Genomic DNA, 55,989 nt, shown 5'->3' with positions numbered 1-55,989 from the left:
CCGAGAAAAAAAGATCTTTTATTATAGCTGCATGGCCGTAAAAAACGGCAGTTAGTGGGTCGATGAGTGGTTGCAAGCCTATAGGTGGCTCAAGCGGCACTATGCTGATGGAAATGAAGCGAAGCAGGGTTATGGGGATAAGTGCCCAGCAGTAAGTTATGTAGATAGACGGTTTGTAGGCGGCCCTGATTGCGCAAAGCAGGATCATGCCCCAGATAACCGCAAAAATTAATACCGATACGTCATGCGGAGGGATAGCTGCTAAAACCGGATCTTTTATCAACGTGCCCTGCCGTTTTTCAATATGGCCAAAAAATAAGGGCATTGTAAAAACCACCGACATCATGACGATAGTGCCAATAACAATTTGCTGACGCCTGTAAGTTAATCTCCAGGTTTCTCTCCAAATATTTTTAACGGACTTTAGTGACACGTAGGAACATTTAACTTTTAGCGACCGCAAAAGTAATAATTGATAAACGATTAGGAAACTCTAAAATAATATTAAATTAACATGACTAAAAAAGTAATTTTTAAATGCAATATGGTTGCATTTGTTATTATATTTGCAGCATGAAACATTCAAAGCACTCGTCGAAGCTGGATAGTGTGGGGATGACAGCCTCCATATTATGTGCTATACATTGTGCCCTGGTACCCTTATTAATTACCAGTTTGCCCTTACTTGGATTAGGCTTTTTAGCCAATCCGTGGTTTGAATGGGGGATGATCACTTTGGCAGTATTTATAGGATTTTACGCCATCGGTCTATCTTATTTTCGCTCCCATCATCGCGTTTTACCTTTAATACTGCTGTTTGGCGGCTTTGCAGTGATCATCATCGGCCACCTTTACGTTACCAGTTGGCGCGAGGCAATCATTGTGCCTTTTGGGGGGCTGCTGATTGCTACGGCGCACTTCTTTAATTATAAATACACCACCATTTGCAGTTCAGATAATACCTTCTTCCATTTAAGCCACAGCCATCCGCATAAGTAAAGTCGATAGTCTTGAGTCTTTTATTTACTTAGGACTTAAGACTACTGACTTAGGACTTAAATATGTTTTATTCTTTTTAACTTTGCTGTCGTAAATTATTAATATTAAAAATGACTCACACTCATAATAATAATTTTGAGGACCTGCTTGAAAAGCATCATTTAAAGAAAACCGGACCGCGCCTTAAGGTACTGTCTATGTTATCAGCAAAGGATGTTGCAACCTCTCAGCCCGATTTGGAGGGTGTTATGAACGACATCGACCGGGTTACCTTATACCGCATATTGAACGCCTTTGAAGAAAAAGGCATAATCCATAAAGTATTTGATTTAAACGGTACGGCAAATTATGCCATGTGCTCGTCGGCCTGTGGTGAAGATCATCACCATGATGAGCACCTGCACTTTAATTGTACCTTGTGTAAAAACGTATACTGTTTGGATGAGCTTAATTTACCCGAAATAAAGCTCCCTAAAGGCTTTAAACCCGAGGGGTTCACCCTATACGCAACCGGGCTGTGTCCAAAGTGCAGCAAACCTGCGCAAAATTGAAACAATTTGTCAGTTAAGCGCTTATCTATTTTAATGACCACGCCAGCCAAAAGCTCAAAGATATTTGCCCCGCTAACACTGCTCCTGTTTTTTATATTAACATCCTTTGCCGGTGGTGATGATGGCGCTAAGTCGTTCTTTAAGTTCAGGACAGTTGTGATTGACGCCGGGCATGGCGGTAAGGACCCGGGTGCACATGGCTCATATTCTTTTGAAAAAAATGTAACGCTGGCAATAGCAAAAAAGGTGGAGCGACTGCTTAAAAAGGATATGCCGGAAATAAACGTAATTATGACCCGCAGCACCGACAGGTTTGTTCAGCTAAACAAACGTGCCGATATTGCCAACCAGAACAACGCTAATCTATTTGTATCCATCCATTGTAATTCATCGCCCGAAGGAACAGCTAAGATTGCACACAAAGAAAAGGGCGTAATGCTGTTGGTATACGGCTATCACCGCAAGGAAGAACAGATGGAAGCACTAAGGGAGAACGCGTCGATCTACATTGAAAAGGATTACAAGAAAAATTATGACGGGTATAATGAAAAAGACCCGACATCCATGATCGTGCTCAATACTTTTATGCAGAAGTACCGCAAGCAAAGTATCCTTTTCGGCGATATTTTGGAAAAACAGTTCAGGGATAATGATGGCCGAAGAAGCCGCGGAGTTAAGGAGCAGGGAGTTTTGGTTTTGGCTCATAGTGCCATGCCGGCCGTATTGGTAGAGACCGGCTACATCAATAATAACAGTGAGGAAAAATACCTGAATTCGGAAGATGGGCAAAATGCAATAGCCGCTTCCATTGTAAGGTCGATAAAAATATACCGTAGAGAAACAAGTACACCAGAATAAATCAAACCCCTATGAAAAAGTTAATACTTTCAGCTTTTGCAGTGCTAATATTTGCTGGATCGGCGTTAGCACAAAACCGTTTTTCTTCAGATGATTTCGCCAAAAACCTGGGTAAAACCGGAACCCTCTGCGATACCGTTTATTCGCTGCGGATAGTGAGCGATACACTCACTTTATTAAACATGGGGGCCGCTTACCCTAATCAGAAATACACAGTTGCGGTAAAAGGCAATAAAATAACCCTTGATTATACCAATCTGAAAGGTAAGCCACTTTGCGTAACCGGTGTTTTTTTAATGTATAAAAATCGCCCCGAAATTCAGATCTCTGAGCCTGCACAGGTTAACGCGAAGTAATCTATTAGAGTCAAGAAATCAAGAGCCAGGAATCAAGAAAGAAGAAAATAAAAATTGCGTTTATCTTGACTCTTGATTCTTGTCCTCTTGTCTCTATTCTCCCTAACTCCAATCAAAATCAACTTCCCTGTTGTTTAGTTTCCATTTTGCGGGAAACTGATTGGTCATCCAATCTAAAGGTTCGCCAAGGGGTTGTACTGTGGCGGCTTTGGCAAAGCATTCCTTAACCAGTTGTTTTTGTTCGGCACCCAGTGCTTCAGGTTGTGCAGATATAAATAGCGGCGCGCTGCTTTCAGCCAGCAACTGCATCCATTGTTTGCTTTTATTCCACGGGACATCTTTGGTTATTCCTACGCAATCACCGTCGGCGGCATAAAAAGCGTTATGCTGCGGGAGACGGAAGCCTAAGGTGTTCACCCCCATTTTACGGGTACGGGCCCATTCTTTACCGCTGGTGTCATCGCCAATTCGGCAAAGTTCAAATACACCTGCAGACAAATGGCTCATAGTATTACAGCCTATCACATAAATATGTTCACCTGCCGCCTCGCGGATTGATCTGTATAAATGGTTGATGATCTCGGCTGTGGTTTTGCTTTTATCATTAAAACCCCATCCCGGCGAGGTAATACTGTCCTTCATGTCAAAGCCCCAGCGGCCGGTGATATCGTATGTGGTAAAATCGTGCTTTACCATATCATACCCCCATTGTTTGTATACGTCGAAGTTGCGTTTAATACGCTCAATGTTTTCAGGGATGGTTGGATCGAGCACCGGATTTTTTGGGTCGTCCCTGCCGGGGATCTTTGGCGCCAGCAAATTTGGGTTCTCATCGTGACGTGCACAAAGTGGTCGCATCCACAAACCTGGTCGCATGCCGAGTTTCTTGATCTCGTCCCCTAAGGTGTGCATGTCCTTGAATTTATCATTGGGTTTTGAAAAATCCTCGTTCCAGCCGCCATCACCGGGCAGTAGCGGCGAGTATTGTGCCCAGCCAGCGTCAATTACAGAAAATGGCTTGTTGTTGGTATCGGTAACCAGTTCAGCCATTAACGCAGTGGTTTCCCTGATCAGTTTATCCGAGTTATTCCCGTAAGCAAAATACCAATCGTTAATGCCGTATATAGGTTGTTTGGGTAAACGCGGCTTATCGCACATCATTTTGCAAAACCTGTGGTCGGTTGCAAATGCATTTTCACCTATGCCGCTTTGCGTTGTGATGATATCTGCAGCATGCAGCTTTCGTGTGCCTAACTGAACGCCTGCCCCGCCTGAATGCGTATCAAGTGTTAGTTCCAGGCTATTTTGAGTAACCGCCCACCAGCAAATAGCATCCGCGCCGGTTTTAACGCCGAAACAGGCCGTGTGGCCGCTATCGTTGAATAAAACATACCATGGATTTTTTGTACTGCCGCCTAGTGTTTTCCAGGCAAGGTCGCCATAGGACCGTTCCCAATGGTCACCCAATATTTGTACTGCAGATTGTGTTTGGTGCTTCCACTTAAGGCGAATGCCGGTTAGGTGACTTGTAGGCGACTGGATATAAACCCCGGTTGAATGACCATTTACTTTCAGGCTCACCTCAATATCGCGATATACAAAATTATTGCCCGATGATTTAAACTGAAACCAATCAGCGCCCGCCTGTCCCCACACCTCATCAGGGGTATTCATTAATGCAGTGCTTCCATTTGCGTAGGTAATCCTGCTGAATAATAATGCAGCCATGGTTGTAGCCGAAAGCTTTACAAAATTGCGTCTGTGCATAAAACTATATTAATTGGAGCCCGGCCTCGAACCGGAACAAGGTTATAAAACGATTTGTTGGCGTAAAAATAGATTTTTTATCGTTTTATATTCAATTAAATACAGGGATAGCAGCAGAAGGGGAAATTAGAAGGCAAGCGCCTGTCTATTATCTTAGCAGCAGCCTGTTACGCTTGCACCTATAGCACCTGTACCGTTTAAGAGGGAGCCAGAAAAGAAACGTTTTTACAAAAAAGCCCCTGGGTATACGATCCAACTCCGACCGGCTAGCTCTTCCACAAGGGCATAGGTTTTCAGTACCAGAAACATTTGTTGACATATCACTACCGATTAAAGTAAAACTTATGCTTACTTCTCACGCATATGATCTATAATTGGGTTTGATCAAATATACGACTTATATGAATAAATTTAACTAGAATTCAATAATTTGGGGCATTTAATTTCGTTTAATGCAACCTTAAAGCTGAAATTTTGAGAGTTTTATAATTAAGGCCACGCCTTTTTTAAAAAAGATTATATAAGGCGATTTAAAAACGGCTTTTTTTATGATTTTGGCAAATCGGCAAATTAAAATTATGGGTAACTATAGAATAAATCTATATCACATAGATACTTTATATAAAATAACTATTTAAAAGTTGGTATATTTGCAATAGAAATTAAAAAACATTAAAAATATGCTAACTATCGGTCAAAAATTCCCACAATTTTCTAAAACAGCTGTTGTGAGTATCGAAAAAGGAAAAGAATTCGAAACTATCACTTCTGATTTCCTTGTTAACGAAGATAACGTTTGGACTGTAATGTTCTGGTGGCCAAAAGATTTCACTTTCGTTTGCCCTACCGAAATTGCTGAGTTCAACAAAAGCTACGGCGAGTTCCGTGATCGTGACACCCGTTTGATCGGCGCCTCAACCGATACTGAATTTGTACACGCAGCATGGAGAAGAGATCATGCAGACCTGCGCGACCTTAAGTTTCCAATGCTTGCAGATACTTCAAAATCTTTAGCTGAAGAACTGGGAATATTAGAACCAAACGAAAAAATTGCTTACCGCGCAACTTTCATTATCGATCCAACCGGCATTATCCGTTGGGTGTCTGTTAATGATTTAAGTGTTGGCCGTAACGTTAAGGAAGTTTTACGCGTACTTGATGGTTTGCAAACCGACGAGCTTTGCCCTTGCAACTGGGTTAAAGGCGAAGAAACTATTACCGTTTAATTAATAAACATATTTGGTCCCCGCATTTAACGGATGCGGGGATTTTTTATACCATTACATTTAGAAATAATGAACGAATCTACCGAAATAATAAACGAATTATTGACGAGTCTTGGCGTTGACACAGCTTATCGCACCAGCAGCCTTACCCTGCTTGAAGCAGGCGAATCACGCTACCTGCGCGATTTGAAGCTGAACTTTACCAGCACCCTTACATCTGAACACATAAGTGCAAAAGAATGCGCTTTGCTTGGCCTTTCTACCGCAGTAAATAATATCAATGCGCCGCTGACAACCTTCTTCACAAAATACGCTGAAGAACAAGGAGCAACAGCTGCTGAAATTGGGGAAGCTGTAGGTTGTGCATCATTACTGGCATCAAACAATGTGTTTTATCGTTTTCGCCATTTTACGCAAAAGGAAAAATACACCCAGATCCCTGCACGGATCCGGATGCAACTGATGATGAAGCCTGTAACAGGCAAGGAATTTTTTGAACTGATGAGCCTGGCTATTTCTGCCGTTAACGGCTGCGAAATGTGTGTTAACGCTCATGAAGATTCCCTGATAAAATTAGGTACTACCGAAGAACGTGTTTTTGATGCGGTAAGAATTGCATCATTGGTAACCGCTACCGGAAAAGTTGTATTTTAAAATGTCTTCCGCAAAAAAATAGCGATGGGTTTTAAACCCATCGCTATTTTTTATGCTATTCTATCTACATAAACGACAAAGAATTTCCCGGCTTAACACGCGCTGCTTTGACAGACGGCACGTTCTTCCTTACCCAATTTAACATAAATTCTGAACCGGCATCCTCGCTGGCAATGTGACCGAGAACTACCAGCGCAGTTTTATCGCCCTTGGCTCTTGCATCGCGCACATATTCGGCAGTTTCCCATTCGGAAATCTCGCCGCAGATCATAACGTCGGGTTTTATTTTTGCTATCGACTGGATCTGGCGTTGCCCGCCTGCTGCACCAGGCATAAACAGCACATGTGAGCACGGCTGTGACGGGTCACCGATATAACGCACCATTTCGATCCCCAATTTTCCTTTTACGTAGCCCACCATTTCCCGAAGCGAAGTTTGCGGAATGGAAAGGATATTTGGAATTGTTTTATCGGCATATTTTTTCCACTCCAATTGATCAAGCACGCCGTCTGTAACGCCGTCGGGAACTATGGTATGGATATAATCGTGGTTACGCCAAATAGCTATGTTATGCTTTTTTAAGAGATCAGCTTTATACCTGTAAATATCGTCGTTTTGCAGCCAGCTGGTGTCGTCCAGGTGGTTGTAAAAAGTAGGCTCGTGGACGATGATAAAATTTGCACCCAGTTCGATCGCCTTCCTGATCACGTCAATTGTAGCGAACATCGCCGTAACTATCCCGGTAACTACAAGATCCCTGCTGCCCGACTTTAAAGTATCAACGGTGGTGGCTTTAACGCCGCCCGGTACCTGTTTTATAAACAGATCCATGATTTGGCCGACGGTATAAGTTTCATCGGCCTTAATAAAACCCGATGCCCTGTTTACAAGTGGTGCAAGCATTAAAAGGCCGGTTGCCTTTGCGGTATTGGCTACAAATGTCCGCCTGTTTACAGCCGGATGGTTTATCGGAGTAGGTTTATCGCTCATAGGATGTTTTTTAGTTTAAAAGTAAAACATAATTCAATAATTTTTTAGGGCGATGGTTATTTTGATGTATAAATGCGATGATTTTACATTGGTAGTAGTAAAGTAGTGGGCGGCAAATGAGTTGGCGTGTGGTTAGGGGCTAGATTTGTGAATGGAAAGCCTATTTCAGCACTTTGTAACAATTACCTGATATAAACAACGGTATAAAATACAGGCTGTACATTTAACAAGTAAACCAGGCGGGTAAACCAAACAACCTGTACCACACCATGAAGAAGATTATTTTAGCAGCGGTAGCTATTTTATTAATGCATTTTATTTGCTTCGAGAAATTAATAGCTCAAGGCAAAGATGGCGGTGGTAAATCCATCTACCAATCCCGTTTGCAGGATTCGGATGCTGTTTACTTTACGCCGGAGAATTTCAGGATCAAGGCTGATGGTAAGACTGATGTATCCGATGAATTACAAAAGGCAATTACAGATATCAAAACCAAATACAATTTCGGAATCCTTTTTATCCCCGAAGGGGAATACCTTATCTCAAAAACTATATTCATTCCTACTGCTGTACGACTGATCGGCTATGGTAAAAACCGCCCGCAGATCATCCTCGCAAAAAATTCACCGGGCTTTCAAACCGCTGATTCTACTGATAAAGGGAAGGCGAAATACATGTTCTGGTTTGTAAGCAATCTTTCAAAACCTGGTGATGGTGTTCATGATGCCGGGGCGTCTACCTTTTATAGTGCGATAAATAATATCAACCTAAAAATAGAAGATGGCAACCCGGTGGCGGTAGCTATGCGTGCACACTTTGCGCAACACAGCTTTGTAGGCAATGTTGATGTGAATATCGGTAATGGCAAGGCGGGGACTTTTGACGTAGGCAATGCGATGAACAATGTTCGCTTCTTTGGCGGACAGTATGGTATTTATACCACTAAGCCTTCGCCCGGCTGGCAGTTTATGATGGTAGATACTTATTTCGAGGGTCAGCGTGAGGCTGCGATTAAAACACAGGAAGCCGGATTGACCATCGTGCGTATGAACGTTAAAAATGTGCCGACGGTTATCAGCATCAACCCCAATTACCACGAAAAGTTGTTTATGGAAAATTGCAGGTTTGATAAGGTAAGCGGCCCGGCGATTATCATCAGCAACGAGGAAAACGCGTTCAACCAGATCAGCCTAAAAAATATTGATTGCCGGAATGTGCCGGTTTTTGCCAGCTATCGCCGCAGCGGGAAGCAAACGCCTGGTAGCGGTACCATATACAGAGTGAAGCGTTTTATCGACGGTTTGCAGATGGATAGCCTTACTGCCGACCCGGTTTATAAAACCATTAATGACGTTGAAACTTTAACCGTTTTTCCGAAACCGGTAAAAAGTGACATCCCCGAATTGCCTGCAATAAATACGTGGGTAAATTTGAAAACACTGGGTGCAAAAGGTGATGGAACAACAGATGATACAAAGGTCATCCTGGAAGCAATAGATAAGTATGCAACCATCTACGTGCCGCAGGGCTGGTATCGGGTGAGCGAAACCATTAAATTAAAGCCCAATACGGCATTGATTGGATTAAACCCGATTGCCACGCAATTTATTATTGCGGATAATACGCAGGCGTTCGGAGGCTTTGGCGGACCTAAGGCACTGTTGGAAAGTGCAAAAGGCGGCCAAAATATTTTAACCGGAATTGGGCTCTCAACCAGTGGCGATAACCCACGGGCGGTGGCGTGCAAATGGATGTCGGGTGAGCATTCCTATCTGAATGATGTAAAATTTATCGGCGGGCATGGCGGTTTGGAAAAGCCCGCAAAACCAACGGAACCTAAAAAGGAACGAACCGGAATTTATAACAGGGGGTATAATGGCGTAGATCCGGCCTGGGATACGCAATATTGGAGCCTTTGGGTAACTGATGGCGGCGGCGGTACGTTTATGAATATCTGGTCGGCAAATACGTATGCTACTGATGGCGCCTATTTTTCAAATACCACAACCCCAAGCCATGTTTACGCCTTGTCGGTAGAACACCATGTGCGCAACGAGGTAAGGTTTAATAACGTATCCAACTTTAACGTGTACGCCTTGCAACTGGAAGAGGAAAGCCGCGAAAGTACGGAATGCCAGCCGCTGGAGGTGGAGAATTGCAGCAATATGGTTTTTGCAAATTTGTACACCTTCCGGGTTATCCGGGTGAACAAGCCTGCACCGTACTCGGTAAGGGAGTGGGGCGGTAAGAACGTCGAGTTTTTGAACGTACATAATTACAGCCAGATAAAATATACAACTACCAATCCACTATATGATATTAACAGCGACACCGAAGTAAGGCCATGGGAGTTTGCAAGGTTGCTGATTGATGATAAAGCCCCAAAGCCATCTACAGATAAAGTTACGCGACTGGCGACAGGATTTGAGTTTGCAATCAGTGCCTGCACCGACAGCAAGGGCAATATTTATTTCAGCGAACAGCGGATGAAGCGCATTTATAAGTGGTCGGCAGAGAGGAGAACGATCAGTCTTTTGGCTGATTATCCATGGGAGCCGCTATCGTTAGCCTGCGATAAGAATGATAACTTGCTGGTTGTTTTTAAATATGTGCCGAAGCCGGGGTACCTGGTAAACGGCAAACCGGAGGAATTTAAAAATCCACCGGATGCGGCTGGTACTTCATTCAGTGGCTGGGGCAATTCCGGTTTTGGAACGCTGGTTTATTCCATCGACCCAAACAATCCTGATGAAACAATTCAAATGCTGAAAAAGGCGCCGATAGGCAGCATTAACCCGGTTTACAAGGCCCTTTACCCAGCGCACCGCTGGCGCGACTACCACGATTTTAACACCATAACGGTAGCCAAAGCAACAGAATGCTTTGTCGCGCCGGATGGCGTTACTATTGTGCCGATTGTTTATGACCTTGCCCGTTCTACGGCGCTGACAACTGCTTACCCAGGCGAGATATTTTACGCCACTGATGAGTATGATAAGCGTACGGTTAGCATGAGTGTAAGCCCGGAAGGGTACCCATCTGACCTTAAATATTTTGCAGAACGCGGCGAGTTTGATTCAGCTACGGATGCGCAGGGGAATGTTTATATTGCCGACGGACAGATCTATGTTTACAACAGCGCTGGAAAGCAAATAAATGTAATTAAAGTACCGGAAAGGCCAACAGCATTAACGTTTGGTAAGGATGGTAAAACGCTTTATGTAACGAGCCATAATTCGGTATTTGAGGTGAAAACTAACTAAAAACTTGTCATTGCGAGGTACGAAGCAATCGCGAACTTTGCAAGACCATCGTTCAGGTTCTAAACCATTCTATTTGCTCTGTAAAGTTCGCGGTTGCCACGCTATCACTCGCAATGACAATGTGTTTATTTACCACTGTAAGACTAAATCGGCATAACTATATTTAAAATTGAAGATTAGATAAACATCATATGAAACCATTAAAATCAATAGCCATCCTCCTGCTATGCTTCTCAACCCTAAGCACCATTGCCCAGCCAAAAAAACACGTTGTCATCGGCTACGTGGGTGGTTACCGTGGATTAATTGATACCAGCCTGGTGAACGCCAAAAAGCTTACACACATTAACTATGCTTTTGTAAATGTAAAGGACAACCGGGCCTGGCTAACCAATATCCGCACCGATACCACTAATTTTAAAAACCTGCTGAAACTAAAAAAGGTTAATCCCGATCTGAAGATCCTGATCTCCATTGGCGGCTGGGCATGGAGCAAGAATTTTTCGGATGCCGTAGTTTCCGATACTTCACGGAACGCCTTTGCCGCCAGTGCGGTCGAGATCATCAGGAAATATAATTTAGACGGTGTGGATATCGATTGGGAATACCCTGATAATATCGGCGATGGCAATGTTTATCGTCCCGAAGACAAGCAGAATTATACGCTGATGTTTAAGGCGATAAGGAAGGAATTGGATAAGCTTGAGGATGAAACCGGCAAAAAGCTGTTCCTAACCGCTGCAGTTGGTGGGTTTAAAAGGTTTACCCAAACCACCGAAATGGATAAGGTGGCAAAATACCTAAACTATATTAACCTGATGACCTATGATTATTTCCAGGATAGCCTGGGTATAGCCGTACATCATACCAACCTGTACGCATCAAAAAAATACAATACGCTGGATTATGCCGCCAAGGCGGTAGCCGATTTCGAAGCTGCAGGTGTACCTGCCAAAAAGTTGGTAATGGGAATGGCTTTTTATGGCCGCTCCTCGCGGGTGATAGATACTGCTGCAAATGGCCTTGGAATCAAAACGGATGGCAAGATGCGGGCCGGTGGGTTTACGTTTATAAAAGATAGCCTGGTGAGCAATAAAAGCTTTAAATATTACCGCGACAATGACGCGGCTGCACCCTATTTATTCAATTCGTCAACCCGGCAGTTTATATCGTATGAAGATGAGTGGTCGATAAAAAACAAGTGCGATTATGTCAGCAAAATGAAGCTGGCCGGCGTTATGTTTTGGGAATATAGCGATGATAAAAAGGAGTATTTGTTGAATGAGATCAACAGGGATTTGAAGTAGGGGAGGAGAGTCCGAAAGTCCGAAAAGTCAGTAAAGTCCGAAAGAAGAAAATTAAGAAATTTCGCTTGCGTATTTAAAAAAATTGTAATTGCGAGGAACGAAGCAACCGCGTAGCAATACAGAGCGAATAGAAATTTGTAGAACGTCATCGCTTCAATGCATTGACTATAACGTTACTTTGTCGTAACGCCTTACAACAATTAAAAGGATGGTTATTTTTTAAACCTGTATTTCTTCAATTTTTCATACATGTACCCGCGCCGCTTTGCCGCACCCGCTAACGATTCATCGGTGGGGTAGTCATTGTCTAATATTTTAGGAACGGCTATTTTTTGTGAGCCATAAATGCCCGAATTCCCACTGAAAAAGTATGCAGTGAAGCAAGCTACGGCAAATAACAAGGCATATTCGCCGCCAAACAGTTCAATGCCCATAAATGTACATGCTAAAGGGGTGTTAGTGGCCCCCGCAAAAACAGCAATAAAGCCCAGTGCCGCAAAAAGGCTAACCGGGGCATTTAATAAACCCGCCAGGGTATTTCCCATGGTTGCGCCTATATAGAACAATGGCGTAACCTCGCCGCCCTTAAAGCCGGTGCCAAGGGTAACGGTAGTGTAGATGGTTTTCCAGAGCCAGCTCCAGGTATCCGCCCCGTCTGCACTAAAGGCAGATGGGATGGTAACTGCGCCATGATACTCGGCATCAACACCCAGGCTCAGGTAATCGGGCTTGCCATTGATAAATGTGAGGCCAATGATAATTAGTCCGCCAAGCACGGGGATCATCCATTTATGTTTAAATACCTTAAGGCATACCGCCTTTATCTCATGTACCATTCCTGCAAACAGCAAGCTGGCCAACCCAAAAGCAGCCGAAGCTATAATAACCTTGCCCAGCAAAAGCAGGTCGAAATGCAGGTAGTTGTTTACAATATTGACGGAATGAGTTACTATGTCGATATGGTATTGCGTATGTTTTACGTGCCATGCGCCAACTGTGATATCGCCAACTACAGCGGCTATTAACGCCGGAAATAAGGCATCGTACTTAATACGGCCAATGGTAATCACTTCCAGGGCAAAGACAGCCCCGGTTAAGGGCGTTCCAAATACGGCCCCAAAGCCCGCTGCTACGCCGGCAGTAAGAATAAGCCGCATATCAGCGCCACTAAGTTTAAGCCATTTGCCAAACATTGCAGCAATGCTGCCGCCTATCTGTACCGCTGTCCCCTCGCGACCAGCCGAGCCGCCGAATAAATGGGTAATTATGGTGGTAAATAAAATAACCGGCGCCATCCGTTTGGGTACGCCGCCGCCCTCTTCATGAATTTGGTCCATGATCAGGTTGTTGCCTTTTTCGGATGATTTACCTACTGTTTGGTAGATAAAATGGATCAGCAAACCGGCCAGTGGCAACAAGTATAACAACCATTTATGATCGAACCGGAAATGGATAGCGGCACTTAGCAGCCACAGAAAAAAGGCAACTATGCTGCCGATAACTAATGCAACAGGTATAGTAATAATAGTCCAGCGGAACAAATGTTTAACAATGGCAAAGTGTGCTGCAAAGGGGGACGATTGACTTTTAGTCATTTTGCTTAATGGCTAGGTGGTTAATAAAATTGCAGGCAATAAAATTACAGACGCATAAATTCGTTTGTTGAATTTTAAGAAGTATGTAATTTAAACTTTTCACCTGCACAAAATTATATCAACAAGCTTTATTGCTCTTGATTTTGTTGCAGGCGTCATCAGCGAATGCGGTTTTTGAAAGGAAGACACCATTTCCTGATGCAAGGTAATATTTATTTTTTTATTTTTGGTTATCACAATTAACAATTCATGTCACTATGTTTTATGGCGGCTCCTATTATTACCTCGTAGTTATACTGGAAATCTTTTGCGCTATCCATTGCCTGCGCCGTGGTACCCAGGGCAAGTGGCTTTGGATCATTATAATCTTGCCGCTCATAGGCAGCCTCATTTACGTTTACAGTGAGATCCTTTCAAACCGCAGTTTTCGCGGACCTAACATCGATGTGGGGTCGGTGATAAACCCCGGTGGCAAAATAAAAAAACTGGAAGAGGAACTTCAATTTACTGACACGTTCGCTAACCGCATGAAGCTGGCAGATGCGTATCTCGCCGCTGCTCAGTATGAAAAGGCTGCGGAATTGTATAACGCAAGCCTAACCGGCGCGTTTGCCGAAAATGAACATGCGCTTGCCCAGCTAATGATCGCTTATTTTGAATTGCAGCGGTATGAAGAAGTTATTCCGATAGGCAAGAAGTTATATAAGCTGCCCCAGTTTGCGCGGTCAAAGGCGCATCTCGCCTATGCTATGTCGCTGGAGAGTTTGGACAGGATAGAGGAGGCCGAAGCTGAATTTAAAGCCATGAAGGGCCGTTACTCCTACTTTGAGCAACGCTATCAATATGCCCTGTTTTTAATAAGGAACAACCGCGACCAGGATGCTGCAACCATACTTTCCGAAATGCTTAACGAGGAACCACACCTTGGCCAGGTGGAAAAGCGCAGTAACCGTAAATGGTTTGCATTGGCAAAAAATGAGCTGAAGGATATTCCTGTACGGCAAAAAACGGCTTAGGCGTTTATACCCTACCTATATAGATTTCTGTTTGGTAATGAAAATTCACCTTGCCCTTTGTATTGTATTTGGCGAAGGCATCCTGTAATAACTGCTGAAATTTTTTACCTGCATCGGTGTTTTGTGGTGGCACGTACGATGATGAAAACGCCCTGCCTAATAAGCCCTGCCAGTCAAACACCTGTGCATTTGGGTAGATCACCTTTTTATATTCCCCATCCTTAAAAAAGGCTTTGAAATCTATATCGTTTACGTTTCGGTGGTTTACCTTGTTATAGTCTACCGAGTCCTTCTTTAGGAGCTCTTCATAAGCTTTTGAAAACTCATCAACATCTATCAGCCTGTTGTTCCAAATCAGGGCGGCCAACCTGCCATCCTTTAATATTCTTTTAAACTCAGCCCGGGTACGTTCGTCATTAAACCAATGGAATGACTGTGCGCAAACAATAAGGTCGATACTTTTGGGGGATAGGGTGGTAGCTTCAGCGGCGGCGTCTATTGGCGTATAGTTTTTATTGCTCCCGAGCCATTGTTTGGCAGCTTGCTGCATGGCCTGGTTAGGTTCAATTGCATAAACCTTAAAGCCCTTATCGAGCAAGATCCTGGTAAAGATGCCGGTACCAGAACCAATATCCGCGATGACAGACCTGCTGGTTAACCCACATTCCTTTTGTAAAAACGCAATTACTTCGTCAGGATATCCGGGGCGGTATTTTACGTAGTTATCAACCCGTTCGGTAAATCGTTTGGTAGGATCGGCACTCATTGCTTTGGTTTTAGGCTTTAACGGTTGATGTAAAATTTCAGTGCCTTTTCTGCCTGTTCTACCAGGAATGTTACAGAAATAGGCTGGACTTAGATACTGATAAAGTAAGCAGCTTCAAAAACATGACCGGGTTTTAATTGCTGAATAGCCTCTTTCTGGCTGATGTCTACATGCTTATCAACAGTATCAGCACATCCAAGCCATGGCTCAATGCAAACAAAATCAGCGCCGGGCTTTGCCCAGATGCCGAGGTAATTAAAGTGCGGAAACTCCACAGAGAGAGACTGTTCATGCTTATCACTCTTAATGCAAACCTCGCGCGACTTCAAATTCTTAAATACCAGTGCATCGTCCTTAAACAGATCCCGGGTTAAGTACAGCCTGTTTTTCGGTGTTGGCACCGGGTGGGTTTCGCCGTTAAAAAAGCCGTCCTTTGAGAGTAAATGTGTTACCAGCTTTTCTTCCGTTTCAAATTCTATATAGTAATCCTCATATTTTTCGCCTGCATTAAACGGTACGCTGAATGCCGGGTGACCACCTACAGAAAAATAAATGGTCTTTTTATCATGACTGATGAGCTTAAAGGTTAACCTCACCGCATTCTCTATCAGTGTATATAAAATCTGGAAATCAAATTTATAAGGATATACTTTCAGCGTATTTTCACAACTTGGCAGCGAGAAAACGGCATGTTCCTCATCACTTTCCAATAAAATAAACTCCGACTGTCGCGCAAAGCCGTGACGACTCATATGGTAGGTATTGCCATCAACCAATAGCTCGTCATTTATCAAACCACCCACCACCGGGAACAGGTTTGGTGCATGCCAGGGCCAAATAGCAGGGTCGGCTTGCCAAAGGTGTTCTGTTTTGGGTTCCTTATTGAATATTGATGTAAGTTGTGCGCCTTTGGTGCTGATCTGTACCTTCAGAAAGTCATTCTCTAAAATAGCCATGGAGTTTGATGTATAGCTTTTAAAACTTTCTAAATTATGAATTTGTTTTTGAAAAGGAAAGATGCAAAATTGGCATTGGTTTTATTTGCCAGTGCAAGCTGAAAGCTTGCAATATGCCGCACCACGGGTTACGCTGCGCTAAACCCGCGGCAGCGATTAAAAAATAGAATTAATATATTATTTTTGTTAATAGTAAATAAGTAGGGGGATGAAAAACTTAGAGAGAATTACACTTAACCCGGAAATAATGGGGGGAAAGCCCTGTATCAGGGGATTGCGAATGACAGTAGGCACAGTTATTGGCCTGCTTGCTTCCGGCCTTTCTGAAGAAGAGATCTTGAAAATGTACCCTTACCTCCAGCATGATGACCTTATGCAGGCCCTGGCTTATGCTGCGTGGCGCTCTGAGGAAATTGAAGTGCCATTAACCAGTGCATGAAAATACTTATCGATATGAATTTATCTCCTGAATGGGTACAGGAGTTTAAATTTCATGACATAGAAGCTGTTCATTGGTCCACAGTAGGTGCGTTTGATGCTCCTGATGGTTTGATATGAACTGGGCGAGGCAAAACAACCATATTGTTTTTACACACGACCTTGACTTTGGAACGGCATTGGCTCTCACTAAATCTGAAAAGCCAAGCGTGATACAAGTTAGAACTCAAAATGTAACTGTACCGCATTTAAGTAAAATGGTAATCCCGGCTTTATTAGCGTATGCTGACTTGTTTGATAAAGGAGCCTTGCTAGTTATTGATGAAGATAAAAGCCGCATCCGGATCCTGCCGTTGTAACCCAATATTCTTACGTTGTATATACAAAAATTCATTCTATTCCCCCTTTAGGGGGTTAGGGGGCTAATCGTCATCCTTTTTCTTTTTCTCCAAAATCACAAATGCGCTGCGTTTCGGTGCCGGCATTGTGGCGTTTTCGCCTTTTACGTATTTCCAGATCACCTCATTCAAATCCAAATCAGGCACGGCATCTTCTTTGGCGAAGTTAAAGTGAGCCGAACGCAGGCTGCTTTTGTTGTCGGCAATGTTGCGTTGCTCCAGGTTAACTTGTGCAGGTTTGGCATTATAGGGCGAAAAATCGGGTTTGCTGGTAAAGCATTCGTACATGGGTAGTGCTGCAGCATCATACTGGCTCATCGGCGGCAGGCCCAGGATCAGTTCTATGGTGCGCAATACGCCAGAGGTAGAATACATGCTGTGTACAACTGCATTGCGTTTTACATAAGGCCCGGCAACAAAAACAGGCGAACGGTGCGCATCAATATGGTCGGGGCCGTTTTGGGCGTCATCCTCCAAAATAAAAACTACCGATTCTTTCCATATGGAACTGTGCGAAAGATGATCTAAAAAACGGCCTATGCCCTGGTCGTTGTCAGCAACAGCAGCGATGGGAGAGATGGCGCCCTTTTTTTGTCCGCTGGTATGGTCGTTACAGATGCGTACGGTGTTGAATTGCGGCACTGCGTTTATGGCGAGCAGCGAATCAAAATCATGTGCCCAAACTTCAGAACGTTTTATATCGGTAATGTCCAGGTCGAAGCTGGGCGCCTGCAGGCAATAATGATCCTTTAGTACCTTGATATTTGGCTTGCCATCATCGGCAAATTCGCCGTAGGTGCGGTAAGTTACGCCTGCGCGTTTACAATAATCCCAAATGTAACCATCGCGCGGATCCCCGACTTTGCGGGTGCCCTCGCTGTCATAGTTCCCTCCGCGACCACCATAGCTTGTTGGCCATGTTTTCTCGATAAAATCAGTAGCGTATGCTGCCGTGCTCCAGTTGTGCCCGTCTGCACTAACCTCGGCATCTACATAAAAATTATCCAGCAAGGCAAACTCACCGGCAATAGCATGGTGGTTTGGCGTAACCTTTTGGCCGAAGATACAAAGCGAGGTATCGCCATTGCCCTGCGGCATATCGCCTAAAACCTGGTCGTACGTGCGGTTTTCCTTGATGATGTAGAACACATGCTTTATCGGCGATTTCTCACCCCTTTTTCTTGGAATAGGATTGCCAGCCTCGCCGGCCGCTGTCGCCGCTATTTTGTTATTGAATGGCGTGTTGGCATAAACCTGTTTTGTATAAGTTTTAAGCTGAAGTTCGGCAGGGGCATCTATAATGGAAAGCGTGCCCTTAAATAAGCCGCCGATGTATTGTTCCCTGCTGTTAACCGCACCCTTTTGGTAGCCGCTGTTGTCGGTCTTTTTTACCGGTTGTGGGCCCTTGGGGTTAGCCATAGAGGTAAAGCCCTTGCCGTTGGCTACAAATATTTTATTGCCCAGCGTTTTTACATTGGTAGGGTACCAGCCCACCGGCACAAAGCCCTTGCTTTGGCTATTGCCGGGTTTGGTAATATCAAATACTGCCAGGCAGTTGTTGTCGGCATTGGCTATGTACAGCGTTTTTTCGCTGGGGGATAGGGCCAGTCCGTTTGTGGTTGAGCCGGTTAACCGGGTAGGGTATAGGGATGTTGAAACAACCTCTAAAGTTTTATGGGTAATGGTGTTGATGATGCAAACGGAATTGTCATTCGCGTTAGCAACGAAAAGAAGCGTGCCTTTTTTATTTAACAGCAGTTCATTGGGGTGATTGCCTGTTTTTATGCTGGTGACAGTGCCGGTAACTGTGCTGTAGCAGCTTACCTCTTCGCCGCCCCAGATGGAAATGTACAAAGTTCTTTCATCAGGCGAGAGGACGCAGCTGTAAGCCTCTGCAGCCAGCTTGATGCGCTTGATTACCTTGCGGCTTGTACGATCAATCACATACAGGGCGCTATCCTCCTTGGTAACGGTATACAGCCGGCTATTGCTTTTATTTACGGCGATGCCTGTAGTGCAGATCTTGTCTTTAGGCCAGCTTGCGCCCAGCTTTATGGTATCGGCGGCGCCTATTTTATTGTCTTTTATCGCGTAAGCCAGGATGCGGTTATCATTTCCTCCCGATGCATACAGCGTTTTTTCATCATGACTGAATGCCAAACCATACCACGCCTTTTTTATAATGCGTTCATCCAGTTGCCGTTCTGTTTTTGGGTCGATAAGCTGGATGGATTGAGTGCTTTGACCATTATTGGTAACCGCCATTAACCTGCCCGATGCCGAGATCTGCATGTTTAAAGGCAAATCGCCAAGTGGTAATGCCCTGCCTGCGGGGCTCAGCTTCCAGCCGTTGGGTAATAATACCTGGTTGGTGGCGGCAATTTTTCCGGGTGTTTGCGCAAGCGTATGTAAACTTATGGTTAACGCGGCGAAGCAGATGGAGAGTTTGTTTTTCATGGTACTATAGAAATGACGATCAAAAGTAGGCATTGCATTTGAATGAAAGGATGACTTAACATAAACATAATGTAACGATTTGGGTATGGTTTTAGCTAATAAAAACGTATTTTTAGGTATCTTCGCGCATTGGCAATCGTTAATAAAAATTAAGAGGTATGAACATCGCTCATAATACAGAAATCGGAACCAAACAAAAAGCGCTGGCCATTAATCTTAACGATAAAATTTACGGCTCGTTTGCCGAAATTGGCGCCGGGCAGGATGTAGCTGCCAACTTCTTTAAAGCAGGTGCATCATCAGGAACTATCGCCAAAACAATGTCAGCTTACGATATGACCTTTTCTGACGCTATTTATGGTGCGCAGCAGGTTCGTCGCTATGTAAGTGAAAATCGCCTGATCACCATGCTGGAGCACGAGTATGGGCTGTTGATTGAACGCCTTGCCAAGCAGCGCGGCGACTCCACCACCTTTTTCGCCTTTGCCGATACCATTTCCGCAGTAAACTACCACAAATCAAACGACGGGCATGGCTGGATGGGCGTGCGCTTTCAACTGGAGCCTAATGGCGCCTATAATGATGTGGTGCTGCACGTAAAGTTGCTGGATAATGATAACAACATGCAGCAGCAGGCTGTTGGTGTGTTGGGGGTAAACCTTTTATATGCCTGCTTCTACTATCATGAAAATCCGCCGGTGTTTTTGCTTTCGCTGATGGATGACCTGTCAAAGGATCGCATCCAGATAGATATGATCCGCTTTGAAGGGCCGGGCTTTAACAAGGTGGACAACCGCCTGATGAGCCTGCACCTGGTGAAATATGGGTTTTCTGACGCTGCGGTATTCGGGCCGGATGGTAAAAATCAGCAGCCGTCGGAAGTGTTGTATAAAAAGCATATCGTTGTTATCCGTGGCCGGTTCCGCCCGCTGATTAACGTACACATGGACATGCTGCGCACCGGGGTGAAGCAATTTAAGGAAGAACCCGATGTAGACAAGAACAACGTGATGGTAATCACCGAACTTACCCTGCAGGCCCTGAAGGAAAGGGACGCTGATATAAATGCCGACATTGACGAAAAGGACTTCCTTGACCGCGTGGATATTCTTTGCTCGCTGGGGCAAACGGTAATGATCTCCAATTTTCATGAATACTATAAGCTGGTGGCCTATCTTTCAAAGATCACCAAATTAAAGCTTGGAATGGTGCTGGGTTATCCCAACCTTGAATATATTTTTTCGGAGGAGCATTATAAAGACCTGGAGGGCGGCATTCTTGAGTCGTTTGCCACGCTGTTTAGCCGTAAGGTGAAGCTGTTTATTTATCCTACCCTGCGCGACGGCGTTATTTGCAACTGTTTGAAATTTCACCCGCCTGCACACCTAATTGACCTTTACCGCTACCTGATAGCCAATAATAAGATAGAGGATATTCGCCATTATACCGAAAGTAACCTTAACGTACAAACCGACAATGTGCTGCAGCTGATAAAGCTTGGCGCACACGGGTGGGAAGAGTATGTGCCTGCCGAGGTTGCCGTTATGATTAAAGAACGACACCTGTTTGGCTACGAGGAGAAACCCGTAGCAGGCGTAGAAGCCGTGCCCGAACAAAAAAGTTAATTGTCCGCAAGCACCTCATTTTCCTCTTCGGGAAGTGATTTAACACATTGAGCCCTGCCAACAATGGTGCCGGCTTAGCCACTGTATCGGTTACGCCTTTTAAAACGCACCCGGTCCATGTGCCCCACCGAACGGATACCTGTTTACCCGGCCATGCGCATGGTCGCAATAGGTGTGGTTGCGGTAAAGTGTTTGAACTTGGATCTGACGGGGAGATAACTCTGACTTAATAGTCTCAGTCTTACCAGGCTGATTAACTAAGGTAGCTTTTTTTTTCATGACTTCCTTGTATTAACTGGTTTATAATTGGTTACACTAAGGTAATCAATAACGCGCTCATTTCAAACAATTTTGTGATAAATATTTATTGGGGATCATTGCGCTTATCAACCTGTGGTTTTACCAGTTAAAAAGGTTGATTGGGTGTCCGTCCGGTAGGTGGATGGAGGTGACGCAGGCGGACAGGGATACCTATAGGTAAAATTGCGATAGTATCCCGGTTTGAGTTATTCATTGTAGCGTAATGGCAATGCCGGATCGCCGCTATTATCCACCATTAATAATCTGCCGCATCCAAACCGGGATCAACTTTTTCCGTTCCTGCATCAGCGCAACAAATTCATCGGAGGTAAAATAACCGGATTCCAGCATGCGCGGACGGGTTAAAAATGGGAAGAAGATCATTCCCGTAATATTCCAAAGCAGGTTAACCGGGTGAAAGCTAATCTTGCCGTCGGTATGCAAATCCTTTAGCTGCCGGGCGAAGTGCGATTTCTCCAGCGATTTCATCTTGTTCACCATGCTTAGGTTGAGACTGCCGCTCATCACTTCGCTCACTGTAAAAAAAACGAAGTCGGGGTTTTCCAGTACATTGTCGATATAGTAACCCACGCAAAGCTCTATCTTTTCATCAATGGCCATGGTTTCGTTATTTAAAACCGGTTCAATTTTATTGAAGAGTTTGTCAATGGTTTCATCCATTATAAATTCAAAGAGCTTTTCCTTGCTCCTGAAATAATAATTTATAGATGCGATGTTGATGTCGGCCTCGGTAGCAATATCGCGGATAGTGGTTGCTAAAAATCCCTTTTTGGTAAAGATCTTTCTTGCCGCATCCTTTATCTTTTCTTCCGTTGAAACCTCGGTAACTGAAGACATATTTAATTTTAGATTATTTGTAAAGCTAACCAATGCCTTACAAATAAATCTAAAAAAAAAAGCTTAATGCGAATCGACGACAGCTTTTTGTCCTTTAACAAATGGGGCAAGGAAAACCAGCGGGATGGCACACAGCATAGCAATACCCACCACCCAATATGAATCGATATAACTTAACAGGATGCTTTGCTTTTGCACTGCACCATCAATGGCCATATAAGCCATATGGGTTGCATCAAGCACCGATTTTCCCTTTGCAATAAATCCCTGTGTTAAGGCATTCAGTCTTTCGGTAAAATAGGAGTTGTAAGGATTGACATGCTCCAGCAGGGTACTCCGGTGAACGGCCTCCCGGATATGGATCAGTGTGTTTAGCCCGGCTATCCCGAATGAACCACCCAGTTGCCGCATCATATTATTTAAGCCAGACCCCTGGCCAATCTCCTGGCCTCTTAAGCCACCCAGGCCTAATGTAGTGAGCGGCACAAAAAGTAACGCTAAGCCTACACCTCTTATCGCCAGGGGCCAAAAGAAATCGCCTGTACCCGATGTTAGGGTTGAATTACCGAGCATGCATGAAAATATAAAAAATAAGATCATGCCGGTTATCGCCATAAATTGGGCGGGCACTCCCTTATTAAGCATGATACCTACAAAAGGCATGGTGGCTATCGTAAACAACCCGCCGGGAAACAGGATCCATCCGCTCTGTTGTGCCGAAAAGCCCAAAAGGTTTTGCGTAAACAGCGGGAACACATAGTTGGAGCCATACAAACCGAGGCCAAGGATAAAGGAGGTAAGCATACCCGTAGAAAAGCTACGGTGCCGCATAATTTTAAAGTTAACAATGGGATGATCGGTGCTTAGCTCGCGCCATATAAAAAGCAGGATCCCAAATATTGAGGTCACCGTTAATACGGTAATGTAAGTTGTGGAGAACCAATCTTCATCCTCACCTTTTTCCAGTATGGTTTGTAAACTGCCTACCGCTACAGCCAGCAGCGCAATTCCCCACCAGTCAATCGGCTTGTCTTTACCGGTGCTGGGTGTCGACCTTATAAACAGCAGCGTACAGGCCGCTGCCAGGCAGCCAATGGGGATGTTTACATAAAAGATCCACTGCCATGAGGCATGGTCGTTAATATAGCCGCCGAGCGTGGGACCAATAGTTGGACCGAATACCGCACCGAAGCCGAAGATAGCTGTCGCTGTCCCTGCCTGGTTAGGAGGCCACGACTCTAAAAGGATTGCCTGGGCTGTTGATAATAAACCACCACCTGCTAAACCCTGCAAGATCCTGAAGCAAACCAGCTCAGTAAGGCTGTGTGAGTTGCCGCATAAAAAAGAGGCGATAGTAAATACGATGATGGAGGTCATGAAGTAGTTCTTGCGGCCGAAGAAGCTGCTCAGCCAGCCCGACATGGGCAATATGATCACGTTGGCTACGCTATAGCCGGTAACCACCCAGGCCGTATCTGTGATGGTCGACCCGAGGTTCCCCTGGATCTGCGGGATGGAGACGTTAACAATTGTTGTATCTATCAGTTCAAGCAAGGATGCTGTTACTACGGTAATGGTGATGATCCATTTTCTAAAACCCGTTTCTACCATGTCAATTAATTTTTAATTCGCTTCAAAATTAATCAATCGATTGATTTAAACAATTGTTTAAATCGGTTGGTTGGATTTGTTTACATTTTATTGACGATACTTAACAAACTGAAATTTTAACTACCAGGATAAAGGTGAATTTTGAGAAATTATGCAGTGAGGGGTGTTTTTAGGTGTCCGTCCGCTTCCTTTACCTATAGCCGATGGACAGACGGACACTTAAAGCACAAGATTTACTGCTAACGCGAGCCATGATACACTCCCCGGGAACTGGTAGATTATTATAGGAACGTGTGAGGAAGTATTGCTGCGCTGCAAATTTGCCAGTTAAACGCGGACCGCAGTAACTATTAAGGTCTTTCCCATCTTGGACTATCGCCAGCGTAGCGACAAAAAAACGCGAAATTATCTTTTAGTGACCGATGTCATTTTTTATCTGTTGGTGCTGAATTAGTTTTATTCATCAATTTATTTCTATATGACAGATTATGAGTTTGCCATCGATTACCTTAAAAAGGTTGAAACGCGACACAAAGATTACTTTGAAAACTGCCGGCTAAGCATATTGGATTGCGTGATGATCATCCTCGATGGATTACCGTCCGTACATGTATTCAATGAGGAGTTGCCGGTTGAAATCAGGCAAGATATTGAAATGATGTTTTGGATAGGTTAATCATAGGGCCAATCGTTTTAACAACTTTCTATAATAAAACTGCGTTCGCTGAAGGCAGGGGGGGCTGCACCTTCAAAAAAATGTTGCAGTTCGTCCTTGTTGTCCATCAGCCCCCCAGGCTATACAATAAGCGTATCTGTAAAGTTTTTAAGGTTGCTTAATGTTCCCAAAATATCGATCGTTGATACAATAGCTAAATAAATGCATGTTCAATAAGATCTAGTCTATTGTGATGCTGTCAATTGCCTTTTGCATGGCGTGTTCTTTTACTTCCGGCACTTTTAAGCCCTCGGCACGGAACACCGTTTGATCTGTCATCCCCAAAAAACTAAGGAAAGCTTTTAGATAAGGAGCAACAAAATCGTTTGCCTTGCCCGGGCCTTCTGAATAAACACCGCCTGATGACATGGCTACATAAACCTTTTTCCCGGTTACCATCCCGATGGGGCCGTTAGCGCCATACCCAAAGGTTATGCCCGGCCTGGTAACATGGTCTATCCAGGCTTTTAGTGCAGAATGGATGGTAAAGTTGATGAGCGGCGCGCCAATAACGATAATGTCGGCAGCGAACAGGGTTTTAACCAGGTCGTCAGAGAGGCGGATCAATTTCTTGTCATCATCCGTAAGCTGATCTGCGGGAGTAAAGAACGTGCGGAGTGCGGCAGCGTTAAGATGCGGCATTTCGATGTCAACCAGGTTTAATTCCTCAACGGTACTGCCCGGGTATTTTTCCTGGATCTTTTCGACGATATGGTTACCCAATTGAATGCTGTACGACGCTGCCCCCTGGATGCTCGATTTTAAATGAAGTATGTGTTTCATAGTATTTACTGATTAATTTTCAGGGGCAAAACTATGGCGACTAAGTGATAAAAAGTTAGTACTTACCCAAAGGAAAGCGCTTACATTGAGGTAAGTGACTACCTTTGCAGGTATGAAGGTGATTAAAAATGAACCCCTTATGAGCCGGGAGGAATGCACGGGCTCGCTCAGGAACGTGCTTGATGCGCTGTATGTGCTGAATGGAAAATGGAGGCTGGCATTGATCCTCTCCATGGTGCAATCGTCAAAGCGTTTTAACGAGATCCAGCATGACATCACCGGCATCTCGCCCAAGGTGCTGGCCAATGAACTAAAGGATTTGGAACTGAATGGCTTTATCACCCGTAACGTATACCCTACCACGCCGGTAAGCATTATTTACGAAGCCACCGAATATAGCCGAACCTTAAAAAGCGTATTAAAGGAACTGGGCGCCTGGGGCAAGCAGCACCGCGAAAAAATTAAGGAAAGCATGCGGAAGCAATACTAAGCCCTTTCAGCTTTTAGCTTTCGCCTTTTAGCTTTCTCCTCAAATAGCCATTATTCTAGTCTTTTTGTCATGTTTGCTTGACAATATGAAATGTTTACTTATCTTTGCTGTAATTAAACATTAAAATAATGGAACAATCTAAAAAAATCGCGAACCAGCAATCTATTATCTTCGCCCTTATTCACGGGGCAACGTATATCCCGGTAGTATGGCTGTTAAAGCATCATGTAATAGTGCAGCCTGTGTCGTTCATTATCGCTTTGGTGCCGGTAATAACCTTTGCCATTTTTATTTATAAATACATCAAAGCCTTTTCGGTGATGGACGAGGTGAAGCAGCGCGTACAATTTGAAGCCGTTGTTATCGGGTTTTCATTAATGGCGATGCTGATAATGATCCTTTTTTTGCTGGACCTGTGTGGTATCCCCAACCCCGACTGGTTTGGCTATGCGTACCTGTTATGCTATTGCTGGCTGTTTTATTTTATTGGCTGGTTAATTTCAAAAAACAAATACGGCGTATGAAAAACACGATAAAGGTTGAACGCGCCAAAAAGAACTGGACACAGGCTGATCTTGCCAAACACATCGGGATCTCCAGGCAGGGATTAAATTCCATTGAAACCGGGAAATTTATCCCGTCCACGGTACTTGCCCTGCGAATGGCTAAAGTTTTTGATACTACGGTAGAGGTTTTATTTCAGCTGGATGAAGCGGAGGGATGATTATGGCAAGGGTAGCAGCTCCGGTTGCGCTAATATCCTTTTAGGTTTACCAAAAAAAACGAGTATAGGTTAAATGATCATGAACACCTTTAAAGATTGCAGGCTGCATGCCCGTTTTTCGGGGCATCCTTTCATGTGCTCAAAATATTACGGGCACCCTGCACGGTTTCAACAGCCATTAGTATTTCCTATCGTGGTACTGGCTGCTGCAAGCCTGTGGTTTGTCACCGCGTTTAGTTACCCGATCAGTACAGTGGTAAATACTTTCCAGTGCCACCTGCACCTTACCGTCGCCTCGCCACAGCATATTGACCCGTTGATCCGGATAGTTCAAAACTTACTTTCCAGGTAGGATCGGGAAAGGCTGTTCTTCGCAAATACCTGATGAAAGAAAAATGCGCCAAAATACTCTTTAATGACGGTCGTCATTTTTAATTTGTTGATACAGTGTTAGTTTTATTGCTCAATCATGAAATATGAAGGAGCATGAGTTTACGGTGGGCTACCTTAAGGCGGTTGAACGGCATAACAAAGAATACTTTAAAAACGCCGGGTTCACTATAATGGATTGCGTGATAATTGTTGGTGAAGACCCCGTAGCAGTGCATATTGTCAATAAGGATTTGCCGGCTGAAATCAGGCACGACATTGAAACGATGTTTTGGGTTAGCTAAGGCTTTTCCAGCAAGCACGTGATGATGAGCCACGAAATTGCACAAGGTTAAGGAATATCTATAGCAACAGTAAAGACTTTATTATAGATACCACCGGATAAACCAGCAAGTTCAGCACCTTTGTAAATAAATTGAACATCAGCCACGCCGTCCACTCCGGGGGCAGGACTAATATTGGTTACAATACTTGCCTCGAAATGCTCTCCTTTTTTAACAGATGGGATCACGTAAGTGGTGTCGTTGTTTTTGCCCGGTATGCTAAGGATTTTTACACCGGCGCTATCCACAAGAGAAAGAGTTAAGTAGGTTGCAGGTGAAAGTTTGGTGATCACTATACTTAATGGTGTAGGCGCAGGCGGCGTTGTACCCGTAGGCGGATTTGAACCTGCAGGCTTTGTGCCTGTTTTTTTACATCCATAAAACGCAAAAAAAAACAATATTAAAATCAGGAATAACTTTTTCATAGCTGAACCCTCTATGTGTTTAATTACAGTTAAACGAAATTAGGAAAGCGCTATAACCTGAATATTAAATCTATGTGATTTATTGCTTATTTCGATTGCTTGCCGGGTAGGATTGGCGGCTTTCGCTTTTAAGTATTAAGCTCCTGTATGTCCTGTCCGTCCGCACACTTACCTCATACCATGTGAACCATCCGGACGCTTTTTATAAGCAGTAAAAAATGTAATAGCAGAATTACACGCGGCTCACATACGGCAAACTTGCGGTGGCAGCGTGATAAATTTTAATGATATTTCCATCAGGTAACTAATTCCTGCATCCCGCTAAAACAATTATAACTAATTGTACTTTTATGCAATACTATGGCCCGCGCAAAAGAATACCCGTTTTATTTAAAGAGCACCGTCATCCTTTTCGGGCTCATCCTGCTTGTTTATATTTTTAACGTATTGGGCACTATAATGGTGCCGCTGGCTTTTGCGGCGTTTCTGGCTATTTTGCTTAATCCGCTGGTGAACAAGCTGCTGGCCTGGAAAGTACCCAAGGCACTGGCCATTATTATCTCGCTTTTTTTGGCGCTGTTTTTTGTAACGGCGTTGTTCTACCTTCTATCTACCCAGATCGCGCAGTTCAGCGAGTCGTTCCCGGTACTGAAGCAAAAGTTCATCAGCATTACCGACGCGCTGGAACAGTGGATCTACATGCGGTTCAACATCTCTACCGAAAAGCAGGTGCAGTTCATCAAACAGGCGTTGGATAGCAGCCAGGCGGTGCTGGGCCAAACAGTGGGTACGGTGCTGGGTACGCTCAGCGTAGTGTTTCTGCTGCCGGTTTATATTTTTATGCTGCTGTTCTACAAAACACTCATCCTGAACTTCTTTTTCGAGGTATTTAAGGAGGAGAACAGCAAGGAGGTTGCCGAGATCCTGCGCGAAACAAAAATGGCCATCCAAAGCTATATCGTGGGCCTGCTTATTGAAATGGTGATGGTTGCCACGCTTAATTCTACGGCGTTGCTTATCCTCGGTGTAAAATACGCCATCCTGCTGGGGGTGTTAGGCGCCATCCTGAATATGCTGCCCTATATTGGCGGCATTATTGCCATTGCGCTGCCGGTGCTGATAGCCACGGTAACCAAAGACGGGTATTCCACCCAGCTCGGCATCGTGATCGCCTACCTGGTGATCCAGTTTATCGACAATAACATCATCTTCCCGCGCTTCGTATCCATAAAGGTGCAGATCAACGCGCTTATATCCATCATCATCGTTTTGCTGGGCAATGCCTTGTGGGGCATCTCGGGCATGTTCCTTTCGGTGCCGTTCGTAGCCGTCCTCAAAATCATCTTCGACCGCATCGACGAGCTCAAGCCCTGGGGCAAACTCCTCGGCGACAACGTGCCCACCCGTTACCTTGGCCAACGCAGGGCTAAAAAAACCGTGGTGGAGAAGATGGTGGAGTGACATTAGGCCAGCCTTGCAGGGAGGTGATCGCGAGCCAGTACTGAGGTTTTTTAGTTTTTGGTTTTAACCTTTCTGCTTTCACCACACTGTCCGTCCATATCCTTTCCTCATAGTGGGTGAACCATCCGGACGTTTTTTGTTTAGTTGTTGAGGCAATCTTCGCGTGGTAAATTGGGTACTTGAACACGGGCCACAAGCGACAAGCTTGCGGTAGCGGGGAGCTACAAGTGCTTCGCATGCAAAAGACCAATTTTCTAAGAGTAACGGATGGCTTAATAATTAGCAAAATAAAGTTGGTTGTTTGCCAACTTTTATCTAGCTTTGTTTTGTCTCGGGAAAGTCCCGGGATGTGTGAGGCTCAGAGATAAAGTTTAACTTACACCGAACTAATTTATTTACGCATAAAAGCTTGGCAAGAAATGGAAAAGAAAACTTTAACACAAGATGGTAATTATCTATCAAAAGAAATTGCAGGATTTTGCGAAGAAAAACGCAGACGCCGCTAACAGTTTAAGTACCTGGCGCAAGGTTGTGCTGGACGCCAAATGGAAGAAGGGAACAGACATTTTAGCTGATTTCCCTAAAGCGAAACTTATTCCCGCCAGGCGGGCCCGTTTCAAGATAGTCGGCAACAAATATCGCCTCATCATTGAGGTAGATTATGACGACGGTATTGTAGAAGTAAGGTTCATTGGAACCCATACCGAATATGATAAAATCGATGCGGGTTCGGTATGAGCCGGACAAAAATTTAAAACATGAACGAAAAACCACAATGGTTTTTAATAGAAACCGAACAAGAGTACGAGAACGCTGTTGCCCGGTATGAAGCGATCAAGCATGCAACAACAGGAGCAGATCATAAGGAAAAACTCCTGTTGGTGCATTTGATCCAAAACTATGAGAACAGCACATGGGATCTGCCTGAAGTGGATCCCGTCGAGATGATCAAGATCCGCATGGTGGATTTCGGCTATAAGGCAGCCGACCTTGCCAGCGTATACGGTGATAAGGGGACCGTGAGTAAAGTGTTGAATTATAAACAACCGCTATCCCTGGCTATGATTCGCAAATTCAGCGCCTTACTACACCTGCCTGCAGGGGAATTGCTGAGGGAGTACCAGTTGGTAAAATGAAGGAGTTAACCCGCTGCCGCGCGCGTGTCGATTGTGCCCTGCTTTCAGGTTATGAATCAGGATTATTTTAAAATGTCAATACGAGCGACAATACATGCGTCTAAAATTTTCATGGTCACAAAATATAGAAGTTTGATTTTAGTTAATTAACTATGTCAACCAAGAAGTATACCTCTGTATCAATTTTGATTGTGGGCCTGTTGTTTATTGTTCAAATGTCTTTTGGACAACAGCCGGAATTAGACTCGGCAAGTAATAAGCCGACACGAATTATGTTAGCCGAATTTCATCGACGAATTGATCGAGCCACCAGGCTTCTTCTAACAAGAAAACTTTCGGCGATTTCAGACAAAGACCATGTAAATATAATGATGTGTTTAAATACCATTTTTTTAAATGATCGTGTCAAAACGTTCAACGATGCAGAATGCAAAAGGTTTTTAGCAGTTGCGAATAAAAAAGATTACAGGAATAAGATTGGAAAGGTTTACCCGGAATGGTTATTCAACCGGGGAATGGGGCAATATTATCCCAAATTAAAAATGGAGCTTTATGGCACACCAAATATGTATGCAACATTTGAAGTTCTGAATTGATAATATTGGTGACGTATGTAGGTATCGCTACTAAGGCCCCGCATGCCTATAGTAAATGCCTTAACTAAGTACCTGTCTGCAGCTTCTATCACTCCAAAACATCCCACTCCATTATCTGTACAGCTTATAGATTGCTTCGTTACTACCCATGACAAGTTATATTCAACTTGGTGGGGTGGGGTGTCACCCTGAGGCACTCGAAGGGCGACGTGCGCGGTGGCCTATCCGCGTGCTCAACATGGTGCAGAGGCCTTTGCCCACATGCTTCACTTCGAGAGCCTCAGTGCAGGCTTGTACCTCAGCATGACACCCCATTCTTGTCATTTCAGCTTCGCAATCCAGCGGATTTTACAACTCGCAAGGACGTAGGGGAGTTTATCTATATGACAAAACAGTGTCAGCATTAATGCCCGGAGAAATGCTTATATTTGAGTTCATTCACGCTAAAGATATTAATTCATCTCTTCTTCAGTTGGGGCACGAGTTTAATGCTTGCCGGCATTTCGAATAAATCTTTATTCCATCCTGTTCTTTCTCATCTTATTATAGCTAAACAGCGGCATTATGCACGCATTTTCTTTGCATTTTCACAGGGGTAAAAGGCCATTTTGATATCGTAATCGCGTTTTTTATCAGGGGCAAAATGAGGTTTCACCCTCGTAACCGGTTTTTTTATCAGGGGTAAAACGCCGGTTTGGTTTGGTAATCGATTTTTTTATCAGGAGCAAAATTGAGTTTATCCTCGTAATTGAATTTTTTCTCAGGGGCAAAACAGGTGTTTACATTGGTAATTTGGTGCTTTTTGCAGGTAAATTGAGATTTTTGCCGGGGTTGGGTATGGTGATATTTGTATAATAAATTAGATATCAAGTATTTAATTAAAATTTGCTTTGTCGACGTCGCTTCCTTTTTCCTGTCATCAAACATTTCCTTTCACCACGGGTTTACACACCATCAGCATAAATGATCTGTTATGAAAATTAAGAACTGGCAACTGGCGCTTGCGGCCGGAATTGGTGCGGCAGCGGTTGCCTTGAATTTTACTTCCTGTGTTTCCATCCCCAAAGGGGCGGTGGCCGTAACGCCGTTTGATAAGGAAAAATACCTGGGCAAATGGTACGAGATAGCCCGCCTCGACTTTAAATACGAAAAGGACCTGGATAACGTAACCGCCGAATATTCCCTGCGCGATGATGGCCTGATAGCCGTAAAGAACCAGGGCTTTAATTATGTTAAAAAGGAATGGAAGCAAAGCACCGGCAAGGCAAAATTTGTTAACGATGAGCATACGGGCCGCCTGCAGGTTTCGTTCTTCGGGCCATTTTATGCAGGTTACAACGTGATCGCCCTCGACCATGATTACCGCTATGCCCTGATTGCAGGGAACGATTTGAGTTACCTGTGGATCCTTTCGCGCGAGAAAACTGTCCCGCCATCAGTAAGAATCAAATACCTCGAGCTGGCCAAAAGTTTAGGCTACGATACTGATAAATTGGTATGGGATAAGCATGACAGGATGTTTTGAAAGAATTAACTTTTATCCTTGTATTTTCTTTTGATAATATTAAGAACTATAAATAGCAGTATTACCGTTCCGATTGAATAGGCTATAGATAAATCAGTATTCAATGGTATTTTATGCCCGCTTCCGTGGGCCGCTAGCCAGATCAATAAAAAGAAACACAACACTAATATCAATATCACCTGGGTTATTAGAATTGCTGATCTCATAGTTATATACCGCTAAATATATTTTATATCAATATAAACCCACAAACAATGCATACAAATCCGAAGCCCAGGCCATTAACATCGTAACCAAGTGTGCCCCGTTCGCCTCTTGCAAAAAATCTTATCTTTTTTACAGTGAGCCAAATCCCAAATAAAACTAAACCTGCTCCCAATACCACGTTCCAAATATTCATGAGCATTGATTATTAATGATAGATTAAAGTTATCAATTACCGTCAAACTCAATAACGAAATATAGTAGCCAACTCGATATTGATCGGAGCTGGCCAAAAGTTTAGGGTACGATACCCATAAACTGGTTTGGGATAAACATGACAGGATGTTTTGAGGGGGAGTTCCAAAATATAAATAAACGACAAGAGGGGTGTCATGCTGAGGTACTCGAAGCATGTGGGCAAAGGCCTCTGCACCATGCTGAGCACGCGGATAGGCCTCTGCGCACGTCGTACTTCCCTTCGATAAACTCAGGACAGGCTTGTGCCTCAGTATGACATCCCGACGCTAAATGCGAAGTATTATCAAATCAAAAAACTATCTATTTCCCCATTTATTTCCCACCGCTCAAATTGTATCTTTGGGGATGCCTTTTACGCTTGCACATCCTGCCGCAGTTTTACCCTTTGGAGCATTAACAAAGCGCTGGCTGTCGGTCACCGGTATGGTTATGGGCAGTTTGGCGCCCGATTTTGAATATTTCTTCCGGATGAAGCTGGTGAGCCGTTACAGCCATACCTGGGAGGGGATGATCTGGTTTGATCTGCCGGTGGCATTTGTGCTGGTGATCATATACGAGCTTTTTATAAAGGATAAACTTATAGCACACCTGCCGGCAGCCGCTAACCGCCGCTGCTATTGGTTCAGGGGATATAGGTATGTGTTTTCGGGCTGGTATTTGATCGCTATTGTGATCTCTATATTAATAGGTGCGGCCTCGCACATCGTATGGGACGGGTTTACGCACCCAAAAGGAATGTTTGTACAGCAGTTCGCCATCTTAAACCAAATAGTGGATGTTTACGGTCACCGCGTGTATGTTTTCCACCTGCTGCAATATGTCAGCGGGTTAGCAGGCGCCATAATAATTGCCATTACCTATTATGCCCAACCCAAAGGCGAGCTAACAAAGGCAGCCGGTATTGTCGCATTCTGGCTGCAGGTGATATTAGTTACCGCAGTAACGGTCGCTATTAAGCTGGCCACGGGTTTGCCGCTGCATCAATACGCCAACATGCTGGTAACCGTGATGGATGGCGCGATGATAGGAATTGTAGTGGCATCTGTATTGGCGGGGTAGTTCAGTTGGCAGTTTTGAGTTGGCAGTTGGCAGCAGGTATTCGTCAATCAAAAAATCATTCGCACATCCGCACATCCGAAATTCGCACATCATTTCGCATATTTGCACATCCGCTTATCCGCACATCAAACACCATGCTCCAGATCCAGGAAAACGTATCGCTTAAAAATTTCAACTCCTTCGGCATTGATGCCCGGGCCCGCTTTTTTGTGGAGATCAATAAAAAGGACGAGCTGGTTGAACTGTTTATGGATCCGCAATGGCAGCAAATGCCGCACCTTATATTAGGTGGCGGCAGTAATATGCTGCTGTTGAATGATTACGACGGGCTGGTAATTCGTATCAACATCAGGGGCATCGAGCACCGCATCAGTAAAGATGATGTGTACGTAGAAGCCGGCGCAGGCGAGGTATGGAACGACCTGGTGAACTTTTGCGTAGCCCGCGAATATGCAGGACTGGAGAATTTAAGTTTGATCCCGGGGTCGGTAGGGGCGTCTCCTATTCAAAATATCGGCGCTTACGGTGTGGAGCTAAAGGACGTGTTCTACAGTTGCAATGCCTTTGAACTGGCAACCGGCACTTTCAAGACCTTTACCAAAGCCGATTGTAAATTTGAATACCGCGAGAGCGTGTTTAAAAATGAGCTGAAGGGGCAGTATATTATTGTATCTGTGAAGTTCCATTTATCCATGATCCCCAATTTTAATTTAAAATACGGGGCCATAGAGCAGGAGTTGCAGAACCGTGGCATCACATCGCCCACGTTAAAAGATGTATCGCAGGTGGTTTCACATATCCGTGTATCCAAACTGCCCGACCCCTCGACCATCGGCAACGCAGGCAGCTTTTTCAAAAATCCGATAATTACTGCGGATGAATTTGCAAGGGTTCAGGCCAGCTTTCCGGATGTAGTGAACTACCCCGCTGGTGACGGCCTGGTAAAACTTGCTGCCGGCTGGCTGATTGAACAGTGCGGCTGGAAGGGAAAAGTAGCCGGAAATACCGGAACATGGAAAAACCAGGCGCTGGTTTTGGTGAACCATGGCGGCGCAACCGGAGCAGAAGTGTACAACTTTTCGTCGCAAATCATAGACAGTGTGTACACTAAATTTGGCGTTACACTACAACGCGAGGTTAATATTATTAGTTAAATAAGTTTATTTAAACTACAATTTCACCTAATTTTCATCGGCTGCAAATAATATTTCTGTTGCAGTAACATTTCCATCACATTGTTTTAAAATTTAAATTATAGCAGTTAACAACTCTGTTTTTCAGTTAGTTAATTGTAAGCTAAGTGTAATAATTACACACTTGAATTTTTGTTCTTATTGTTGGTGTAAACAACATTTTGCCCTGTTTGGCATACGGTAAATGGCACTATGCTTGCCTAAGTGTTAGTACAAAACTTTAACAGTATGACAAAGATTGAGTTTAACACCCTAGTACTACGTCAGGCAACCTCACTAAGGTCTTATGCCTTACACTTTACCCATGACGCAGATGATGCTAACGACCTTGTCCAGGATACAATGTTGAAGGCCATAACTTATTACAATAAGTTTAAGGAAGGAACAAATTTAAAAGGGTGGTTATACACAATAATGAAGAATACCTTTATTAATAACTACCGCAGGTTTATAAAAATGAACACTTTTGTTACCAAGAGTGATGAGATCAGCTCACCTAACCTGGTATTCAGCTCTACCAAAAACCAGGGCGAAGCCAAGTTTGTTATGGATGACTTGAAGAAAGCATTAGACAGATTGCCTTCTGACTATTATGTGCCATTCACCATGTATTTTGAGGGCCATAAATACCACGAAATTGCCGATCATTTAGTGATCCCGATAGGAACAGTAAAAACCCGCATACACGTTGCCCGTAAGCTATTAAAGAAAAGCTTAAAGGCTTATGATAACGGTATTGCAAAACCAGTTTACGCAGAAAATTAATCTAGTATTAAAACTACCCCGTTGCCTATCGGCAGCAGGGTAGTTTTAAATAAATACGACATCTATTTACATCTACCTATAAAAATGAAAAGGCCTGGTTTAACCGGGCTTTTTTTTGTTTTACGACATTCCGCCGTCGCAGCCTATTACCTTGCCGGTCATAAACTCGTTGCCTGCCAGGAATAATATGGCGTTGGCTATTTCATCGGCTCTGCCCACGCGCCCTGCCGGAATTTTTGCAGCATATTGTTTAAAGGTTTCGCTTTTCTCGTGTTCGGGTAAAAAGTCCCACCAGGAAGTATCAACTACACCCGGCGATACAGCGTTGATGCGGATATTGGTTATTTCCTTTGCCCAAACGGGAATCATTATTTCAAGAGCGCCGTTTATTGCTGCAAGTCCCGAGGTGCCCGGGGATTTTGCTATTGCAGAAATTGCCGTAACAAGTGTGATGCTGCCACCTTTGTTAATGAATGGTAAGGCCGACTGCACAGTATTTAAAACCGGCCAATATTTTTCTTCAAACCCTTCGCGTAATACTTGTAATGATAGTTCAGAAAAATTGCCGATTCCCTTACTACCGCTTAATGAAATTACCAGGTGGTCTATAGTACCGTGATTTTTAAAGAACAGACTCAATTCTTCGCGGTTACTGCTATCAACAGTGAAAGCCTTTAAACCTTTTTCTTCTGCACTTTTTAATTTGCCGGCATTACGCCCTGTAATAGTTACCTGTGCCTGCTGCTCTTTAAATTGTGTGGCAACGGCCAGCCCAATGCCGGATGAACCGCCGGCAACAATTATTTTTTTGTTTTGAAATGAAGTATTCATGTGCTGTTTTTTGTATGACGCAAAGGTGGCGACATACAGGGCAGCAGGATATACCGGTTTATGCTTTATGTTGATCTAATCATGCTTTGCCGGTAATGTAATGGCGTTTGGGCTGTGCCGGCTTTAAAAAAGCGGTTAAATGAAGCAGGTTCGCTAAAATCAAGCTTGTAAGCAATCTCGGCTACAGACTGATCGGTATATTTCAATAATGACATCGCTTCCATTAGCAGCATCTCTTTGATGGTGTCTGATGCTGTTTTAGCGGTTACCGTCTTCACCACTTTGTTCAAATGATTGGGGCTGATAGCCAATAGTTCGGCATAGTCAGATACTTGCCGTTTGGAAAGATAATGAAGACCCACCAATTTCCTGAAACGCGATACGATAGCCGGGCTGTCGGTATGATCGGTTGTTAAGTGCAGCTGCTGTTTTTCGTAGCTTCGTTTGGCGGCCAATAAAATTAAATAAAGATACATCTTTACGGCTTTTACCCGGCCCGTGTCCTTGTGCTGCAACTCGTCGTTAATATTAAAGATCAAGTGAACTATTGTATCAAGCTCGTCTTGCGAAAGGCGGAAAAGCGGCGTGCCCGATACATCGTAAAAGGGAAACTCTGCAGCCATTTTAACGGATGGCACAAGCTCATTCAAAAAATCAGGACTGAACAGCATATAATAACCAAATGCGTCGGCACTGATGTTGTTTTTGGCAAACACCTGGTTAGGATAGGTTAAAGAAATGGTACGGGGCTGGTGCTGGTATACATCGAGGCCAATTTTCATGTCGAGTGTGCCCTCAAGCGTAATGCTTATCCTATAAAAGTTTGATTTTAGCGGCCCTACCGAGCTGATCAGCCCCTCACTTGAATACAGTTCAAAACCGTCAATATGATTTGCCTTGTCTAAATTATTATAACCAAAATCTGACGTCGTTTTTTCCCTATGCACATGCCTGAATTTTTGCAGATCGTATACCGGAATATCGGTTTTATGGTTTTTCATTATCCTAAAACTAATTTACGCGTGGCTGTTCAACTTATCCCAAAGATAGATCATCTTTATTAAACCTAAACTGCAATTTAAAATCAGGCCGATCTGTAATAGCTAATTTCTATCTTTATCGCCGAATGAGCGACTTACCTGTTTATACAAAATCGCAGCTTGCCCTGCGCAACGGCCAGGACAAACCTGAAGTATGGATAGCCTATAAGGGGGTGATCTATGATGTATCGCGGAGCAGGCTGTGGCGCAACGGAAAGCACTACGAACACTGGGCCGGCCAGGACCTTACCGCCGAACTGGGCGATGCCCCACACGACGAATGGGTGTTCCAGAATTTGGATGCGGTGGGTAGGTTGGGGTAATTTCGGATTTCGGATGTTCGATGTCGGAATTATTTTATTGAGAATTTTGAATTTCTCTTTAAATTCGAAATCGAACATCCGAAATCCGACATCAAATTATCTCGAATTTTGTCAATTTTACAAATTCATCAACCCGTGCAGCAACTTCTTCCTGCGTAAGGTTTAATATTTTTTCAGTTCCGAATTTTTCAACGCAGAACGAAGCAAGCGCCGAACCGAAGATGATGGCGTTCTTCATGTTGTTAAAATTAACAGTACCCACTTTTGCCATGTAGCCTATAAAACCACCTGCAAAGGTATCGCCGGCACCTGTTGGGTCAAATACTTCCTCAAGCGGCAGGGCAGGAGCGGAGAAGATCTTCCCCTCGCCAAACAGCAATGCGCCATGCTCGCCTTTTTTAATGATCAGGTATTTAGGGCCCATAGTCAGGATCTTGTTGGCAGCCTTAGCCAATGAATATTCGCCGGATAGCTGGCGTGCCTCAGCATCGTTAATGGTTAGCACGTCTATCATTTTGATGGTTTCCAGCAGGTCATCCAGCATGATATCCATCCAGAAGTTCATGGTATCTAATACGATCAGCTTAGGGCGGTTCTTTAGGCGTTTAATAACAGTTTGCTGCACCTGAGGAGTTAAGTTGCCCAGCATCAGGTATTCGCAGTCCTGGTAGTTCTCAGGGATGATAGGATCAAAATCAGCCAGTACATTCAGTTCAGTGATGAGTGTATCACGGCTGTTCATATCGTTATGATACTTGCCACTCCAGAAGAATGATTTCTCGCCAACTTTAACTTGCAGGCCCTCGGTATCTATATGGTGTTTGTTAAGATCAGCAATAAAGCTTTGCGGGAAATCGTCGCCAACTACGGCAACAATCTTTACCTTGTCGTAAAAATAAGAAGCTGCAAGGCTTGCGAAAGTGGCTGCACCGCCAACAATTTTATCTGTTTTGCCAAAGGGCGTTTCAATAGCATCAAATGCAACGGTACCGATAACCAGTAAACTCATGAAATAATAATTTTTGGCAAATATTGTGATTTTAAGCCATAAATGCCTCCATTTAGTTGCGATTAATGGAGCGGGTGCTTTAAATCGATGTTTTTTACGAGTAATAATGACCAATGTTGATTATTGGTACCCTGAATATCCCGGAAAGCTACATTAGGGTGATTGTAAATCGCTGGCTATCAAACCTATTTAAATAAATTATAAAAAAAAGTTTTTAAGTATTGCGTAATTACATCGGAAATCATACTTTTGCACACTCCAAACCGGAAAATGATTCCTGAGTAGCTCAGCCGGTTAGAGCATCTGACTGTTAATCAGAGGGTCGCTGGTTCGAGCCCAGCCTCAGGAGCCTGAAAATCAATGATTTATCCCCACTCTGGCGAGTGGGGATTTTTTTTCGCATAGTTTTCGCATAGAAAAGTTATAGTGACTTTTGAAAATGAAAAACCCACCAATTATTTGAATCCTTAATGAGATCTTTTTTTACTGATTTAAAGCGTAGTTTGTAGCAATTATTGGTTTCCATTTAAATCTCTCCCCGATTTTTTTTACGTTTTTTACCATTGTCTTTATTTTTTTGTTGTCCGACTCGGATAAACTCGGAGTGTTGAACGGATCGCGCTAAATAATTTTGCTTCCATAACGACTAAAAAAACTATTATGGAAATATTAACATTTGACCAACTACCAAAAGCGGTAAGTGAGTTATTAGAAAAGGTGTCAAAAATTGAAAATATTCTCAGCCAGGAGAATAATATTGAACAGGATATCGAAAGCCCCATCTCTATACAGCAAGCATCTGCTTTTCTAAACCTTTCCATTTCCACACTTTACGGAAAAGTGTGCAGACGCGAAATACCAGTAAGTAAGCAGGGAAAGCGACTATACTTCAGCCGATCTGAACTAATAGAATGGATCAAGGCTGGCAGAAAGAGAACGACTGCTGAAGTTAGAAGTGAGCTTGCTTTAGTCTCCGGGCGGCACAAATAACTTCGCCCCTTCGTAATCTTACTCATCTAATAAACAGTTTCTGAAAATTAAATAAGGTAAGAGAAAAGATTGGCGAACTTGCAAAGTTACACACCCGTCCCGAAAGAAGACTGGGTTAAAAACTGATCTACCCGCTTGAGATGTTGGAAATTGGTATCCTCTGTCTTCACTTTCGCTTAGAAATGCTTTAAATATGCATTTACATAATTATGTATTTACAGCAATTTAGAAATATGTAGTATGATAAGGATCATTACTCTAACTCAAAATTCCAATAATACTTTTCCACCGCGGAGCGTATGTTCCACTGCTTCCCTGATATCAGCCGGCTTGTAGGTCTGTGCGATGGGAACATTGATCTTTCCGGCCAAAATTAATCCCGCGGCTTCTGCCTTAGCTTCCTTATGCCTGGCAAGGAAATGAGGGTAATAGAGCCAAAAACCGTGAATATTCATACCCCTGAATACAAGGTCTACAACATTTACCGAAATACCCTGACCGCTCATCTGGCCGAAAACAACGATATCGCCATAGGAGCGGACGACTTTAGCCAGTGTATTCGTTGCTTCTCCACCGACAATGTCGAGGCCAAGTTTTATATTTGCTTTGCCTACTGCAGCTTTGACCTGTTCGGGAATTTCATGAGATTCAACTAATACAACGTCCGCACCAGCTGTTAATATTTCGTTTACTATTTCTTTTCTGCGGACGATAGCGATCGTTTTTATTCCGCGTCCTTTTGCTACAGCAATAATACCTCTGCCCACTCCTGAATTTGCGCCATTAAGAATTATCCAATCATCTTTTTCCAGTTTTATAAACTCTGTTAACAATAAAACAGCAGTGATCGGATTAATGGTCAGCATAGCAGCCTGTTTGATGTCTATGGCATCAGGCAGAACCAAGAAATCATCGGCGGGGGCTTTTACCAGTTCCGCCCAGGCGATTGGCCCTGTCGGCAGTGAAACCTTGTCACCTGGTTTGATGTGTTTTACATTAGAACCGATTTTCTCTACAGTTCCAACACCTTCACCACCGATAATTGCAGGAAGTGCGGGGGGTAACATGGCGTAATGACCACGCGCCATGAGCAGGTCGCTGTTATTGATCGGGCTATAATTTACCCTTACAAGTATTTCCTCAGCCCCCGGCGCTCCGGGTTCGGGGATTTCCACCAGTTCTAGAACTTCCTTTGGATCTCCATATTGTGTTAAATGTATTGCTTTCATTATAGTTTTTATTTAGGTATTGCCGCAACGGATTTTCCGCCTTCGGAAAAAGGCCGTCAAGGGTGTTACTTCCCTGAGGACATCAGAATTTAAGATTGCAGGAAAGCTTTAATTATAAAGATGCTTTTTGAACGAATTAGGGCTTACGCCTACTTCTTTTTTAAACAGCCGTGAAAAATAGGCAAGGCTCTCGAATCCCAGCGCATAGGCGATCTCCGAAACAGATTTGTCATTTCCTAAAAGAAGATTCTTTGCTTCGGATATGAGATAGATGTGAATATGTTCCAGTGCGGTTTTGCCGGTTTCCTGTTTCAGCAGATCGGTTAGGTAGCCTGCAGATATATTCAGCCTGGCGGCCATATCGTGAACAGATGGAAATCCCTTAGTCCCCAACATACCGCTTGCCACGTATTTGTCGATCTCTTCATTAAACCTTGTAACCATTTTACCTGAACTTTCAGCACGGTTAAGGAATTGCCTTTTATAAAACCGCTGGCTGTATTTTAGCAAGGTATCCACATTAGCTAAGATCAATTCCCGGCTGTATTCGTCCTGGTTATTGTAGTACTCCGCGTTGATCTTATCGTAAAGGTCCCATATTGATTTTTCCTCGGTTGGAGATAGGTGTAAGGCCTCATTGATCTCGTAATCGAAGTAGTGGTACTTCTTAATATCATTATGTAAGCTATGCCCGTTTAAATAGTCCTCATGTATGAATATTAGGAAACCATCAATATCTACTTCCAAGTTTTTCATTTCGATTACCTGTCTTGGCTTAAAGAAAAGCATTAACCCGCATTCGTGATCGAATTTGGTGCGTCCATAAACAATTTCCCCGGAAAGGATCTTTTTCAGGCCGATCATATAAAAATCGCTTGTAAATTCTCGGTCGCCGATGGTGCACACATGGTCATTCCGGTAAATACTGAAAAGCGGATTCTGAGGTGGCGGGAATCCGTTTTGCCTATGCAACTCCGATAAATTCTTATAATGTTTCATAACCTGAAAAAGTAATGAACCACAATCTACACAATTATTTTACGGCAGTTCGTGGTTCAGTTTTAAAATGATGGCTTAATGACCGTGAGCTTCAGCCGATACATCCTTCCATTCTTCGAATTCCGCAAGGCGGTCTGCATAGACCTGTTTCACGGTAGGTAAAGCGACTTTGCCTAACAGGAAATGTAAAGGAGGGTTTTTGCTGTCGATAAGCGCAAGCACAGCTTTTGCCGTTGCTTCGGGTTTACCCCATTGGTCAGGTGTTGCAGCTTCAAAAAATGCCTTTTTAAGGGGTGCATAAGTTTCGGTTGCTTCGGTCTGAACTGCAGATGCTCCTGACCAGTCAGTTGCGAATCCGTTGGGTTCTATTAGGCTAACATTGATTCCAAAGGCTTTTACTTCCTGGGCAAGTGTTTCGCTTAGACCATTGACAGCATATTTTGAGGCGTTGTACAAGCCTAACACAGGATAGGTAATTAATCCTAAAAAGCTGGATACCTGTATAATATGCCCGCTTCCCTGTTCCCTGAAGATTGGAACGATAGCTTGCGTAACCCAAAGTAAGCCAAAAAAGTTGGTTTCAATTTGAGCCCGGGCCTGTTGTTCCGTGGTTTCTTCAATAGCACCAAACAGACCAAATCCTGCATTATTGATCAATACATCAATACGGCCGAAATGCTCTTTTACTTTTTTGACTGCAGCAAAAACGGCATCATGGTCATTCACATCAAGTTTAACCGGGAAAACCGATTCTCCGTATGCTTCAACCAGCTCGTTTAAATCGGCTATGTTCCTGGCGGTTGCGGCAACTTTATCGCCGCGTTCTAAAAGGGCCTTTGCCCAGATCTTTCCAAAGCCGCGTGAGGCTCCTGTAATTAAAATTATTTTTGACATTTTTTCTTTGTTATTTATTTAAAACAAAGGTATCGGCCGTGTCTAAAAGGGATTTTCACAAAACACGGAATGATTTGCACGTTTCCATGATTATTAATTGATCTGGCCAATTTGGGAATATGCTCCCATATAATAGGACCCTAAATATTTGATAAGCAAGATAATTTGATCTATCCAAAAGCTAAATCAATAAAAATCTTATTCCGACTCGGATAATATCGGAGCATTTGATAAACAGATACAACCACCTTTGCTATGTAATTCTCAAAATGAAGAATTACATAAATATGTATTTACAGCAATTTAGAAATATGTAATATGGCAAAGATCATCACGGTAGCGCACCAAAAAGGCGGCGTAGGCAAAAGCACGATGGCACTTAATCTGGCGTTGTGCTTTCAGGACCAATTGCGGGTAGCATTGGTTGATTCAGATTTACAGGGAAGTATTTATCATGTAAAAGATGATTTTCCCGGATTAGCAATTTTAACCTCAGAACGGATAAGCGACATTTCCAGTTTAGATTATGACCTGGTAATCGTCGACACCCCACCTTATTTGTCAAACAAATTAAACGATCTGTTTGATCTCTCGGATTTTGTATTGGTCCCGACAAAGGCAGGTTTTTTTGATGTCATGGCTGTTCGGTCAACGCTTGCCCTTATAAAATTTTCACAGGCTAAGAATACGCACCTGAAAGCCGGTATTGTACTCAATATGATTAAGCCCAGGTCTGGCATAACAAAAGATATTTCGCAGTTACTTCAAAGCTTCGGAACCCCGCTTTTAAAAACGATGGTTCATGACCGGGTCAGCATCACACGTTCATCAATGACCTCGGGTATTCTCAAATCAACGGACGTGAAAGCTATAGAAGAGATAACATCCCTGGCTGAGGAAATTGTGAATCAGATCAGTGCATAAATGCATAATTGCAATTTTATAGGATTCTATAAATACAGGCTTCTTCATTTATGCTTTTACATAATTATGTAATTACATACGGTCATTTAATCATGGAAGAATATAAAAACAAGTTGGGCAGCCTTGCGAATAAACTGAAGACTGATACGCCTAAAATCCCCATTCAGGAAGTACATCCGGTAAAGGCTCCGGCAAATAATAAAGAGGATGAAGCCCAACTGAATACCTGGATTCCAAAGAGTCTTTTAAAGAGAATGAAGTCCTTTGGAGTGGACGAAGATCTTTCTTTAAAGGACATCAATATCCTGGCGTTAACTTTCTTTCTGGATGCAAAAGCACCGCAGGTTGAGCTTAAAATGGAAAATCAATAGGACTTATATAGAGAGATCGTAATGATACAATCATAGAGGATTTTGGCAAGGGTTGATGATTTGTCGGAGGACTTAAACTGCTGTCTTTTTGCAGTTAGCAAGATGTACGTTTGTACCACAAACGAATCTTGCCCTTTCCTCCGAAGTCGGTTCGGGGCCATAGCCAAACCCTCCAAAGTCGGTTTGTTTAAACTTTGGTAATATGGAAGAAGATAATGAAAATCGTTCTAAATGGATCAAAGTCCGTTTGAAACCAAGCGAGGAACAGTTGCTCAATAAAAGGTATAAAAAATCAACCTTTCAAAATCTCAGCGAATTCGGGAGAGCAATGATTTTGGGTGAACCTGTTACCATAATTCACCGGGACAAGTCAATGGATGAGGTATTGGAAGAATTGATTTTGCTACGTCGCGAATTAAACCATATCGGGAATAATTTAAACCAGGCAGTCAGAAATATCAATAGTACACATGGCTTCCCGGATACACGTTTGTGGATGAATTTGCTTACCCTGATTAATGGAAAGTTGGAGCCATCGATTAACGAGATCAAGGAGCGCATGAATAAATACTCCGATTTATGGTCGCAAAAATTAAAAGTGGAAAGAGCCTGATTGGGGCTTTGAACTATAATGAGAATAAAGTTAAGGCCGGAAAAGCAAAGCTGATCGCGACAAGTGGATATATGAAAAGTCACGAGACGCTATCATTTTATGATAAGCTTTTTCGATTGACTGATCTGGCGGAAAGGAACCATAGAACGAAAACCAACACCGTCCACCTCTCTTTGAATTTTGACGTAACTGAAAATTTGAAAGACGAGTTACTGGTAAACATTGGCGATGAATACATGAAAAAAATCGGGTTTGCGAATCAGCCCTATTTGATATATAAACACTTTGATGCAGGCCACCCGCACATTCATATCGTCACTACAAATATTGAAGCCGATGGCAAAAGAATCAGCCTGCACAACATTGGTGAACTGGTATCCGAACCAGCCAGGAAAGCTATCGAAATTGATTTTGGGTTGGTTCAGGCGAGCAACAAGGAAATAAAGCAGGACCTTGACAAGAACATAAATATCCAACCAATCCAATATGGACAGATAGATACCAAAAGAGGAATAACCAACATTGTCAACGTCGTGACCAAAACCTATAAGTTTACCAGCCTACCGGAATTAAATGCTATTCTGGGCCAATTTAATGTAATGGCAGACAAAGGTACCAAGGAGTCTGTGATGTTCAAAAATGGAGGTTTGCATTATTGGGTTATCGATAAAAATGGAAAAAAGACGGGTGTGCCAATAAAGGCAAGCAGCATTTATAACAAGCCAACCCTCAAGCTGTTGGACGAAAGGTTCAGGCTAAATGAATATTTGCGTAAACCATTTAAGGAGAAATTAAAGGCAAAGATCGACAAAGTAACATCCCAGGCAATTTCCTTAGAACAGTTCAAAAGTGAGTTAAAGAAATTTGAAGTTACCGTTATCATCAGGGAAAATGCGGAAGGCAGGATCTTTGGTATGAGTTATATTGACAACGCTAACAAGGCAATTTTTAACGGAAGTGACCTTGGAAAGAGTTACAGCGCAGCGTCAATTATAGAAGGACTTCAATATAGGCCAACTGGCAATGTTCCTGCATCCGTTGATAAGGAATCTATTCAGATTTACTTACCCGGTTCAAACAACAATCAAATATCACCCGCTCCAACCCCGAGGTTATTGGAAGAGCTATTAAATCCCCTTGATCCGAATTCAGCTTTACCAACTCAGTTTGGACAAAAGAAGAAGAAGAAAAAACGCAGGAAGTTAAATCTCTAATATTAAGATTATGCAAACAGGAGAAAATGAACAGGCATTAAGAAAAATCATAGATTTTACAAGATTCTTAGGAATACTTGTTTTAATCTTACACTTCTACTTTAGTTGCTATGGTGCATTTAGCGAATTGCACTTTACCTATCCTATTGTTAATAGGGTGCTGATCAATATTTTTAAGCTATCAATTTTTAGAAGCATCATGATCGTCAAGTCCGTCGCCTTGGGCTTTCTGATAATATCTTTAATAGGGTCAAAAGGAAAGAAGGCGGAAAATATAAAATTCTCAACTGCATTGATTTATTCGTTGTTAGGATTAACAATTTATTATTCAAGCGCGATATTTTTCAAACTCCAGGTATCTTACTTATTAATAGCAGGCCTCTATATTTCATTAACTACCATTGGCTTTTTGCTTTTTCTTACTGGCGTAAGCATGATGTTTCGAATTATCAATGTCAATTTGAACAGAGATATATTCAATGATGAAAATGAAACATTTCCACAGGAAGAGCGAAAGCTTGAAAACGAATATTCAATTAATTTGCCCGCTGAATATTGGTACAAAGGTAAGGTACGAAAGAGCTGGATAAACGTTATCAATCCGTTCAGAAGCACCTTGGTTTGTGGCGGGCCAGGTGCCGGAAAATCGTACTTTGTTATTCGGCATATCATTGACCAGCATATCAAAAAAGGGTTCTCTATGTTCATTTATGATTTTAAGTTTGCTGATCTTTCCATTTTGGCCTATAACGCTTTATTAAAATACCAAAACAATTATAAAGAAAAACCCACCTTTTGGGTGATCGACTTTGACAAGATTTATCATCGATGTAATCCTGTATATCCGGAAGCCATGTTTGATTTAACCGACGCGATGGAATCTGCCCGGACATTTATGCTGGGGTTAAACAGGGAGTGGGTGAAGAAACAGGGCGATTTTTTTGTGGAGTCCCCGATCAATTTCGTTACTGCTTTAATATGGTTTTTAAGAAAGTATAAAGATGGCATTTACTGTACCATTCCTCATGCCATAGAACTCGCACAGGTGGAATATAAATACTTGTTCGCTTTGCTGAAAACTGAACCTGAAATAGAGGTTCTGATAAACCCCTTTATTTCAGCCTGGCAAAATGAGGCTTACGACCAATTGGAAGGACAAATAGCAAGCGCCAAAATAAGCATGGCCAGATTAGTGTCGCCATCGCTTTACTATGTGCTTTCGGGAAATGATTTTACGTTAGATATCAATAATCCCGAAGCGCCAAAAATAGTTTGTATGGGAAATAATCCTCAGAAGATAATGGTGTACGGGACCGTGTTATCACTTTATGTAAATCGAATGTTGAAGGTCATTAATAAGAAAGGAAAATTAAAAAGCAGCCTGATCTTCGACGAATACCCCACCCTGGTGGCAGACCTGATCCCCACAATTTCTACTGGGAGATCTAATTTAATAAGTTGCACTATGGGCATCCAGGATGCAAGCCAATTACGAAAGGATTACGGCAGAGAGCAGGCAGATGTGATCATGAGTATCGTAGGCAATATTCTTGCCGGACAGGTTACCGGTGATACGGCAAAACAGCTCAGCGAACGCTTTGGTAAAATTATGCAGGATCGTCAGAGTATAACCATTAATAGCCAGGACACATCGGTAAGCAAATCAACGCAATTGGATTTTGCCATTCCTGCTTCAAAGATCGCCGCCCTTTCCTCCGGGGAATTTGTAGGATTGGTAGCGGACAATCCGGATAATAAGATCAAATTAAAAGTCTTTCATAATGAAATCATCAATGATCACGAGGGAATTAAAAAGGAAGAAAGCGCCTACAAAGAATTACCTAAAGTGCGGCACATTGATAATGATATGATTATGGCTAATTTTCTCAATATCAAAAAGGATATAGAGTTAATTATATCCAGAGAACTTAACCCACAAGAAGCAATTGAGAAATAATACACAACCTGGGGGAATAAAGGGTAATAGCTTTTTAATGAAAAAACACCTTTATTATTGTAACCAATTATCCTTAAACTGTTTTCTTAATAGATAACAGTCGCTTAACATTTAGTTAAATTAAAATTTAGTTACTACCCTTTTGTCCCTGTTTTCGCCTTTAGGAATGTGGTTACTTTGATCAGCAATCAATTTATTAACCGCTTGCTCTGTTTAGAGCAATACAAAAGGAAAGGGTTTTTAGTGACAAAGAGTATTTCAAAAGAACCGTGGGTTACGTACCTACAGGTGGCAGAAGCCACCATTTAATTACAAAGATGTCGATCACCAAATTACTTTATGGAAAGTGTAACTTTAAAAAAAGACAGGTTTCAGTTTTCGAGACTTGCAAAGGAAAAGCTAATCACCTGCATTCGATTTGTCTGCATGTTTTTATTTCTGTACACCGCATATGCCAAAATAATTGACCACGACCATTTTTTAAAAGGTCTGTCAAAGGTGCATATCATCAGTGGGTTTGCCGTGTATATTTCCTGGCTTGTTCCATTAGCCGAGATCATCATTTCTATTTTACTGCTTATCCCGCAATTCGCCAGATGGGGCCTTTATGCCTTTACCTGTTTGATGACCTTGTTCACGGGTTATATACTGAGCGTCTTATTATGGGAAAAGGAACTTCCATGCAGTTGTGGCGGGGCCATCGAAAAGTTAAGCTGGTCGCACCATATATGGTTTAATCTCGCATTTATATCAATTGCCATAGCTGCGCTCTGGCTCAGTAATTCAATATATGTCTTCAAAAAATGAAAAAAATGAAAAACTTCAAGCAAATAGCCTTCGGCCTGATGATAGGTGCCATGGCAATCGGGTTCAGTGCATTTACCAATGCAAAGAACAATAATAAATTAAATACCTATTACCCGGTAAAGACAACCGGGAACAATTTCAGCTGGGAGCAAATAAATCCCGATGATTACAATTGTGTAACGGGGAATGCTGCCTGTTTACCCTACCAGGCAGCTACTCCGCCTGCGGATAATACCTTACCCAGTGGTTATTCACCAACCAGCCATGTGCTTCAAATAATACCCTGATCTTTGGCCCCTGGTTTTTTCAAGCTAAACTGCTGATCACTAAATCAGCAGTTTAGTGTTTTAATTTAATAAGGATATCAGGTCTTTGCCGTCATCAGCTAAAGGATCTTGAGGGTTTCGCATTCGTTTTCCTTCCTTGTTGAAAATGAGCAGCGTTGGATAAGCCGTTATTAAGTAATGCGTTATTAAGGGATGCTTATTTCCCAGAACTCCTGTATTCAAATTGATGCCATGAGGTGAGGTGTATTGGCCGCTTCTTACACTGCCAATCCAATTGTTCTTATCCTTGTCAATATTGATGCTGATGAGTACAACATTTTTAAGGTCAATTTCCGGCTCAATTTTCCTTAATTTTCCAGATAATTGCGTGCATGCAGAACAGCCTGTAAACCAAAAATCCAGCAACACGATCTTGCCTTTAAAGTCTGACAAGAATACTTTTTTACCGGATGTGTCTGATAAAGCAAATTTGTAAACTTCAGTATCCTTAAAACCAGCCATTTGAAGACTTTCTAAGACCGCTTTAAGAACTGGAACTCTAATCAGACCGGCCGCATCGCTAAGGCAATCTGAAATATCTTCCGGGTTGTTACGGCAGTTGTAAAGCAGGGTAGTTAGCAATTTCTCCCTGAGCAGCCCTGAATAGCATCTTTTAAGTGCAGTGTAACATCTGGACACGGAAAACAGCTCATTTTTCCGGAAACATGAATCCAGGCGATATTTTGCAATTACACCCTCGCAAAAAGAAACTGATCCTGGAAGCACGCTTAAAGAATCCTGAGCAGTAAAATATTTACCCGCAGTCATATCCTTATAATTTGATAAAACTCCGGCAATATCTCTTTTATCCGCGCGGCTATTTCTTAATATCAGTGCTTTTAACAACCATGAATGTGCAAAATTATCAGCTATAAAAAGTTTAGTTGCATTGTTGTTCAGGTCCCTTTTATGCTTTGAAAGCAGATTGAGCTTCATGACCAAGCCCGAATCTATCGCCTTAAACTGGTTAATGATTCCATCGAACCCTTTATTGCCATTCTGAAAATGGTTATCTATTGCGCTTAATCTTTTTTGAATAAGCCATTTCTTTGAACCTTTTCCTGAGAACTCATTAGGATTTTTAGTTGAATACCTCATATTGTCTCCTTTTTCAATCAGGAAATCATATAAATTTTTGCTTCCGTCTTTATTATCACCCGTATAGGGCAATAGCAATGATACGTACCGAAAGGGTTCGCTTATCGGAACATTAAGGCTGAAGCTGCCTTTGTGAACTTTTTTAACTATTTTAATGATGTCGGACTCCCTGTTAAAAAGAGGGCTTTGGTAGACCTGTAGGATAACACTGTCCCCGGTTTTTAAGAAACCCAGGTTTCCTTTAATGACCACTGAACCGGACTGCGCTGATAAATTACTACCCCAGGCAACTGCGAGAAAGAGAAAAAATGCTTTCATAATTTTGTGATGATATACTATCTGATATTTTGCGGGATGCCGGTTAATTGAATTTCCTGGGCAGGAATGGGCATCGCATATTTAGGGTCATTGGGTGAAAGCGTATAGGTTACGCCATTAATAATGTGAACCACATTTTTTTTGAACCGGTCTTCCTTATTTAACCGCCGTAAGTCCGTCCATCGCAAACCGCGCAGGAACAGTTCTTTTTCCCGCTCTAAAAGGATCGTTTTTAACAGGATGTCCGGGTCAGTAGTTGTCACCGGAATAAACGTTCCTGCTTTATACCGGTTTTTTAACAGGCTGTTTAAATCTGCAAGGCCTGAAGTTATGTTTCCTATCCTTGTACTGGACTCTGCTCTGATCAGGTAAATTTCATCTGTAGCAATGCCGCTATAATTATTTGTAAAGTCATAGGTTCCTCTGAAGTATAATCCGATACCTGACCTGGTAGGCCGGAAAAAATAGGTTTTCCTGAGATCATTGTTATCATATGATTTATAGATTACACTATCCATTTGCGCCCCGGCAGTCATGCTGTATCCGTTAAGAGAGGTATGAAATATGTCTTCTGCCAACGGCGTTGAACTCAAGGCACTTCTGTTTGGAGTAAAGGTGTTGTAGTCAACCAGGGTATTATACTGGGAAAGACACTTATCGGCATAGGTATACGCCATATCGTATTTGGCAATGGCTAAATATACCCTTGCTAAAAATGCATTACAGCTTAGTTTACAAGGCTTGGTTACAGCAGATAAATTCGCAGGAAGAAGCGCTGCTGCTGCATTAATATCGCTGATGATCTTATCATAAGTTTCCTGGACAGTCCCTCTGCCATATCGCATATTAATGTCAGAAGTTACCGGTAGTGGAATACCCAGATCTGTTCCCGAAGTCCGGGGATCATAGGGCATTGAGAATGTTTGAACCAGGTTATAGAATGCGTATGCTCTGAAAAACAATGCCTCACCCTTAATCGTATTATACCTTGAAAGCTGGTCCGGTGAAACGTGTATTTTTGCGAGACCGTCCAAAACCACATTACAATAATAGACCTGCTGATAAGGGGCATTCCAGTCACCGTTAACATTGGAGCTCTGATAAATATCCTTTGCGAAAGTGTAGACATTTTGTGCCACCGTTTCTGATGATATAAATGTAGCGTCGCTGACATACAGGTCATCTGATGACAATGTTCCTAAAGCGGGGCTATCGTAGGCATTAAATATTTCCTCATTATTTAATAGCAATTCAAAATCCGATAGGGAAGCGGGTACAGCAAGCGCCGCATTGGGCTTCTTATTTAAGAATTCATCCTGTTTATTGCACCCGCTGAAAATGAATGCCAAAACAAGAATACTATTGAAGATTAAACTAAAACTGATATATTTTTTCATGACGTAAGAATTAAAGTTGTGTTTTGATACCGAAGGAAATGGTTCTTGGTATTGGCAAAGCGGATGAGAACAGATCCGGATCTAAGCCCTGCTTGTTGGCTTTCCACAGTAACCCAATATTATTGATATAACAGTATACCTGGAACCGGCGAAACGGTGTTCCCCTTAGTACAGTTTTATTGAAATCATAAGATATATTAATGTCCTGCAGCCTGATTAAGTCCCCAGGACTGATCAATGCAGCAGAAGAGTTATAGAAGCTATCCCTTGAACCATCAACCGGCAGCGCGGGCTCAGATGGCACATCAGTAATTAATTCATCTCCCGGCTTTTTCCAGCGTTTGGTATAATCCCTGTTACCCTGCCATAACTGGTACAGGCTTGAATAGGATATGGAAGTTCTTCTAAAGAAATAATCCAACTTGTAGATGATGTTTGCTGACAGGGAAAAGTTCTTATAGGAAAAGGTATTTCTAAAAGAGCCAAAAATTTTAGGCCGTGATGTCCCGTTAAATTTTAAACTGTCCAATGGTGTGTTGGCGATAATCGCAGCATAGTCCGAACTTGGTTTTCCATTTAAAAAGCCTCTTGGGTTGCCATTTGCCGGATCCAATCCCGCCCATTTATAGCTATAGACACCAAATAAAGGCCGGTCTACAAGGGGTAAAATAACACCGTTATTTCCCGTACCATAAATTAAGGCATCTGAGGCGGCGACCGGAGCACTGTAACGGGTTACTTTATCTGTAGCGTAACTAAATAAAAAAGTGCTCGTCCATTTAAAATTGCCTTTTGCAATGTTATTTGCGTTAACTACCACATCCAATCCTTTACCGGAGGTGTTGGCGGTATTCCCCCGGAAGGTTGTAAATCCCGTAGAAGCCGGTAAGGGGGAATCACCGATCAGGTCTATCCCTTTTTTTACATAGTATTCGATGCTTCCCGAAAGGACATTGTTGCCCGTGGCATAATCAAATCCCAGATTGGTCATGGATACTTTTTCCCACCGCAGTTCCGGGTTACCCGGATTGGCAATCGTGGCATAAGGGTTACCACTCAGATAGGAATTGCTTAATTGCTGGATCGTGGTTACAGCCGTTACATTTTTATCAACGTTTCCGTTATAACCATAGGTCAGGCGTAGCTTGGCATAAGGTAGCCAGTCTATATGATAAAACTTTTCATTACTTAAGGTCCAGCTTGCACCGGTTGAATAGAGCGGAACAGATTTTTGATTCGTGTTTACCCCAAATAAATTAGATTTATCTATTCTGCCGCTTAAGGAAAGTCCATACGTGTTTTTGAAAGTATATCCGGCGTTTCCAAAATAGGAAATATACCGGTCTGATAAATTTTGAAATCCTAATATAGACGGTATTTTAGAAGATGAACCGGAAGGATTGTTCTGAAAATAGCTGGTAAAGTCTACGGGCGTAAATGCACCAGTGCTCTTGTCATACCCATAAATTGTATTGGCGTTTGCCGCTGTTGTCACGTCACTGATCTCCGCGCCAGCTATAGCACTGATCATATGCCCTCCCCAGTTTTCGTTATAATTGGACTGCAAACGAAGCCGCTGCGAAGTCAGATCCTGGTTTTGCTGGTCTAAAATACTGCCTACAGGTACCGTGTATGAAAGAACGCCAGAATTGTTTTGTGTAAACTCATTGATCAGGTTTCTCGTATAGTAACTGGTTAAACTATTGTAACCGGCTGTTACGGAACTGCTTTTTTCATATTGATATTTCAGATCAGCACTAAAACCATGAAAAACTTTGTACTTAATGCCAAAATTGATCTTGTTATCTGTTAGTTTAGAAGTATTGTCCGAATTATTCAGCTCATCCAGCGGCCTGTATTTCCAGTCTTGAAATCCATTTTGGAGCGCGGCATCGGTGTAACTGGCAGCATAATCCTTAACTATTGCAAGCGCATTTCCATTCGCATCGGCAAATTGCGCATACGGATATATTGACTTTGAACCTGCATTAATATTCCCGACAGGGCTATTGCTCTGCGCAAAGGATTGCGTGAAATTAAGTCCTATGGAAAAATCAAGCTTTTTAGTCGGGCTGAAATTGTATATACTGTTTAAAGTAACCCTTTGATTCCCATTTCCCTTTTGATTACTCAGGTCGTTATCGTAGCCTGCTGATATAAAATAGTCGTTGTTGATTCCTCCGCCTTTAAGATTAACGCTGTATTGCTGGTTGACCGACGGCCTGTAAAAGTATTTTTCTAATTGCTGCCGTACATCATAATTCCTGAGCGAATCTATTTTTTTGTTTTTCTCGCTTTGCGAAAGGTTTGATGCCAGTATGGCAACTACAGGAGACACCGGCGGATAAGAAGTGCTCGATAGCTCATTGGTGTAATAACCTTGTTTAAACAATGCTTCTTCAACATTGATAAAATCATCGCTGCCTAAGAAATTGGGGCTATAGTATAAGTTGGGTTTCTCCCCTATGGTCAGATTTGCATTAAGTTCCACAACCATTTTGCTGTTTTTTTCACCGTGTTTTGTCGTAATAACAATTACGCCGTTACCAGATTTTACACCCCAGATGGAGGCCGCCGCCGCGTCTTTCAGAATGGTTACACTTTCTATATCATTGGGGTTAATGTTACCGATATCCCCGTCATAAGGAAAATTATCCAATACGATTAACGGCTGGTCATTGGCAAATAAGGTACTGTGGCCTCTTATGCTGATGTCTGCGCCAGTAGAAGATGCATAGGTATTATGATTGAAAATTAGTCCGGGTACGACACCCTCTAACCGGTCAATCACATTAATGCCCACCCGCCGGTTCAGCAGTTCATTGTTGACCAGGGCAAATGACCCGGTGACCCGCTCTTTGGGAATGGTCTGGTAGCCTGTTGAAACAACGCTAACTTCCTGCAGCTTTGAAGACCCAGGATGTAATATAATATGTTGAAAAGTCTGATTACCAGTTACTTTAAATGAATAAGTATTGTATCCGATAAAAGAAACAGTAATCTCGTCTTCCGCCTGGGCATTTATTGTAAATGCTCCATCTTTATCGGTAAGCATGATCTTATTACTGCCTTTAATTCTTACCGTAGCTCCAGGCAGCGGCATGCCGGTGGTATCTGTTACTTTTCCGGTAACGGTAACCGGCACCATGAGGATGCCTTTAGGTTTTTCAAGTAATGGCGGTTCCTTTTTGGAAACCACAACCATTTTTTCCTGGATAACAAAAGTTAAGGGCTGACCAGCAAATACTTTATTAAGCGCGGATCTGAGTTCTTCATTTTGAACGCTAATGGTAACTAACTTCGCCTGCTTTAAATTCTCGGTTGATACCAGGAAGTCATAACCGGTTTGTTCACTGATCTTTTCAAAGATCTTACTCAGCGGTGCATTCTTTTCAGTCAGCGAAACTTTCTGTGCATAAGTGCTGGCACTTACCTGCAGAATAACTGTGATTAAAATGAGCGTTGTTAGCTTCATAATCAACAGAATGTTTGGGGTACAGCCAGGCGGCTGCACCAATTTTTTAGGGTAAAAATTGTACATTTGTTTTGAGCATGGTTATGCGTCGTGCCATTCATTTTCCAAGATGCGGGGGCACTTCGCGGTTCGTTA

At 42.9% G+C, this 55,989-nt stretch carries 57 protein-coding genes, 1 tRNA gene and 1 riboswitch (1 of these 59 only partly in view); of the genes, 37 read left to right on the top strand and 21 right to left on the bottom strand.

Annotated elements, in window-relative coordinates; translation table 11 throughout:
* Nucleotides 1-433, bottom strand: partial view of a phosphatase PAP2-related protein gene (locus KXD93_RS15675; RefSeq protein ID WP_258138154.1) — the 5' portion only. It extends 215 nt beyond the left edge of the window; the window shows 433 of its 648 coding nt (coding positions 1-433); its start codon is at nucleotides 431-433; its stop codon lies off the left edge, out of view.
* A 140-nt stretch (nucleotides 434-573) separates the two neighbouring features.
* Here KXD93_RS15675 and KXD93_RS15670 point away from each other — a divergent pair, with 140 nt between their 5' ends.
* The 4 genes from KXD93_RS15670 (at nucleotide 574) to KXD93_RS15655 (ending at nucleotide 2,764) form a co-directional block, all read left to right on the top strand.
* Nucleotides 574-999 (top strand): MerC domain-containing protein, encoded by a 426-nt coding sequence (locus tag KXD93_RS15670; RefSeq protein WP_258138152.1) that lies wholly within the window; start codon nucleotides 574-576, stop codon nucleotides 997-999.
* Between the two features lie 110 nt (nucleotides 1,000-1,109).
* Entirely contained in the window at nucleotides 1,110-1,550 is a 441-nt protein-coding gene (locus KXD93_RS15665; RefSeq protein WP_258138151.1) for a Fur family transcriptional regulator, read from the top strand.
* Nucleotides 1,551-1,583: 33 nt separating this feature from the next.
* Nucleotides 1,584-2,408, top strand: a complete 825-nt coding sequence (locus KXD93_RS15660; protein WP_258138149.1) for an N-acetylmuramoyl-L-alanine amidase family protein — start codon at nucleotides 1,584-1,586, stop codon at nucleotides 2,406-2,408.
* 11 nt (nucleotides 2,409-2,419) lie between these two features.
* A complete protein-coding gene (locus KXD93_RS15655; protein ID WP_258138148.1) occupies nucleotides 2,420-2,764 on the top strand; it encodes a hypothetical protein in 345 nt (114 codons plus the stop codon).
* Nucleotides 2,765-2,866: 102 nt separating this feature from the next.
* Here the strand turns inward: KXD93_RS15655 and KXD93_RS15650 are convergent, their stop codons facing one another.
* On the bottom strand, nucleotides 2,867-4,531 hold the full coding sequence (locus tag KXD93_RS15650; RefSeq protein ID WP_258138147.1) for an alpha-amylase family protein: 1,665 nt from the start codon (nucleotides 4,529-4,531) through the stop codon (nucleotides 2,867-2,869).
* Between the two features lie 680 nt (nucleotides 4,532-5,211).
* Between KXD93_RS15650 and KXD93_RS15645 the strand changes: the two genes are divergently transcribed.
* Entirely contained in the window at nucleotides 5,212-5,757 is a 546-nt protein-coding gene (locus KXD93_RS15645) for a peroxiredoxin (RefSeq protein WP_258138145.1), read from the top strand.
* Between the two features lie 69 nt (nucleotides 5,758-5,826).
* Complete coding sequence (locus KXD93_RS15640) at nucleotides 5,827-6,411, top strand: carboxymuconolactone decarboxylase family protein (protein WP_258138143.1); 585 nt, start codon at nucleotides 5,827-5,829, stop codon at nucleotides 6,409-6,411.
* Nucleotides 6,412-6,475: 64 nt separating this feature from the next.
* Here KXD93_RS15640 and KXD93_RS15635 read toward each other — a convergent pair whose 3' ends face one another.
* The gene (locus KXD93_RS15635) at nucleotides 6,476-7,402 is read right to left on the bottom strand and encodes a Nif3-like dinuclear metal center hexameric protein (RefSeq protein WP_258138142.1); all 927 of its coding nucleotides are present in this window, start codon (nucleotides 7,400-7,402) and stop codon (nucleotides 6,476-6,478) included.
* 269 nt (nucleotides 7,403-7,671) lie between these two features.
* On the opposite strand from KXD93_RS15635, the gene KXD93_RS15630 reads away from it, so the two are divergent.
* Nucleotides 7,672-10,665, top strand: a complete 2,994-nt coding sequence (locus KXD93_RS15630) for a glycosyl hydrolase family 28-related protein (RefSeq protein ID WP_258138141.1) — start codon at nucleotides 7,672-7,674, stop codon at nucleotides 10,663-10,665.
* 191 nt (nucleotides 10,666-10,856) lie between these two features.
* Nucleotides 10,857-11,972, top strand: coding sequence for a glycoside hydrolase family 18 protein (locus tag KXD93_RS15625; RefSeq protein ID WP_258138140.1), 1,116 nt, complete (start codon nucleotides 10,857-10,859; stop codon nucleotides 11,970-11,972).
* 212 nt (nucleotides 11,973-12,184) lie between these two features.
* Here KXD93_RS15625 and KXD93_RS15620 read toward each other — a convergent pair whose 3' ends face one another.
* Nucleotides 12,185-13,567 carry a voltage-gated chloride channel family protein gene (locus tag KXD93_RS15620; RefSeq protein ID WP_258138138.1) on the bottom strand — a complete coding sequence of 461 codons (1,383 nt, stop codon included), beginning with the start codon at nucleotides 13,565-13,567 and terminating at the stop codon, nucleotides 12,185-12,187.
* Between the two features lie 142 nt (nucleotides 13,568-13,709).
* A riboswitch (Fluoride riboswitch) is annotated at nucleotides 13,710-13,772 on the bottom strand.
* A gap of 52 nt (nucleotides 13,773-13,824) precedes the next feature.
* Between KXD93_RS15620 and KXD93_RS15615 the strand changes: the two genes are divergently transcribed.
* Entirely contained in the window at nucleotides 13,825-14,583 is a 759-nt protein-coding gene (locus tag KXD93_RS15615) for a PLDc N-terminal domain-containing protein (RefSeq protein ID WP_258138137.1), read from the top strand.
* A 4-nt stretch (nucleotides 14,584-14,587) separates the two neighbouring features.
* Here the strand turns inward: KXD93_RS15615 and KXD93_RS15610 are convergent, their stop codons facing one another.
* Both KXD93_RS15610 and KXD93_RS15605 read right to left on the bottom strand, forming a co-directional pair.
* Entirely contained in the window at nucleotides 14,588-15,349 is a 762-nt protein-coding gene (locus KXD93_RS15610) for a class I SAM-dependent methyltransferase (RefSeq protein WP_258138136.1), read from the bottom strand.
* 89 nt (nucleotides 15,350-15,438) lie between these two features.
* Nucleotides 15,439-16,305 carry an aldose 1-epimerase family protein gene (locus KXD93_RS15605; RefSeq protein WP_258138135.1) on the bottom strand — a complete coding sequence of 289 codons (867 nt, stop codon included), beginning with the start codon at nucleotides 16,303-16,305 and terminating at the stop codon, nucleotides 15,439-15,441.
* 208 nt (nucleotides 16,306-16,513) lie between these two features.
* On the opposite strand from KXD93_RS15605, the gene KXD93_RS15600 reads away from it, so the two are divergent.
* The 3 genes from KXD93_RS15600 to KXD93_RS15595 are packed head-to-tail and all read left to right on the top strand — an operon-like array spanning nucleotide 16,514 to nucleotide 17,102.
* Nucleotides 16,514-16,744, top strand: coding sequence for a DUF433 domain-containing protein (locus tag KXD93_RS15600; protein WP_258138134.1), 231 nt, complete (start codon nucleotides 16,514-16,516; stop codon nucleotides 16,742-16,744).
* 14 nt (nucleotides 16,745-16,758) lie between these two features.
* A complete protein-coding gene (locus KXD93_RS30630; RefSeq protein WP_373417361.1) occupies nucleotides 16,759-16,863 on the top strand; it encodes a hypothetical protein in 105 nt (34 codons plus the stop codon).
* Nucleotides 16,860-17,102 carry a DUF5615 family PIN-like protein gene (locus KXD93_RS15595; protein WP_258138133.1) on the top strand — a complete coding sequence of 81 codons (243 nt, stop codon included), beginning with the start codon at nucleotides 16,860-16,862 and terminating at the stop codon, nucleotides 17,100-17,102. Before KXD93_RS30630 ends, KXD93_RS15595 begins: the two co-directional genes overlap by 4 nt.
* Nucleotides 17,103-17,165: 63 nt before the next feature.
* Here KXD93_RS15595 and KXD93_RS15590 read toward each other — a convergent pair whose 3' ends face one another.
* Nucleotides 17,166-19,685 carry a bifunctional YncE family protein/alkaline phosphatase family protein gene (locus KXD93_RS15590; protein ID WP_258138613.1) on the bottom strand — a complete coding sequence of 840 codons (2,520 nt, stop codon included), beginning with the start codon at nucleotides 19,683-19,685 and terminating at the stop codon, nucleotides 17,166-17,168.
* Nucleotides 19,686-19,756: 71 nt separating this feature from the next.
* Here KXD93_RS15590 and KXD93_RS15585 point away from each other — a divergent pair, with 71 nt between their 5' ends.
* Complete coding sequence (locus tag KXD93_RS15585; protein ID WP_258138131.1) at nucleotides 19,757-21,223, top strand: TonB-dependent receptor; 1,467 nt, start codon at nucleotides 19,757-19,759, stop codon at nucleotides 21,221-21,223.
* Between the two features lie 546 nt (nucleotides 21,224-21,769).
* Here the strand turns inward: KXD93_RS15585 and KXD93_RS15580 are convergent.
* Both KXD93_RS15580 and KXD93_RS15575 read right to left on the bottom strand, forming a co-directional pair.
* The gene (locus tag KXD93_RS15580) at nucleotides 21,770-22,381 is read right to left on the bottom strand and encodes a TetR/AcrR family transcriptional regulator (RefSeq protein ID WP_258138129.1); all 612 of its coding nucleotides are present in this window, start codon (nucleotides 22,379-22,381) and stop codon (nucleotides 21,770-21,772) included.
* Between the two features lie 63 nt (nucleotides 22,382-22,444).
* A complete protein-coding gene (locus KXD93_RS15575) occupies nucleotides 22,445-23,992 on the bottom strand; it encodes a DHA2 family efflux MFS transporter permease subunit (protein ID WP_258138128.1) in 1,548 nt (515 codons plus the stop codon).
* A gap of 478 nt (nucleotides 23,993-24,470) precedes the next feature.
* On the opposite strand from KXD93_RS15575, the gene KXD93_RS15570 reads away from it, so the two are divergent.
* Complete coding sequence (locus tag KXD93_RS15570) at nucleotides 24,471-24,668, top strand: hypothetical protein (RefSeq protein WP_258138127.1); 198 nt, start codon at nucleotides 24,471-24,473, stop codon at nucleotides 24,666-24,668.
* Nucleotides 24,669-24,887: 219 nt separating this feature from the next.
* Here KXD93_RS15570 and KXD93_RS15565 read toward each other — a convergent pair whose 3' ends face one another.
* Nucleotides 24,888-25,490: an FMN-dependent NADH-azoreductase gene (locus KXD93_RS15565; RefSeq protein ID WP_258138126.1), complete on the bottom strand. Its 603-nt coding sequence runs from the start codon at nucleotides 25,488-25,490 to the stop codon at nucleotides 24,888-24,890.
* Between the two features lie 112 nt (nucleotides 25,491-25,602).
* On the opposite strand from KXD93_RS15565, the gene KXD93_RS15560 reads away from it, so the two are divergent.
* From KXD93_RS15560 to KXD93_RS15540, 5 genes are all read left to right on the top strand, one after another.
* Nucleotides 25,603-25,980, top strand: a complete 378-nt coding sequence (locus KXD93_RS15560; RefSeq protein ID WP_258138124.1) for a winged helix-turn-helix transcriptional regulator — start codon at nucleotides 25,603-25,605, stop codon at nucleotides 25,978-25,980.
* A gap of 128 nt (nucleotides 25,981-26,108) precedes the next feature.
* Nucleotides 26,109-26,504 (top strand): hypothetical protein, encoded by a 396-nt coding sequence (locus KXD93_RS15555; protein ID WP_258138123.1) that lies wholly within the window; start codon nucleotides 26,109-26,111, stop codon nucleotides 26,502-26,504.
* Nucleotides 26,501-26,704, top strand: coding sequence for a helix-turn-helix transcriptional regulator (locus KXD93_RS15550; protein WP_258138122.1), 204 nt, complete (start codon nucleotides 26,501-26,503; stop codon nucleotides 26,702-26,704). The genes KXD93_RS15555 and KXD93_RS15550 overlap by 4 nt, the downstream gene beginning before the upstream one ends.
* Before the next feature lie 79 nt (nucleotides 26,705-26,783).
* Entirely contained in the window at nucleotides 26,784-27,056 is a 273-nt protein-coding gene (locus KXD93_RS15545; RefSeq protein ID WP_258138120.1) for a hypothetical protein, read from the top strand.
* A 124-nt stretch (nucleotides 27,057-27,180) separates the two neighbouring features.
* A complete protein-coding gene (locus KXD93_RS15540; RefSeq protein WP_258138119.1) occupies nucleotides 27,181-27,378 on the top strand; it encodes a hypothetical protein in 198 nt (65 codons plus the stop codon).
* A gap of 47 nt (nucleotides 27,379-27,425) precedes the next feature.
* On the opposite strand, the gene KXD93_RS15535 is transcribed toward KXD93_RS15540, so the two are convergent.
* Entirely contained in the window at nucleotides 27,426-27,842 is a 417-nt protein-coding gene (locus KXD93_RS15535) for a hypothetical protein (protein WP_258138118.1), read from the bottom strand.
* Nucleotides 27,843-28,202: 360 nt separating this feature from the next.
* Here KXD93_RS15535 and KXD93_RS15530 point away from each other — a divergent pair, with 360 nt between their 5' ends.
* From KXD93_RS15530 to KXD93_RS15510, 5 genes are all read left to right on the top strand, one after another.
* Entirely contained in the window at nucleotides 28,203-29,303 is a 1,101-nt protein-coding gene (locus tag KXD93_RS15530) for an AI-2E family transporter (RefSeq protein WP_258138117.1), read from the top strand.
* A gap of 444 nt (nucleotides 29,304-29,747) precedes the next feature.
* The gene (locus KXD93_RS15525; protein WP_258138116.1) at nucleotides 29,748-30,041 is read left to right on the top strand and encodes a type II toxin-antitoxin system HigB family toxin; all 294 of its coding nucleotides are present in this window, start codon (nucleotides 29,748-29,750) and stop codon (nucleotides 30,039-30,041) included.
* Nucleotides 30,042-30,061: 20 nt separating this feature from the next.
* Nucleotides 30,062-30,439: a helix-turn-helix domain-containing protein gene (locus tag KXD93_RS15520; RefSeq protein ID WP_258138115.1), complete on the top strand. Its 378-nt coding sequence runs from the start codon at nucleotides 30,062-30,064 to the stop codon at nucleotides 30,437-30,439.
* A 152-nt stretch (nucleotides 30,440-30,591) separates the two neighbouring features.
* Nucleotides 30,592-31,035: a hypothetical protein gene (locus KXD93_RS15515; RefSeq protein ID WP_258138114.1), complete on the top strand. Its 444-nt coding sequence runs from the start codon at nucleotides 30,592-30,594 to the stop codon at nucleotides 31,033-31,035.
* 973 nt (nucleotides 31,036-32,008) lie between these two features.
* Nucleotides 32,009-32,560, top strand: coding sequence for a lipocalin family protein (locus KXD93_RS15510; RefSeq protein WP_258138113.1), 552 nt, complete (start codon nucleotides 32,009-32,011; stop codon nucleotides 32,558-32,560).
* 229 nt (nucleotides 32,561-32,789) lie between these two features.
* On the opposite strand, the gene KXD93_RS15505 is transcribed toward KXD93_RS15510, so the two are convergent.
* Nucleotides 32,790-32,966 (bottom strand): hypothetical protein, encoded by a 177-nt coding sequence (locus KXD93_RS15505; RefSeq protein ID WP_258138112.1) that lies wholly within the window; start codon nucleotides 32,964-32,966, stop codon nucleotides 32,790-32,792.
* 401 nt (nucleotides 32,967-33,367) lie between these two features.
* Between KXD93_RS15505 and KXD93_RS15500 the strand changes: the two genes are divergently transcribed.
* The 3 genes from KXD93_RS15500 to KXD93_RS15490 all read left to right on the top strand — a co-directional run bounded on the left by KXD93_RS15500 (nucleotide 33,368) and on the right by KXD93_RS15490 (nucleotide 36,039).
* Nucleotides 33,368-34,081, top strand: a complete 714-nt coding sequence (locus KXD93_RS15500; protein WP_258138111.1) for a DUF4184 family protein — start codon at nucleotides 33,368-33,370, stop codon at nucleotides 34,079-34,081.
* Between the two features lie 134 nt (nucleotides 34,082-34,215).
* The gene (gene murB / locus KXD93_RS15495) at nucleotides 34,216-35,235 is read left to right on the top strand and encodes a UDP-N-acetylmuramate dehydrogenase (RefSeq protein WP_258138612.1); all 1,020 of its coding nucleotides are present in this window, start codon (nucleotides 34,216-34,218) and stop codon (nucleotides 35,233-35,235) included.
* A gap of 267 nt (nucleotides 35,236-35,502) precedes the next feature.
* A complete protein-coding gene (locus tag KXD93_RS15490; protein ID WP_258138110.1) occupies nucleotides 35,503-36,039 on the top strand; it encodes an RNA polymerase sigma factor in 537 nt (178 codons plus the stop codon).
* Nucleotides 36,040-36,159: 120 nt separating this feature from the next.
* Here the strand turns inward: KXD93_RS15490 and KXD93_RS15485 are convergent, their stop codons facing one another.
* Together KXD93_RS15485 and KXD93_RS15480 are read right to left on the bottom strand one after the other, a co-directional pair.
* Entirely contained in the window at nucleotides 36,160-36,870 is a 711-nt protein-coding gene (locus KXD93_RS15485; RefSeq protein WP_258138109.1) for an SDR family oxidoreductase, read from the bottom strand.
* A gap of 65 nt (nucleotides 36,871-36,935) precedes the next feature.
* Entirely contained in the window at nucleotides 36,936-37,871 is a 936-nt protein-coding gene (locus tag KXD93_RS15480; RefSeq protein ID WP_258138108.1) for a helix-turn-helix domain-containing protein, read from the bottom strand.
* A gap of 125 nt (nucleotides 37,872-37,996) precedes the next feature.
* Here KXD93_RS15480 and KXD93_RS15475 point away from each other — a divergent pair, with 125 nt between their 5' ends.
* Complete coding sequence (locus tag KXD93_RS15475) at nucleotides 37,997-38,233, top strand: cytochrome b5 domain-containing protein (protein ID WP_258138107.1); 237 nt, start codon at nucleotides 37,997-37,999, stop codon at nucleotides 38,231-38,233.
* Between the two features lie 91 nt (nucleotides 38,234-38,324).
* Here KXD93_RS15475 and KXD93_RS15470 read toward each other — a convergent pair whose 3' ends face one another.
* Entirely contained in the window at nucleotides 38,325-39,242 is a 918-nt protein-coding gene (locus KXD93_RS15470; protein ID WP_258138106.1) for a PfkB family carbohydrate kinase, read from the bottom strand.
* Between the two features lie 275 nt (nucleotides 39,243-39,517).
* On the opposite strand from KXD93_RS15470, the gene KXD93_RS15465 reads away from it, so the two are divergent.
* Nucleotides 39,518-39,591, top strand: a tRNA-Asn gene (locus KXD93_RS15465).
* A 311-nt stretch (nucleotides 39,592-39,902) separates the two neighbouring features.
* Nucleotides 39,903-40,232 carry a helix-turn-helix domain-containing protein gene (locus KXD93_RS15460; protein WP_258138105.1) on the top strand — a complete coding sequence of 110 codons (330 nt, stop codon included), beginning with the start codon at nucleotides 39,903-39,905 and terminating at the stop codon, nucleotides 40,230-40,232.
* A gap of 263 nt (nucleotides 40,233-40,495) precedes the next feature.
* Here KXD93_RS15460 and KXD93_RS15455 read toward each other — a convergent pair whose 3' ends face one another.
* The 3 genes from KXD93_RS15455 to KXD93_RS15445 form a co-directional block, all read right to left on the bottom strand.
* Nucleotides 40,496-41,461 carry a zinc-dependent alcohol dehydrogenase family protein gene (locus KXD93_RS15455; RefSeq protein WP_258138104.1) on the bottom strand — a complete coding sequence of 322 codons (966 nt, stop codon included), beginning with the start codon at nucleotides 41,459-41,461 and terminating at the stop codon, nucleotides 40,496-40,498.
* A gap of 108 nt (nucleotides 41,462-41,569) precedes the next feature.
* Nucleotides 41,570-42,460: a helix-turn-helix domain-containing protein gene (locus tag KXD93_RS15450; protein WP_258138103.1), complete on the bottom strand. Its 891-nt coding sequence runs from the start codon at nucleotides 42,458-42,460 to the stop codon at nucleotides 41,570-41,572.
* 75 nt (nucleotides 42,461-42,535) lie between these two features.
* Entirely contained in the window at nucleotides 42,536-43,354 is an 819-nt protein-coding gene (locus KXD93_RS15445) for an SDR family NAD(P)-dependent oxidoreductase (protein ID WP_258138102.1), read from the bottom strand.
* A 318-nt stretch (nucleotides 43,355-43,672) separates the two neighbouring features.
* Between KXD93_RS15445 and KXD93_RS15440 the strand changes: the two genes are divergently transcribed.
* From KXD93_RS15440 to KXD93_RS15410, 7 genes are all read left to right on the top strand, one after another.
* Nucleotides 43,673-44,278: an AAA family ATPase gene (locus KXD93_RS15440; protein ID WP_258138101.1), complete on the top strand. Its 606-nt coding sequence runs from the start codon at nucleotides 43,673-43,675 to the stop codon at nucleotides 44,276-44,278.
* A gap of 92 nt (nucleotides 44,279-44,370) precedes the next feature.
* Nucleotides 44,371-44,649: a hypothetical protein gene (locus KXD93_RS15435; protein WP_258138099.1), complete on the top strand. Its 279-nt coding sequence runs from the start codon at nucleotides 44,371-44,373 to the stop codon at nucleotides 44,647-44,649.
* A gap of 202 nt (nucleotides 44,650-44,851) precedes the next feature.
* Nucleotides 44,852-45,262 carry a plasmid mobilization protein gene (locus tag KXD93_RS15430; RefSeq protein WP_258138098.1) on the top strand — a complete coding sequence of 137 codons (411 nt, stop codon included), beginning with the start codon at nucleotides 44,852-44,854 and terminating at the stop codon, nucleotides 45,260-45,262.
* A complete protein-coding gene (locus KXD93_RS15425; protein WP_258138097.1) occupies nucleotides 45,229-46,476 on the top strand; it encodes a relaxase/mobilization nuclease domain-containing protein in 1,248 nt (415 codons plus the stop codon). The genes KXD93_RS15430 and KXD93_RS15425 overlap by 34 nt, the downstream gene beginning before the upstream one ends.
* Before the next feature lie 10 nt (nucleotides 46,477-46,486).
* On the top strand, nucleotides 46,487-48,433 hold the full coding sequence (mobC, locus tag KXD93_RS15420; RefSeq protein ID WP_258138095.1) for a conjugal transfer protein MobC: 1,947 nt from the start codon (nucleotides 46,487-46,489) through the stop codon (nucleotides 48,431-48,433).
* A 339-nt stretch (nucleotides 48,434-48,772) separates the two neighbouring features.
* The gene (locus KXD93_RS15415; RefSeq protein WP_258138094.1) at nucleotides 48,773-49,240 is read left to right on the top strand and encodes a MauE/DoxX family redox-associated membrane protein; all 468 of its coding nucleotides are present in this window, start codon (nucleotides 48,773-48,775) and stop codon (nucleotides 49,238-49,240) included.
* 5 nt (nucleotides 49,241-49,245) lie between these two features.
* Entirely contained in the window at nucleotides 49,246-49,527 is a 282-nt protein-coding gene (locus KXD93_RS15410) for a hypothetical protein (RefSeq protein WP_258138093.1), read from the top strand.
* A gap of 60 nt (nucleotides 49,528-49,587) precedes the next feature.
* On the opposite strand, the gene KXD93_RS15405 is transcribed toward KXD93_RS15410, so the two are convergent.
* From KXD93_RS15405 to KXD93_RS15395, 3 genes are read right to left on the bottom strand one after another with little or no spacing between them, the layout of a single operon-like run.
* Entirely contained in the window at nucleotides 49,588-50,982 is a 1,395-nt protein-coding gene (locus KXD93_RS15405; protein WP_258138092.1) for a TlpA family protein disulfide reductase, read from the bottom strand.
* Between the two features lie 17 nt (nucleotides 50,983-50,999).
* Nucleotides 51,000-52,379, bottom strand: a complete 1,380-nt coding sequence (locus KXD93_RS15400; protein ID WP_258138091.1) for a RagB/SusD family nutrient uptake outer membrane protein — start codon at nucleotides 52,377-52,379, stop codon at nucleotides 51,000-51,002.
* A 10-nt stretch (nucleotides 52,380-52,389) separates the two neighbouring features.
* Nucleotides 52,390-55,854: a SusC/RagA family TonB-linked outer membrane protein gene (locus KXD93_RS15395; protein WP_258138090.1), complete on the bottom strand. Its 3,465-nt coding sequence runs from the start codon at nucleotides 55,852-55,854 to the stop codon at nucleotides 52,390-52,392.
* Nucleotides 55,855-55,989: the final 135 nt, after the last annotated feature.

It is taken from the genome of Mucilaginibacter phenanthrenivorans, from assembly GCF_024721155.1.
GTDB lineage: Bacteria > Bacteroidota > Bacteroidia > Sphingobacteriales > Sphingobacteriaceae > Mucilaginibacter > Mucilaginibacter phenanthrenivorans.
This window is presented reverse-complemented; position numbering and strand designations above follow the sequence as displayed.

What these genes read in the sequence shown, in the direction of transcription:
- KXD93_RS15585 (WP_258138131.1), top strand. Translation starts at nt 19,757, where the DNA reads ATGAACATCGCTCATAATACAGAAATCGGAACCAAACAAAAAGCGCTG.
- KXD93_RS15615 (WP_258138137.1), top strand. Translation starts at nt 13,825, where the DNA reads ATGTTTTATGGCGGCTCCTATTATTACCTCGTAGTTATACTGGAAATC.
- KXD93_RS15610 (WP_258138136.1), bottom strand. Translation starts at nt 15,349, where the DNA reads ATGAGTGCCGATCCTACCAAACGATTTACCGAACGGGTTGATAACTAC.
- KXD93_RS15535 (WP_258138118.1), bottom strand. Translation starts at nt 27,842, where the DNA reads ATGAAAAAGTTATTCCTGATTTTAATATTGTTTTTTTTTGCGTTTTAT.
- KXD93_RS15600 (WP_258138134.1), top strand. Translation starts at nt 16,514, where the DNA reads ATGAAAAACTTAGAGAGAATTACACTTAACCCGGAAATAATGGGGGGA.
- KXD93_RS15410 (WP_258138093.1), top strand. Translation starts at nt 49,246, where the DNA reads ATGAAAAACTTCAAGCAAATAGCCTTCGGCCTGATGATAGGTGCCATG.
- KXD93_RS15405 (WP_258138092.1), bottom strand. Translation starts at nt 50,982, where the DNA reads ATGAAAGCATTTTTTCTCTTTCTCGCAGTTGCCTGGGGTAGTAATTTA.
- KXD93_RS15670 (WP_258138152.1), top strand. Translation starts at nt 574, where the DNA reads ATGAAACATTCAAAGCACTCGTCGAAGCTGGATAGTGTGGGGATGACA.
- KXD93_RS15605 (WP_258138135.1), bottom strand. Translation starts at nt 16,305, where the DNA reads ATGGCTATTTTAGAGAATGACTTTCTGAAGGTACAGATCAGCACCAAA.
- KXD93_RS15655 (WP_258138148.1), top strand. Translation starts at nt 2,420, where the DNA reads ATGAAAAAGTTAATACTTTCAGCTTTTGCAGTGCTAATATTTGCTGGA.
- KXD93_RS15445 (WP_258138102.1), bottom strand. Translation starts at nt 43,354, where the DNA reads ATGTCAAAAATAATTTTAATTACAGGAGCCTCACGCGGCTTTGGAAAG.
- KXD93_RS15525 (WP_258138116.1), top strand. Translation starts at nt 29,748, where the DNA reads ATGGTAATTATCTATCAAAAGAAATTGCAGGATTTTGCGAAGAAAAAC.
- KXD93_RS15555 (WP_258138123.1), top strand. Translation starts at nt 26,109, where the DNA reads ATGGAACAATCTAAAAAAATCGCGAACCAGCAATCTATTATCTTCGCC.
- KXD93_RS15430 (WP_258138098.1), top strand. Translation starts at nt 44,852, where the DNA reads ATGGAAGAAGATAATGAAAATCGTTCTAAATGGATCAAAGTCCGTTTG.
- KXD93_RS30630 (WP_373417361.1), top strand. Translation starts at nt 16,759, where the DNA reads ATGAATTTATCTCCTGAATGGGTACAGGAGTTTAAATTTCATGACATA.
- KXD93_RS15660 (WP_258138149.1), top strand. Translation starts at nt 1,584, where the DNA reads ATGACCACGCCAGCCAAAAGCTCAAAGATATTTGCCCCGCTAACACTG.
- KXD93_RS15470 (WP_258138106.1), bottom strand. Translation starts at nt 39,242, where the DNA reads ATGAGTTTACTGGTTATCGGTACCGTTGCATTTGATGCTATTGAAACG.
- KXD93_RS15475 (WP_258138107.1), top strand. Translation starts at nt 37,997, where the DNA reads ATGAGCGACTTACCTGTTTATACAAAATCGCAGCTTGCCCTGCGCAAC.
- KXD93_RS15450 (WP_258138103.1), bottom strand. Translation starts at nt 42,460, where the DNA reads ATGAAACATTATAAGAATTTATCGGAGTTGCATAGGCAAAACGGATTC.
- KXD93_RS15530 (WP_258138117.1), top strand. Translation starts at nt 28,203, where the DNA reads ATGGCCCGCGCAAAAGAATACCCGTTTTATTTAAAGAGCACCGTCATC.
- murB (WP_258138612.1), top strand. Translation starts at nt 34,216, where the DNA reads ATGCTCCAGATCCAGGAAAACGTATCGCTTAAAAATTTCAACTCCTTC.
- KXD93_RS15510 (WP_258138113.1), top strand. Translation starts at nt 32,009, where the DNA reads ATGAAAATTAAGAACTGGCAACTGGCGCTTGCGGCCGGAATTGGTGCG.
- KXD93_RS15415 (WP_258138094.1), top strand. Translation starts at nt 48,773, where the DNA reads ATGGAAAGTGTAACTTTAAAAAAAGACAGGTTTCAGTTTTCGAGACTT.
- KXD93_RS15640 (WP_258138143.1), top strand. Translation starts at nt 5,827, where the DNA reads ATGAACGAATCTACCGAAATAATAAACGAATTATTGACGAGTCTTGGC.
- KXD93_RS15580 (WP_258138129.1), bottom strand. Translation starts at nt 22,381, where the DNA reads ATGTCTTCAGTTACCGAGGTTTCAACGGAAGAAAAGATAAAGGATGCG.
- KXD93_RS15650 (WP_258138147.1), bottom strand. Translation starts at nt 4,531, where the DNA reads ATGCACAGACGCAATTTTGTAAAGCTTTCGGCTACAACCATGGCTGCA.
- KXD93_RS15565 (WP_258138126.1), bottom strand. Translation starts at nt 25,490, where the DNA reads ATGAAACACATACTTCATTTAAAATCGAGCATCCAGGGGGCAGCGTCG.
- KXD93_RS15480 (WP_258138108.1), bottom strand. Translation starts at nt 37,871, where the DNA reads ATGAAAAACCATAAAACCGATATTCCGGTATACGATCTGCAAAAATTC.
- KXD93_RS15570 (WP_258138127.1), top strand. Translation starts at nt 24,471, where the DNA reads ATGACAGATTATGAGTTTGCCATCGATTACCTTAAAAAGGTTGAAACG.
- KXD93_RS15560 (WP_258138124.1), top strand. Translation starts at nt 25,603, where the DNA reads ATGAAGGTGATTAAAAATGAACCCCTTATGAGCCGGGAGGAATGCACG.
- KXD93_RS15425 (WP_258138097.1), top strand. Translation starts at nt 45,229, where the DNA reads ATGGTCGCAAAAATTAAAAGTGGAAAGAGCCTGATTGGGGCTTTGAAC.
- KXD93_RS15625 (WP_258138140.1), top strand. Translation starts at nt 10,857, where the DNA reads ATGAAACCATTAAAATCAATAGCCATCCTCCTGCTATGCTTCTCAACC.
- KXD93_RS15550 (WP_258138122.1), top strand. Translation starts at nt 26,501, where the DNA reads ATGAAAAACACGATAAAGGTTGAACGCGCCAAAAAGAACTGGACACAG.
- KXD93_RS15620 (WP_258138138.1), bottom strand. Translation starts at nt 13,567, where the DNA reads ATGACTAAAAGTCAATCGTCCCCCTTTGCAGCACACTTTGCCATTGTT.
- KXD93_RS15505 (WP_258138112.1), bottom strand. Translation starts at nt 32,966, where the DNA reads ATGCTCATGAATATTTGGAACGTGGTATTGGGAGCAGGTTTAGTTTTA.
- KXD93_RS15595 (WP_258138133.1), top strand. Translation starts at nt 16,860, where the DNA reads ATGAACTGGGCGAGGCAAAACAACCATATTGTTTTTACACACGACCTT.
- KXD93_RS15455 (WP_258138104.1), bottom strand. Translation starts at nt 41,461, where the DNA reads ATGAAAGCAATACATTTAACACAATATGGAGATCCAAAGGAAGTTCTA.
- KXD93_RS15575 (WP_258138128.1), bottom strand. Translation starts at nt 23,992, where the DNA reads ATGGTAGAAACGGGTTTTAGAAAATGGATCATCACCATTACCGTAGTA.
- KXD93_RS15665 (WP_258138151.1), top strand. Translation starts at nt 1,110, where the DNA reads ATGACTCACACTCATAATAATAATTTTGAGGACCTGCTTGAAAAGCAT.
- KXD93_RS15630 (WP_258138141.1), top strand. Translation starts at nt 7,672, where the DNA reads ATGAAGAAGATTATTTTAGCAGCGGTAGCTATTTTATTAATGCATTTT.
- KXD93_RS15460 (WP_258138105.1), top strand. Translation starts at nt 39,903, where the DNA reads ATGGAAATATTAACATTTGACCAACTACCAAAAGCGGTAAGTGAGTTA.
- KXD93_RS15500 (WP_258138111.1), top strand. Translation starts at nt 33,368, where the DNA reads ATGCCTTTTACGCTTGCACATCCTGCCGCAGTTTTACCCTTTGGAGCA.
- mobC (WP_258138095.1), top strand. Translation starts at nt 46,487, where the DNA reads ATGCAAACAGGAGAAAATGAACAGGCATTAAGAAAAATCATAGATTTT.
- KXD93_RS15400 (WP_258138091.1), bottom strand. Translation starts at nt 52,379, where the DNA reads ATGAAAAAATATATCAGTTTTAGTTTAATCTTCAATAGTATTCTTGTT.
- KXD93_RS15485 (WP_258138109.1), bottom strand. Translation starts at nt 36,870, where the DNA reads ATGAATACTTCATTTCAAAACAAAAAAATAATTGTTGCCGGCGGTTCA.
- KXD93_RS15515 (WP_258138114.1), top strand. Translation starts at nt 30,592, where the DNA reads ATGTCAACCAAGAAGTATACCTCTGTATCAATTTTGATTGTGGGCCTG.
- KXD93_RS15435 (WP_258138099.1), top strand. Translation starts at nt 44,371, where the DNA reads ATGGAAGAATATAAAAACAAGTTGGGCAGCCTTGCGAATAAACTGAAG.
- KXD93_RS15645 (WP_258138145.1), top strand. Translation starts at nt 5,212, where the DNA reads ATGCTAACTATCGGTCAAAAATTCCCACAATTTTCTAAAACAGCTGTT.
- KXD93_RS15635 (WP_258138142.1), bottom strand. Translation starts at nt 7,402, where the DNA reads ATGAGCGATAAACCTACTCCGATAAACCATCCGGCTGTAAACAGGCGG.
- KXD93_RS15520 (WP_258138115.1), top strand. Translation starts at nt 30,062, where the DNA reads ATGAACGAAAAACCACAATGGTTTTTAATAGAAACCGAACAAGAGTAC.
- KXD93_RS15395 (WP_258138090.1), bottom strand. Translation starts at nt 55,854, where the DNA reads ATGAAGCTAACAACGCTCATTTTAATCACAGTTATTCTGCAGGTAAGT.
- KXD93_RS15440 (WP_258138101.1), top strand. Translation starts at nt 43,673, where the DNA reads ATGGCAAAGATCATCACGGTAGCGCACCAAAAAGGCGGCGTAGGCAAA.
- KXD93_RS15540 (WP_258138119.1), top strand. Translation starts at nt 27,181, where the DNA reads ATGAAGGAGCATGAGTTTACGGTGGGCTACCTTAAGGCGGTTGAACGG.
- KXD93_RS15545 (WP_258138120.1), top strand. Translation starts at nt 26,784, where the DNA reads ATGAACACCTTTAAAGATTGCAGGCTGCATGCCCGTTTTTCGGGGCAT.
- KXD93_RS15490 (WP_258138110.1), top strand. Translation starts at nt 35,503, where the DNA reads ATGACAAAGATTGAGTTTAACACCCTAGTACTACGTCAGGCAACCTCA.